The 57,671-nt window shown below is 35.4% G+C and carries 61 protein-coding genes (2 of these 61 cut by a window edge); 12 read left to right on the plus strand and 49 right to left on the minus strand.

Translation table 11 applies throughout. From position 1 onward, the window contains the following. The 37 genes from I130_RS13710 to rpsL form a co-directional block, all read right to left on the minus strand. Positions 1 to 165, minus strand: partial view of a dimethylarginine dimethylaminohydrolase family protein gene (locus I130_RS13710; protein WP_034924392.1) — the beginning only. It extends 750 nt beyond the left edge of the window; 165 of the gene's 915 nt are visible here — the first part of the coding sequence; the start codon lies at positions 163 to 165; the stop codon falls past the left edge of the window. Positions 166 to 242: 77 nt separating this feature from the next. Next, positions 243 to 1,526: a citrate synthase gene (locus I130_RS13715; RefSeq protein WP_034924395.1), complete on the minus strand. Its 1,284-nt coding sequence runs from the start codon at positions 1,524 to 1,526 to the stop codon at positions 243 to 245. A gap of 188 nt (positions 1,527 to 1,714) precedes the next feature. Next, positions 1,715 to 3,001 carry a phosphopyruvate hydratase gene (gene eno / locus I130_RS13720; protein ID WP_034924397.1) on the minus strand — a complete coding sequence of 429 codons (1,287 nt, stop codon included), beginning with the start codon at positions 2,999 to 3,001 and terminating at the stop codon, positions 1,715 to 1,717. Positions 3,002 to 3,150: 149 nt separating this feature from the next. After that, positions 3,151 to 4,374, minus strand: a complete 1,224-nt coding sequence (locus tag I130_RS13725) for a hypothetical protein (protein ID WP_034924399.1) — start codon at positions 4,372 to 4,374, stop codon at positions 3,151 to 3,153. A gap of 119 nt (positions 4,375 to 4,493) precedes the next feature. Next, a complete protein-coding gene (gene carA, locus I130_RS13730; RefSeq protein ID WP_034924402.1) occupies positions 4,494 to 5,606 on the minus strand; it encodes a glutamine-hydrolyzing carbamoyl-phosphate synthase small subunit in 1,113 nt (370 codons plus the stop codon). A gap of 158 nt (positions 5,607 to 5,764) precedes the next feature. Next, positions 5,765 to 6,268 (minus strand): 50S ribosomal protein L17, encoded by a 504-nt coding sequence (rplQ, locus tag I130_RS13735; RefSeq protein ID WP_034924404.1) that lies wholly within the window; start codon positions 6,266 to 6,268, stop codon positions 5,765 to 5,767. A 42-nt stretch (positions 6,269 to 6,310) separates the two neighbouring features. Further along, positions 6,311 to 7,303: a DNA-directed RNA polymerase subunit alpha gene (locus tag I130_RS13740; RefSeq protein ID WP_010230049.1), complete on the minus strand. Its 993-nt coding sequence runs from the start codon at positions 7,301 to 7,303 to the stop codon at positions 6,311 to 6,313. Positions 7,304 to 7,323: 20 nt separating this feature from the next. Continuing rightward, the gene (gene rpsD / locus I130_RS13745; RefSeq protein WP_034924407.1) at positions 7,324 to 7,929 is read right to left on the minus strand and encodes a 30S ribosomal protein S4; all 606 of its coding nucleotides are present in this window, start codon (positions 7,927 to 7,929) and stop codon (positions 7,324 to 7,326) included. Between the two features lie 91 nt (positions 7,930 to 8,020). Next, positions 8,021 to 8,413 (minus strand): 30S ribosomal protein S11, encoded by a 393-nt coding sequence (rpsK, locus tag I130_RS13750; RefSeq protein ID WP_034924409.1) that lies wholly within the window; start codon positions 8,411 to 8,413, stop codon positions 8,021 to 8,023. Positions 8,414 to 8,421: 8 nt separating this feature from the next. Next, complete coding sequence (rpsM, locus tag I130_RS13755; protein WP_026839621.1) at positions 8,422 to 8,796, minus strand: 30S ribosomal protein S13; 375 nt, start codon at positions 8,794 to 8,796, stop codon at positions 8,422 to 8,424. Between the two features lie 3 nt (positions 8,797 to 8,799). Beyond that, positions 8,800 to 8,916 (minus strand): type B 50S ribosomal protein L36, encoded by a 117-nt coding sequence (ykgO, locus tag I130_RS16510; protein WP_009779203.1) that lies wholly within the window; start codon positions 8,914 to 8,916, stop codon positions 8,800 to 8,802. 5 nt (positions 8,917 to 8,921) lie between these two features. Continuing rightward, positions 8,922 to 9,137, minus strand: coding sequence for a translation initiation factor IF-1 (infA, locus tag I130_RS13760; RefSeq protein WP_006988529.1), 216 nt, complete (start codon positions 9,135 to 9,137; stop codon positions 8,922 to 8,924). 2 nt (positions 9,138 to 9,139) lie between these two features. After that, a complete protein-coding gene (secY, locus tag I130_RS13765) occupies positions 9,140 to 10,477 on the minus strand; it encodes a preprotein translocase subunit SecY (protein WP_034924411.1) in 1,338 nt (445 codons plus the stop codon). A gap of 10 nt (positions 10,478 to 10,487) precedes the next feature. Beyond that, the gene (gene rplO, locus I130_RS13770; RefSeq protein ID WP_034924413.1) at positions 10,488 to 10,940 is read right to left on the minus strand and encodes a 50S ribosomal protein L15; all 453 of its coding nucleotides are present in this window, start codon (positions 10,938 to 10,940) and stop codon (positions 10,488 to 10,490) included. Positions 10,941 to 10,949: 9 nt separating this feature from the next. Next, complete coding sequence (rpmD, locus tag I130_RS13775; protein WP_034924415.1) at positions 10,950 to 11,132, minus strand: 50S ribosomal protein L30; 183 nt, start codon at positions 11,130 to 11,132, stop codon at positions 10,950 to 10,952. 12 nt (positions 11,133 to 11,144) lie between these two features. Beyond that, complete coding sequence (rpsE, locus tag I130_RS13780) at positions 11,145 to 11,669, minus strand: 30S ribosomal protein S5 (RefSeq protein ID WP_026839625.1); 525 nt, start codon at positions 11,667 to 11,669, stop codon at positions 11,145 to 11,147. Positions 11,670 to 11,675: 6 nt separating this feature from the next. After that, on the minus strand, positions 11,676 to 12,032 hold the full coding sequence (rplR, locus tag I130_RS13785) for a 50S ribosomal protein L18 (protein WP_034924417.1): 357 nt from the start codon (positions 12,030 to 12,032) through the stop codon (positions 11,676 to 11,678). Positions 12,033 to 12,044: 12 nt separating this feature from the next. Further along, positions 12,045 to 12,587 (minus strand): 50S ribosomal protein L6, encoded by a 543-nt coding sequence (gene rplF / locus I130_RS13790; protein ID WP_034924419.1) that lies wholly within the window; start codon positions 12,585 to 12,587, stop codon positions 12,045 to 12,047. An 18-nt stretch (positions 12,588 to 12,605) separates the two neighbouring features. Continuing rightward, positions 12,606 to 13,004, minus strand: a complete 399-nt coding sequence (gene rpsH, locus I130_RS13795; protein WP_034924421.1) for a 30S ribosomal protein S8 — start codon at positions 13,002 to 13,004, stop codon at positions 12,606 to 12,608. 71 nt (positions 13,005 to 13,075) lie between these two features. After that, entirely contained in the window at positions 13,076 to 13,345 is a 270-nt protein-coding gene (gene rpsN / locus I130_RS13800) for a 30S ribosomal protein S14 (protein ID WP_034924423.1), read from the minus strand. Between the two features lie 3 nt (positions 13,346 to 13,348). Further along, entirely contained in the window at positions 13,349 to 13,900 is a 552-nt protein-coding gene (rplE, locus tag I130_RS13805) for a 50S ribosomal protein L5 (protein WP_034924425.1), read from the minus strand. Positions 13,901 to 13,902: 2 nt separating this feature from the next. Then, positions 13,903 to 14,214, minus strand: coding sequence for a 50S ribosomal protein L24 (gene rplX / locus I130_RS13810; RefSeq protein WP_034924428.1), 312 nt, complete (start codon positions 14,212 to 14,214; stop codon positions 13,903 to 13,905). A gap of 12 nt (positions 14,215 to 14,226) precedes the next feature. After that, positions 14,227 to 14,595 (minus strand): 50S ribosomal protein L14, encoded by a 369-nt coding sequence (gene rplN / locus I130_RS13815; protein ID WP_010230087.1) that lies wholly within the window; start codon positions 14,593 to 14,595, stop codon positions 14,227 to 14,229. Position 14,596: 1 nt separating this feature from the next. Continuing rightward, on the minus strand, positions 14,597 to 14,854 hold the full coding sequence (gene rpsQ / locus I130_RS13820) for a 30S ribosomal protein S17 (protein WP_010230090.1): 258 nt from the start codon (positions 14,852 to 14,854) through the stop codon (positions 14,597 to 14,599). Between the two features lie 18 nt (positions 14,855 to 14,872). After that, the gene (gene rpmC / locus I130_RS13825; protein WP_034924431.1) at positions 14,873 to 15,067 is read right to left on the minus strand and encodes a 50S ribosomal protein L29; all 195 of its coding nucleotides are present in this window, start codon (positions 15,065 to 15,067) and stop codon (positions 14,873 to 14,875) included. A gap of 12 nt (positions 15,068 to 15,079) precedes the next feature. Next, positions 15,080 to 15,499 carry a 50S ribosomal protein L16 gene (gene rplP / locus I130_RS13830; RefSeq protein ID WP_026839633.1) on the minus strand — a complete coding sequence of 140 codons (420 nt, stop codon included), beginning with the start codon at positions 15,497 to 15,499 and terminating at the stop codon, positions 15,080 to 15,082. 18 nt (positions 15,500 to 15,517) lie between these two features. Beyond that, positions 15,518 to 16,243, minus strand: coding sequence for a 30S ribosomal protein S3 (gene rpsC, locus I130_RS13835; RefSeq protein ID WP_034924434.1), 726 nt, complete (start codon positions 16,241 to 16,243; stop codon positions 15,518 to 15,520). Positions 16,244 to 16,247: 4 nt separating this feature from the next. Beyond that, entirely contained in the window at positions 16,248 to 16,655 is a 408-nt protein-coding gene (rplV, locus tag I130_RS13840; RefSeq protein WP_026839635.1) for a 50S ribosomal protein L22, read from the minus strand. A gap of 8 nt (positions 16,656 to 16,663) precedes the next feature. Then, positions 16,664 to 16,942: a 30S ribosomal protein S19 gene (gene rpsS / locus I130_RS13845; protein ID WP_026839636.1), complete on the minus strand. Its 279-nt coding sequence runs from the start codon at positions 16,940 to 16,942 to the stop codon at positions 16,664 to 16,666. Between the two features lie 6 nt (positions 16,943 to 16,948). Continuing rightward, positions 16,949 to 17,776, minus strand: coding sequence for a 50S ribosomal protein L2 (gene rplB, locus I130_RS13850; RefSeq protein ID WP_034924435.1), 828 nt, complete (start codon positions 17,774 to 17,776; stop codon positions 16,949 to 16,951). Between the two features lie 9 nt (positions 17,777 to 17,785). Beyond that, a complete protein-coding gene (rplW, locus tag I130_RS13855; RefSeq protein WP_034924438.1) occupies positions 17,786 to 18,076 on the minus strand; it encodes a 50S ribosomal protein L23 in 291 nt (96 codons plus the stop codon). Between the two features lie 5 nt (positions 18,077 to 18,081). After that, positions 18,082 to 18,711 (minus strand): 50S ribosomal protein L4, encoded by a 630-nt coding sequence (gene rplD, locus I130_RS13860; protein WP_034924440.1) that lies wholly within the window; start codon positions 18,709 to 18,711, stop codon positions 18,082 to 18,084. Continuing rightward, on the minus strand, positions 18,711 to 19,322 hold the full coding sequence (rplC, locus tag I130_RS13865; RefSeq protein WP_034924443.1) for a 50S ribosomal protein L3: 612 nt from the start codon (positions 19,320 to 19,322) through the stop codon (positions 18,711 to 18,713). Before rplC ends, rplD begins: the two co-directional genes overlap by 1 nt. Positions 19,323 to 19,475: 153 nt before the next feature. Further along, positions 19,476 to 19,781: a 30S ribosomal protein S10 gene (gene rpsJ, locus I130_RS13870; RefSeq protein ID WP_010230113.1), complete on the minus strand. Its 306-nt coding sequence runs from the start codon at positions 19,779 to 19,781 to the stop codon at positions 19,476 to 19,478. Positions 19,782 to 19,791: 10 nt separating this feature from the next. Then, on the minus strand, positions 19,792 to 21,900 hold the full coding sequence (fusA, locus tag I130_RS13875) for an elongation factor G (RefSeq protein WP_034924446.1): 2,109 nt from the start codon (positions 21,898 to 21,900) through the stop codon (positions 19,792 to 19,794). Positions 21,901 to 21,904: 4 nt separating this feature from the next. Then, the gene (gene rpsG, locus I130_RS13880) at positions 21,905 to 22,381 is read right to left on the minus strand and encodes a 30S ribosomal protein S7 (RefSeq protein ID WP_010230118.1); all 477 of its coding nucleotides are present in this window, start codon (positions 22,379 to 22,381) and stop codon (positions 21,905 to 21,907) included. A gap of 23 nt (positions 22,382 to 22,404) precedes the next feature. Beyond that, positions 22,405 to 22,779 carry a 30S ribosomal protein S12 gene (gene rpsL / locus I130_RS13885; protein ID WP_010230128.1) on the minus strand — a complete coding sequence of 125 codons (375 nt, stop codon included), beginning with the start codon at positions 22,777 to 22,779 and terminating at the stop codon, positions 22,405 to 22,407. A 509-nt stretch (positions 22,780 to 23,288) separates the two neighbouring features. Between rpsL and I130_RS13890 the strand changes: the two genes are divergently transcribed. From I130_RS13890 to rlmB, 5 genes are all read left to right on the plus strand, one after another. After that, complete coding sequence (locus tag I130_RS13890; RefSeq protein ID WP_034924449.1) at positions 23,289 to 26,507, plus strand: SusC/RagA family TonB-linked outer membrane protein; 3,219 nt, start codon at positions 23,289 to 23,291, stop codon at positions 26,505 to 26,507. An 11-nt stretch (positions 26,508 to 26,518) separates the two neighbouring features. Next, a complete protein-coding gene (locus I130_RS13895) occupies positions 26,519 to 27,985 on the plus strand; it encodes a SusD/RagB family nutrient-binding outer membrane lipoprotein (protein WP_051119721.1) in 1,467 nt (488 codons plus the stop codon). Between the two features lie 656 nt (positions 27,986 to 28,641). Then, on the plus strand, positions 28,642 to 31,821 hold the full coding sequence (locus I130_RS13900) for a SusC/RagA family TonB-linked outer membrane protein (RefSeq protein WP_034924452.1): 3,180 nt from the start codon (positions 28,642 to 28,644) through the stop codon (positions 31,819 to 31,821). Positions 31,822 to 31,832: 11 nt separating this feature from the next. Further along, the gene (locus I130_RS13905) at positions 31,833 to 33,209 is read left to right on the plus strand and encodes a SusD/RagB family nutrient-binding outer membrane lipoprotein (RefSeq protein ID WP_034924455.1); all 1,377 of its coding nucleotides are present in this window, start codon (positions 31,833 to 31,835) and stop codon (positions 33,207 to 33,209) included. A 369-nt stretch (positions 33,210 to 33,578) separates the two neighbouring features. Continuing rightward, positions 33,579 to 34,316 (plus strand): 23S rRNA (guanosine(2251)-2'-O)-methyltransferase RlmB, encoded by a 738-nt coding sequence (rlmB, locus tag I130_RS13910; protein ID WP_034924459.1) that lies wholly within the window; start codon positions 33,579 to 33,581, stop codon positions 34,314 to 34,316. 9 nt (positions 34,317 to 34,325) lie between these two features. Here the strand turns inward: rlmB and I130_RS13915 are convergent, their stop codons facing one another. Next, on the minus strand, positions 34,326 to 35,057 hold the full coding sequence (locus I130_RS13915) for a rhomboid family intramembrane serine protease (protein ID WP_316928465.1): 732 nt from the start codon (positions 35,055 to 35,057) through the stop codon (positions 34,326 to 34,328). A gap of 147 nt (positions 35,058 to 35,204) precedes the next feature. Here I130_RS13915 and I130_RS13920 point away from each other — a divergent pair, with 147 nt between their 5' ends. After that, positions 35,205 to 36,479 (plus strand): replication-associated recombination protein A, encoded by a 1,275-nt coding sequence (locus I130_RS13920; RefSeq protein WP_034924461.1) that lies wholly within the window; start codon positions 35,205 to 35,207, stop codon positions 36,477 to 36,479. Here the strand turns inward: I130_RS13920 and I130_RS16310 are convergent. From I130_RS16310 to I130_RS13960, 8 genes are all read right to left on the minus strand, one after another. Beyond that, positions 36,476 to 37,324, minus strand: a complete 849-nt coding sequence (locus I130_RS16310; protein WP_051119722.1) for a hypothetical protein — start codon at positions 37,322 to 37,324, stop codon at positions 36,476 to 36,478. The two genes, I130_RS13920 and I130_RS16310, sit on opposite strands and share 4 nt — an antisense overlap. Continuing rightward, a complete protein-coding gene (locus I130_RS13930) occupies positions 37,321 to 38,730 on the minus strand; it encodes a DUF5723 family protein (RefSeq protein WP_232224132.1) in 1,410 nt (469 codons plus the stop codon). The genes I130_RS16310 and I130_RS13930 overlap by 4 nt, the downstream gene beginning before the upstream one ends. A 3-nt stretch (positions 38,731 to 38,733) precedes the next feature. Beyond that, on the minus strand, positions 38,734 to 39,285 hold the full coding sequence (locus I130_RS13935) for a hypothetical protein (protein ID WP_034924464.1): 552 nt from the start codon (positions 39,283 to 39,285) through the stop codon (positions 38,734 to 38,736). A 46-nt stretch (positions 39,286 to 39,331) separates the two neighbouring features. Further along, complete coding sequence (locus I130_RS13940; RefSeq protein WP_034924467.1) at positions 39,332 to 40,021, minus strand: YjjG family noncanonical pyrimidine nucleotidase; 690 nt, start codon at positions 40,019 to 40,021, stop codon at positions 39,332 to 39,334. After that, positions 40,008 to 41,297 (minus strand): DUF7033 domain-containing protein, encoded by a 1,290-nt coding sequence (locus tag I130_RS13945; protein WP_034924469.1) that lies wholly within the window; start codon positions 41,295 to 41,297, stop codon positions 40,008 to 40,010. Before I130_RS13945 ends, I130_RS13940 begins: the two co-directional genes overlap by 14 nt. A gap of 12 nt (positions 41,298 to 41,309) precedes the next feature. After that, positions 41,310 to 42,008, minus strand: coding sequence for a RadC family protein (radC, locus tag I130_RS13950; protein ID WP_034924472.1), 699 nt, complete (start codon positions 42,006 to 42,008; stop codon positions 41,310 to 41,312). A gap of 76 nt (positions 42,009 to 42,084) precedes the next feature. Continuing rightward, positions 42,085 to 43,440, minus strand: coding sequence for a UDP-N-acetylmuramate--L-alanine ligase (locus I130_RS13955; protein WP_034924475.1), 1,356 nt, complete (start codon positions 43,438 to 43,440; stop codon positions 42,085 to 42,087). Between the two features lie 61 nt (positions 43,441 to 43,501). Next, positions 43,502 to 44,383 (minus strand): tetratricopeptide repeat protein, encoded by an 882-nt coding sequence (locus I130_RS13960; protein ID WP_034924477.1) that lies wholly within the window; start codon positions 44,381 to 44,383, stop codon positions 43,502 to 43,504. 210 nt (positions 44,384 to 44,593) lie between these two features. On the opposite strand from I130_RS13960, the gene I130_RS13965 reads away from it, so the two are divergent. The 3 genes from I130_RS13965 to I130_RS13975 are packed head-to-tail and all read left to right on the plus strand — an operon-like array spanning position 44,594 to position 52,406. Beyond that, the gene (locus I130_RS13965; RefSeq protein WP_034924480.1) at positions 44,594 to 49,807 is read left to right on the plus strand and encodes a gliding motility-associated C-terminal domain-containing protein; all 5,214 of its coding nucleotides are present in this window, start codon (positions 44,594 to 44,596) and stop codon (positions 49,805 to 49,807) included. A 24-nt stretch (positions 49,808 to 49,831) separates the two neighbouring features. Continuing rightward, positions 49,832 to 50,773, plus strand: a complete 942-nt coding sequence (locus I130_RS13970; protein ID WP_034924484.1) for a type IX secretion system membrane protein PorP/SprF — start codon at positions 49,832 to 49,834, stop codon at positions 50,771 to 50,773. A gap of 13 nt (positions 50,774 to 50,786) precedes the next feature. Then, on the plus strand, positions 50,787 to 52,406 hold the full coding sequence (locus I130_RS13975; RefSeq protein WP_034924582.1) for an OmpA family protein: 1,620 nt from the start codon (positions 50,787 to 50,789) through the stop codon (positions 52,404 to 52,406). A 296-nt stretch (positions 52,407 to 52,702) separates the two neighbouring features. Here the strand turns inward: I130_RS13975 and I130_RS13980 are convergent, their stop codons facing one another. From I130_RS13980 to I130_RS16515, 3 genes are read right to left on the minus strand one after another with little or no spacing between them, the layout of a single operon-like run. Further along, positions 52,703 to 53,224 carry a DUF4136 domain-containing protein gene (locus tag I130_RS13980; protein WP_034924487.1) on the minus strand — a complete coding sequence of 174 codons (522 nt, stop codon included), beginning with the start codon at positions 53,222 to 53,224 and terminating at the stop codon, positions 52,703 to 52,705. Positions 53,225 to 53,284: 60 nt separating this feature from the next. Beyond that, on the minus strand, positions 53,285 to 54,292 hold the full coding sequence (gene obgE / locus I130_RS13985; protein ID WP_034924489.1) for a GTPase ObgE: 1,008 nt from the start codon (positions 54,290 to 54,292) through the stop codon (positions 53,285 to 53,287). Between the two features lie 56 nt (positions 54,293 to 54,348). Further along, a complete protein-coding gene (locus tag I130_RS16515) occupies positions 54,349 to 55,455 on the minus strand; it encodes an adenylate kinase (protein WP_083932930.1) in 1,107 nt (368 codons plus the stop codon). A gap of 133 nt (positions 55,456 to 55,588) precedes the next feature. On the opposite strand from I130_RS16515, the gene I130_RS13995 reads away from it, so the two are divergent. The 3 genes from I130_RS13995 to I130_RS14005 form a co-directional block, all read left to right on the plus strand. Continuing rightward, positions 55,589 to 56,749, plus strand: coding sequence for a 5-(carboxyamino)imidazole ribonucleotide synthase (locus I130_RS13995; protein WP_034924492.1), 1,161 nt, complete (start codon positions 55,589 to 55,591; stop codon positions 56,747 to 56,749). A gap of 130 nt (positions 56,750 to 56,879) precedes the next feature. Further along, positions 56,880 to 57,362, plus strand: coding sequence for a 5-(carboxyamino)imidazole ribonucleotide mutase (gene purE, locus I130_RS14000; protein ID WP_034924494.1), 483 nt, complete (start codon positions 56,880 to 56,882; stop codon positions 57,360 to 57,362). Positions 57,363 to 57,591: 229 nt separating this feature from the next. Then, positions 57,592 to 57,671, plus strand: partial view of a M3 family metallopeptidase gene (locus I130_RS14005; RefSeq protein ID WP_034924497.1) — the 5' portion only. The gene runs 1,954 nt beyond the window's last position; 80 of the gene's 2,034 nt are visible here — the first part of the coding sequence; it begins with the start codon at positions 57,592 to 57,594; its stop codon lies off the right edge, out of view.

The raw sequence follows: 57,671 nt of genomic DNA on the forward strand, positions 1-57,671 counted from the left end.
CTTAACCATATCTTCTTCTATTGGATATGTGCCAGCCTTGATATGTTCTGCCGACTTAGGATCGTAAGCATCTTTGTATTCTGGTGTTCCTCCATTGCTTTTTGCCGTACCTAGGACTACAGCTTTTAAAGGGGAAGTTTCACTCTTAATATTCAGTTTTAACATTTTAGGGTTGTTTTTTGCAAATATAAAAAAAGCTTCATTGGAAAATGAAGCTTTTTAAAATTTTGAATTTCAAAATATTATCTATTATCTATCTCTTTAAAACCCCTTAATCCTTCACCAATATAAACTTGACGAGGTCTTCCAATTGGTTCTTTTCCTAATCTCATTTCTCTCCATTGAGCGATCCAGCCTGGCAATCTCCCTACAGCAAACATTACTGTAAACATTTCAGTTGGAATTCCCATTGCACGGTATATAATTCCTGAATAGAAATCTACGTTAGGATATAATTTACGCTCTACAAAATATTCATCTTCTAATGCTGCTTTTTCAAGACTTTTAGCGATGTCAAGAATTGGGTCTTCAACTCCTAATTCTGCTAGCACTTCATCTGCTGCTTTTTTAATAATCTTTGCTCTTGGATCGAAATTCTTATAAACTCTATGTCCAAAGCCCATTAATCTAAATGGGTCATCTTTATCTTTTGCTTTATCTAGAAACTTAGAAGTATCTCCACCATCGGCTTTGATTTCTTCTAACATCTCGATTACAGCCTGGTTTGCGCCCCCGTGAAGTGGCCCCCATAAAGCAGAAACTCCTGCTGAAATTGATGCAAATAAACCTGCCTGAGAAGAGCCTACTATTCTTACTGTAGAAGTAGAACAGTTTTGCTCGTGATCTGCATGCAAGATCAACAACCTATCTAATGCTTCAACTAATTTATTATTTAGCTTATATTCTTCACCTGGCTTTTGAAACATCATTTTCAAAAAGCTCTCTACGTAACCTAAGTTATTATCTCTGTTCTCTAAAGGTTGATCATTTCTTCTTCTTAAAGTCCAAGCAGCAAGTGTTGGAAATTTAGCCAAGATCTTAACGATGGCCTTATACATATCTTCTTCAGAATCTACATTTACAGACTTTGGATTAAATGCAATAAGAGCACTGGTTAAAGATGAAAGCATTCCCATTGGGTGTGCAGTGGAAGGAAAACCTTTGATCACCTTTTTCATATCAAGGTTCACTTCACTCTGAGCCTTAATGTCATCTTTGAATTTACTTAATTCATCTTTGTTTGGTAATTCCCCGAAAATCAATAAAAATACTACTTCTAAAAAGTCGGCCTTCTCTGCCAATTCTTCTATAGAATACCCTCTATATCTTAGGATTCCTTTTTCTCCATCTAGAAAGGTAATTGCACTTTCACAACTTCCCGTGTTTTTAAATCCTGGATCCAAAGTTATCACTCCAGCATCTCCCCTAAGGGTCTTGATATCTATAGCAACCTCATTTTCTGTTCCTATAGTTATTGGGAATTCGTATTTCTTTCCATCTATCTCTAACGTAGCGACTTTCGACATATATTATAAAACTTTTTTGATTATTTTTTTCGGACTGCTAAAGTACGAAATATGCGTATAAAAGAGAGCCTAATCTAAAGAGAATTTCTCATTAAGAATAGAACTTTGGCAGCTTTTTAAGAAAAAAGAGTCATAAAAAAACCCTTTCAATAAAAGAAAGGGTTTTAAATCATTAATATCAAAATCGATTAAATCTTAAAAGCATTCATTTGAGGGTAATAAGCCACACTTTCTAGCTCTTCTTCAATTCTCAATAATTGATTATATTTTGCCATTCTATCACTTCTTGAAGCCGATCCTGTTTTTATTTGACCTGTATTTAATGCAACTGCAAGATCTGCAATGGTATTATCTTCAGTTTCTCCAGACCTATGTGACATTACGCACGTATACCCTGCATTCTTCGCCATATTTACGGTTGCAATTGTTTCAGTTAAAGTTCCAATTTGGTTCACTTTAATTAGAATAGAATTTGCAATTCCCTCTTTTATTCCTCTTGACAAACGTTCTACGTTGGTCACAAAAAGATCATCTCCTACTAATTGAACTTTATCTCCACATTTCTCTGTTAAAGACTTCCATCCTTCCCAGTCATTTTCATCCATTCCATCCTCGATAGAGATAATTGGGTATTTTTCTGAAAGTTCAGTTAGATAAGTAGCTTGCTCTTCACTAGTTCTTATTTTACCTTGTTCCCCTTCAAATTTCGTATAATCGTATTTACCATTCACGTAAAATTCGGCTGCTGCACAATCTAAAGCGATCATAACATCATCTCCTCCTTTATAACCTGCATTTTTAATGGCAAGCAAAATAGTTTCTAAAGCATCCTCTGTCCCATCAAGGGTTGGAGCAAAACCACCCTCATCACCCACTGCGGTACTTAAACCACGATCATGCAATACCTTTTTTAAATGATGGAAGATCTCTGATCCCATTTGCATGGCATGAGTAAAACTTTTTGCTTTCACAGGCATTACCATGAATTCCTGAAATGCAATTGGCGCATCACTATGTGAACCACCATTAATAATATTCATCATAGGAACAGGAAGTGTATTTGCACTTACCCCTCCAATATATCTATATAAAGGCAAACCAAGTTCTTGAGCTGCTGCTTTTGCAACTGCTAAAGAAACACCTAAAATTGCATTTGCTCCTAAATTAGATTTATTTGGAGTACCATCAATCTCTATCATCACCTTATCTATAAGATTCTGATCGAAAATTGAAAATCCTAGAAGTTCTTCAGCAATAATTTTATTTACATTTTCTACTGCTTTAGAAACACCTTTTCCCATATATGCTTTCCCTCCATCACGAAGCTCAACAGCCTCATGCTCACCAGTTGAGGCACCAGATGGAACCGCAGCTCTTCCAAGCATACCATTTTCAGTTAATACATCTACTTCTACAGTTGGGTTTCCACGGGAATCAAAAATTTGACGGGCGTGAACGTTTATTATTATACTCATAATTAAAATTTTATTTTTATAGAAATCAGATCACAAGATACAAATACAAGACTCATTTTCAGAGGAAATGAATCAGATTTCAGCAGATTTTTTACTATATCGTTTTCGAAAAACTTGACATATAGCATACAACTAGTTGTGAAAAATCATTAAAGTAAACTGTATGTAAGAATGACAGAGGTTGTACTATAACTAGATTCAAAATTTAAACTATAAATTCTGTCAACATATTTAGAGCCTTTTAAATTTCTAGATGAATTATACCGCAACTCTAAGGCTAGCCGATTAAATACTTCTAATCCAGCTCCAATTCCAAAACTGGTACCAGATTTAAATTCATCTAGGTAAGGGTCTTTAATCATGTTAGTATTCATAAAAGAAACTTCAGTTTTAAGAGGAAGATCCGAGCTCACCAGAACATTAATAAATAGTTTTGTAGACGTATTTAGAAAAATATAGTGTCTTAACCCTAATGCTAATTCTAGGGACTGGCTGCTTATAGAAAAATCTGCATTATAGCTTTTAGTGAGATTCCTTTCAGCCATAAAATTTCTATATATCGGTTGGATAAAAATAGACCACTTATTTCTATTAAAGGGCATAATATACTCCAGTTCTGCACCAGCACGAATAAAAAATTCCGTGCCAAATGATTCCCCTCCCGCATTCAGCCCATTATCGATCTCCATTCCGGTAAAATCTGCTCCTAATAATACCTTTAAATTAAACTTCCCACTAGAGTTATTATTATAGTAAGAAGTGGACCAATTTTTACAGTTATTATATTTAGTGAAATATCTTTCAAGATCTATGCGATTATAAGATACATTGCTCACATTTGAACTTGTATTATTTTCACAATTGAGATCATTAAATAACTGCTGCTGATAGTGATTATTAACAGCTATTTTTCCTCCCTGTAAAAATTTTTTGTAAACCAACTGTTTTGGGGAGTCTTCATCCAGTCTATAGAAATAACGAAGCACACTGTTATCTTGATACATAAACAAATCGGCCTTACCATCTTGGATATATTTAAGAAACACAAATTTTTCGCTGAATAGCGGTGCACGTTCAGATGTAAGCTCTCTTACACGATCCCGGGAAAGATCTATTTGCACCTTAAATTTTGAAAATCGTAAATTTTCCAGTCCAAACTCCAAAACACCATCAAAATTTTTTATTTGTATTTCAGAATCCTTAGCAGTTTTAAAATTGAAACTTACAGGGTTGTCGTTCCAATCATTATTCTCGATAAAACCGGCAACTTTATTACCAGATTTATCAATATAATATCCTTCTTCATACAGAATCTGAGAAAATAATGTAGTGGTTAATAAAAAAATAAAAACTGATAAAAGTGATTTGTTCATTTAATAATATTATAAACTCCAAAAAACGAATATATTAATTAATCAACCAGTATCTCAATCAAAAAAGCCATAAAATTTAATTAATCTTATGGCTTATAACAAAAAAAACTGATAAATCTTTATTTTTTAGAAGATTTTATCCTTTCAATGAATTCATCGAATAAATAACTTGCATCGTGAGGCCCAGGACTAGCTTCTGGATGATATTGAACTGAAAAACAATTCTTATTGGTGATCTCCATACCCCCTATTGTATTATCATTTATACAAACGTGTGTTATATTTACGTTAGGATGCGCTTCGGTCTCTGCTCTATCTACAGAGAAACCATGATTTTGAGAAGTGATCTCCCCTTTCCCAGTCTTTAAATTAAGAACCGGATGGTTAATACCTCGGTGCCCATGATGCATCTTATAGGTGGAAATACCGTTAGCTATGGCTATTACTTGATGCCCTAAACAGATTCCAAATAAAGGATGATTCTTTTCCAATATTGTTTTGGTCAAATTAATAGCTGCGCTAAGTGGTTGTGGATCGCCTGGCCCATTAGAAAGAAAATATCCATCAGGTTTCCATGCACTCAATTCTTCATAAGTAGCGTCAAAAGGAAATACTTTTATATATGCATCTCTTTCCGCAAGACAACGAAGGATATTCTTTTTGATACCAATATCTAATGCTGCTATTCTATAAGTAGCATTTTCATTTCCATATAAGTATGGTTTCTTGGTGGATACTTTAGAAGCCAGTTCCAAACCATTCATATCTGGCACGGCTTTCAATTGCTCTTTAAGTGCTTCTACATTATCTACATCTGTAGAAATAATTGCATTCATAGCTCCGTTCTCTCGGATGTAAGCAACCAAGGCTCTAGTATCTACATCTGATATAGCAAAGAGTTCACTATTATCTAAAAAGCTAGACAAAGACCCATCTGCCGCTGGACGGGAATAATTATAACTAAAATTTTTACAAATAAGTCCTGAGATCTTGGCTTTATCAGATTCGTTCTCTTCCTCTTTTACCCCATAATTCCCAATATGGGCATTCGTTGTAACCATTAATTGACCAAAATAAGAAGGATCTGTAAAGATTTCCTGATATCCTGTCATTCCAGTATTAAAACATACTTCTCCAACAGCGCTTCCATCTTTATCTCCTACAGATTTCCCATGAAAAATGGTCCCGTCTGCCAGGAGAATGATTGCTTTTTTTCTAGTTTGATATTTCATAATAATATGCAGGTACTATTTAGTTTTTAACTTCGTGTGGCAAAATTAAATAATTGGTAGCAACCAAAAATATAATTCCCCTTTTTATGTTTAACAAAAAAGGGATAAACCTTAATGGCTTATCCCTTTTTATAAATTTGATTAGAAAAGAATCATTATTAGTCTTCTTTTTTATCGTCTTTTTTATCAGCTTTCTTTTCAGAAGTTTTAGTTTCAGCTTTTGCTGTAGTTGCTTCTGTATCTTTCTTTTTACCAGCTCTACGAGTAGATTTTTTCTTCTCTGGCTTCGTAAGGTTGTAGATCTCGTTGTAATCAACTAATTCTATCATTGCCATATCCGCGTTATCACCAAGTCTATTACCTAATTTGATAATTCTTGTATAACCACCTGGACGGTCACCTATTTTAGGAGCAACATCTCGGAACAATTCTGCTACGAAATCTTTCTGGCGAAGTTTAGCGAAAACCAATCTTCTATTGTGAGTTGTATCTTCCTTAGATTTTGTGATCAAAGGCTCTACGAACTGCTTTAAAGCTTTTGCTTTAGCTACAGTAGTATTTATACGTTTATGCTCAATTAGGGAACACGCCATGTTAGCCAACATAGACTTACGGTGTGCCGTTTTTCTTCCTAAATGATTTATTTTTTTTCCGTGTCTCATTACTATTCTCTTTTAGACTAAGATTTCCTGTAAAGGATCGTACTAGTCTTTATCCAATTTATATTTTGAAAGATCCATTCCAAAGTTTAAACCTTTATTGTTCACAAGCTCTTCAAGCTCGGTTAAAGATTTCTTCCCGAAATTACGGAACTTCATCAAGTCATTTTTGTTGTAGGATACTAAATCACCCAAGGTATCAACTTCAGCAGCCTTCAAACAGTTAAGTGCTCTAACAGAAAGATCCATATCTACCAATTTGGTTTTTAGCAACTGTCTCATGTGAAGAGATTCTTCATCATAAGTTTCAGTTTGAGCTATCTCATCTGCCTCTAGCGTAATACGCTCATCAGAGAACAACATGAAATGGTGGATCAAAGTTTTTGCAGCTTCTGTTAATGCATCCTTAGGATGAATAGAACCGTCCGAGATTATTTCAAAAACCAATTTTTCGTAATCGGTTTTTTGCTCTACACGAAAGTTCTCGATGCTATATTTTACGTTTTTGATTGGTGTGTAAACCGAATCTGTAAAAATAGTACCTAAAGGTGCATTTGCTTTTTTGTTTTCTTCTGCAGGAACATACCCACGACCTTTTTCCACTGAAAGCTCCATATTGAAACTCACTTTTTTATCAAGGTTACAAATCACTAAATCTGGATTTAGGATCTGGAAACCAGAGATAAATTTTTGGAAATGACCGGCTGTAAGCTGCTCTTGTCCAGAAACAGAAATTGTAACGGCTTCATTGTCTATTTCATCAATTTGCCTTTTAAACCTTACTTGTTTTAGGTTTAATATAATTTCTGTAACATCTTCTACTACCCCAGGGATAGTAGAGAATTCGTGATCAACTCCTTCAATGCGAACTGAAGTTATTGCGAATCCTTCTAAAGATGATAACAGTACTCTCCTTAAAGCGTTACCAACAGTTAATCCATATCCTGGTTCCAAAGGGCGAAACTCAAACTTCCCTTCGAATTCGGTGGAATCAATCATTATAACTTTATCGGGCTTCTGAAAATTTAGTATTGCCATATTACGACTTCTGTGAATTATTATTTCGAATATAATTCGACTATGAATTGTTCATTTATATTTTCTGGAATTTGTACTCTTGCAGGAACAGATACAAACGTTCCTTGCTTAGTTTCATTATTCCAGGTCATCCACTCGTAAGTGGCACTTGAATTTGCTAGCGAATTAGTGATCGCTTCTAAAGATTTAGATTTCTCTCTTACCGCAATTACATCTCCTGGCTTCACTTGGTAAGATGGGACGTTTAAAACATCACCGTTTACAGTAATATGTCTGTGAGAAACTAATTGTCTCGCACCACTTCTTGAAGGAGAAACTCCCATTCTGTAAACTACATTATCTAATCTAGATTCACATAATTGTAAAAGAACCTCACCCGTAATTCCGGTTGATCTGGTTGCTTTTTCAAACATGTTTCTGAACTGACGCTCTAATACACCATAAGTATATTTTGCTTTTTGCTTCTCCATTAATTGGATTGCATATTCAGATTTTTTACCTCTTCTACGGTTGTTACCATGTTGTCCCGGAGGGTAATTTCTTTTTTCGAAAGACTTATCATCTCCGAATATAGCCTCGCCAAATTTACGCGCTATTTTAGTCTTTGGACCAGTATATCTTGCCATTGAAAATTGTTTTTTGTGAGAATGCGATTATGAATTAAGGTCACTGTCCTTCGATAATCTTATTGCGTTCCCGTTTATACTTAATAATTAATTAAACTCTACGTCTTTTTGGAGGTCTACATCCATTGTGTGGCAATGGAGTAACATCTATAATTTCTGTTACTTCAATTCCTGCATTATGTATAGAACGCATAGCAGATTCTCTACCATTTCCTGGTCCTTTAACATATACTTTAACTTTTCTTAAACCAGCTTCATGTGCAACTTTCGATGCATCTTCCGCAGCTAATTGAGCAGCATAAGGAGTGTTTTTCTTAGATCCTCTAAAACCCATTTTACCGGCAGATGACCAAGAAATAAGATCTCCTTTTTTATTTGTTAAAGAAATAATGATATTATTAAAAGAAGCAGTAATATGCGCTTCTCCATTAGACTCAACGATTACTTTACGTTTCTTTTGAGCAGTTTTTTGAGTTTTTGCCATCTTACTTATTATTTAGTTGCTTTCTTCTTATTAGCAACTGTTTTTCTTCTACCTTTTCTGGTTCTTGAATTGTTCTTAGTTCTTTGTCCTCTTAATGGAAGACCAGATCTATGACGCACACCACGGTAACATCCTATATCCATAAGACGTTTGATACTCATTTGTACTTCTGAACGTAATTCACCTTCAATTTTAAAAGTTCCAACAGCTTCACGAATTCTACCAATCTGGTCATCGTCCCAATCTGAAACTTTTATACTCTCATCTACATCAGCTTCCTTCAGGATTCTTTCAGCCCTACTTTTGCCAATTCCGAAGATATAGGTCAATGCTATAACTCCGCGTTTTTGTTTTGGTATATCAACACCTGCAATTCTAGCCATAACTTAACCTTGTCTTTGTTTAAATTTTGGATTCTTTTTGTTAATCACGTAAAGTCTACCTTTTCTGCGTACTATTTTGCAGTCGGCACTTCTTTTTTTAACTGATGCTCTTACTTTCATCTTAATTAGTATCTGTAAGTTATTCGAGCCTTAGATAAATCGTAAGGACTCATTTCTAATTTCACTTTATCTCCGGGTAATAATTTAATGTAATGCATACGCATCTTTCCCGAAATATGAGCGGTCACTACGTGTCCGTTCTCAAGTTCCACACGAAACATAGCATTTGATAATGCTTCTATAATTGTTCCGTCTTGTTCTATTGCTGATTGTTTTGCCATAGTTACGCTACTGCTTTTCTATTTTTTCCGGTTTTCATCAAACCATCATAATGTCTATTCAACAAATAAGAATTTACTTGCTGCATAGTATCAATCGCAACCCCCACCATAATTAATAGAGAGGTACCTCCAAAGAACAATGCCCATCCCTGTTGTACACCCAACAGTTGATACACTATAGCAGGGAACACTGCTATAAGAGCGAGGAATATTGAACCCGGAAGGGTTATCTGAGACATGATTCTATCTAAGTATTCCGCTGTGTCTCCACCTGGTCTAATTCCAGGAATAAATCCACCACTTCTCTTAAGATCATCAGCCATTTTATTAGTAGGCACTGTAATTGCCGTATAAAAGTATGTAAATACTATAATTAACAAGGCAAATACTAAGTTGTACCAAAAACCAAATATATCACTAAACGCAGCTGCAACTCCTTGCGAAGTCTCTCCATCAGAAAGTCCCGCTACCGCAGCCGGTATAAACATTATTGCTTGAGCAAAGATAATTGGCATAACTCCAGAAGCATTTAATTTAAGCGGAATGTATTGTCTTGATCCAAACACATTCTTCTCATATCCTCCAGATGCCGTTCTTCGCGCATACTGTACCGCTATCTGCCTAACTCCCATGACTAACATGATACAAGCCATTATAATAGCGAACCAAATTACCAATTCTATAAGGATCATAACTAATCCACCATTAGACTCAAATACTCTGGAAGCAAATTCCTGAATAAAAGCTTGAGGTAAAGTTGCTATGATACCAACCATAATTAATAAGGAAATACCATTTCCTATACCCTTATCGGTAATTTTCTCACCTAACCACATTGCAAAGATAGTTCCTGTAGTAAGAATTATTACCGAGGATGCAACAAAAGTTACAGTATTACCCAATAAAAAGGCACTTTGAGGTAAGGTAGCAAACAAGTTATAGATATAACCAGGTCCTTGAACCAGGGTAATAGCTATTGTTAACCATCTTGTTATTTGATTAATCCTTCTTCTTCCACTTTCACCTTCTTTCTGAAGTTTCTGCAAATAAGGAACTGCGATACCCATTAACTGCACCACAATGGAAGCAGAAATGTAAGGCATGATTCCTAATGCAAAAACTGAAGCGTTAGAAAAGGCACCACCAGTAAATGCGTTAAGTAAACCCAAAAGCCCACTCTCAGTTTGACTAGCTAAATTAGATAACTGTGAAGCATCTATTCCAGGAAGCACAACCTGCGCACCAAAACGGTATACCAATAACAAACCAAGGGTCACTAAAATTCTATTTTTTAGCTCCTCAATTTTCCAAATATTTTTTATAGTATTGATAAATTTCATAGTATATCTATTATAAAGTAACTACTTCTCCTCCGGCAGCTTCGATAGCTTCCTTGGCTGAGGCAGTAAATTTATGAACAGATATTTTCAACGTTGCTTTTAATTCCCCTCTACCTAATATCTTTACTAATTCGTTTTTACGAGCCAGTCCATTTTCAACCAAAACTTGCATATCTACAGTGTCTTTAATACGACCGTTATCTACAAGCCCTTGGAGAGTATCTAGGTTGATACCTTGATAATCTTTACGGTTAATGTTAGTAAAACCGAATTTAGGAACTCTACGCTGAAGTGGCATTTGCCCACCTTCAAAACCTATCTTTCTAGAGTAACCAGAACGAGATTTAGCTCCCTTATGTCCACGGGTAGCTGTTCCCCCTTTACCGGATCCTTCTCCTCTACCTACACGTTTACTGTTATTTTGAACTGAACCTTTTGCAGGTCTTAAGTTACTTAAATCCATGTGAGTTTATTATTTTGTTTCCGCTACAGAAACTAAGTGTTGAACTTTATTTACCATACCAAGGATGTTTGGTGTGTTCTCGTGCTCTACAACTTGGTTAAGTTTTCTTAAACCAAGTGCTTCTAAAGTACGTTTCTGGTTTGCAGTACGTCTAATTGCACTTTTAACCTGCTTTACATATATCTTTGCCATCTTGTCCTTGTATTATCCTTTAAAAACTTTGTCTAATGTAATACCACGTTGTTTTGCTACAGTTTGAGCACTACGCAATTGCAATAGGGCATCAAATGTTGCTTTTACAACGTTATGCGGGTTTGAAGATCCTTGGTTTTTTGAAAGTACATCATGTACACCAACAGCCTCCAATACGGCGCGTATTGCACCACCAGCTATTACTCCGGTACCAGTTGCAGCAGGGATCAATAAAACCCTTGCTCCACCATATTTACCTTTTTGCTCATGAGGAATAGATCCTTTATAAATAGGAATTCTTACCAAATTCTTTTTGGCATCCTCTATAGATTTTGCGATTGCACTAGCAACGTCTTTAGATTTCCCTAAACCTTGACCTACTACTCCATTCTCATCACCTACAACTACGATAGCAGAAAATCCAAATGCTCTACCACCTTTTGTAACTTTTGTAACACGTTGTACACCAACCAAACGATCTTTCAATTCAAGACCTGCTGGTTTTACAAGTTCTACATTTTTATAATCTTGATACATATCTTATTAGAATTTTAGTCCTCCTTCACGAGCACCATCTGCCAATGATTTAACTCTTCCGTGATATAAATAACCACCTCTATCAAAAGAGATCGAATCTATTCCGGCCTTTAACGCTTTTTCTGCTAAAGCTTTACCAACTAAGGCAGCTTTATCTAATTTATTACTATCAGATCCAGTTACGTCTTTATCTCTAGAAGAAGCGGCAACCAAAGTTTTACCTTCTACATCGTCTACTATTTGAGCATAAATTTCTTTATTACTTCTAAATACAGCCAATCTTGGGCGACTTTGGGTTCCCGTAATATCTTTACGGATCCTCTTCTTAATCTTTGTTCTTCTTGCTTGTTTTGAAAATGCCATATCTACACTTTATTAAGCTGATTTACCAGCTTTTCTTCTTAATTGTTCTCCTACAAACTTAATTCCTTTCCCTTTATACGGCTCTGGAGCACGGAAGGAACGAATTTTAGCTGCTATTTGACCAACCAATTGTTTATCATGAGAAAACAATTTCACGATTGGGTTTTTCCCTTTATCTGAAACAGTCTCTACCTTCACCTCTGGTGCTAGTTCAAAAACAATATTATGAGAGAATCCAACAGCAAGTTCCAATTTTTGTCCTTGGTTGGAAGCACGATAACCTACTCCTACCAATTCCAATTCCTTCGTGAAACCTTTAGATACTCCTTCAATCATATTATTTACCAAAGAACGGTACAAACCGTGCTTTGCTTTTTGGTCCTTCTTATCTGAAGAGCGCTCAAAAGTAATCAAATCATCTTCAATTTTCACATCGATGTCTTTAATTTCTTGAGTTAATTCTCCCAATTTTCCTTTTACCGTCACAAACCCGTCTTTAAGGCTTACTGTAATACCTTCTGGAATCGTGATTGGGCTTTTACCTATTCTTGACATTTCTTAAGTCTTTAAGTATTAGTAAACGTAGCATAAAACTTCACCACCAACTTTTTCAGCTTGAGCTTGTCTACCTGTCATTACTCCGTGAGAAGTAGAAACGATAGCAATACCAAGACCGTTTAAGATACGTGGCAATTCATTTGCTCCAGCGTATTTACGTAAACCGGGTTTACTTATTCGTTGAATGTTCTTAATTACCGGGTCTTTAGTAAGCTTGTCGTACTTAAGAGCTATCTTGATAGTACCTTGAGCGGTAGCATCTTCAAACTTGTAACTAAGAATATATCCTTGATCGAATAATATTTTAGTGATCTCCTTTTTAAGATTAGATGCTGGTATCTCAACCACTCTGTGGTGAGCTGCTACCGCATTTCTAATTCTTGTTAAATAATCTGCAACTGGATCTGTAGTCATTTTTTCATTTTACGATAACGGTTTTCATTCCACGACAACTATCGGGATGAACCTTTCATCAATTTATAATATTACCAACTAGCTTTTCTTACTCCTGGAATTAATCCCTGGTTAGCCATTTCTCTAAACATAACTCGAGAAAGACCAAATTGTCTCATGTATCCTTTAGGTCTTCCTGTTAATTTACAACGATTGTGCAAACGAACTGGAGAGGCATTCTTAGGAAGTTTTTGTAAACCTTCAAAATCACCAGCTTCTTTCAAAGCTTTGCGTTTCTCAGCATATTTCTTCACAACTGCTTGTCTCTTTACCTCACGGGCTTTCATTGATTCTTTAGCCATATCTTAATTCTTTTTAAAGGGTAAACCTAGTTCCGTTAGCAATGATTTTGCTTCCTTGTCTGTTGGCGCGGAAGTTACAAAAGTGATATCCATTCCTGAAATTTTATTCACTTTATCAATATCGATCTCTGGAAAAATAATTTGCTCAGTTATACCTAAGTTATAATTACCTCTACCATCAAAACCTGTAGCTTTAATACCATTAAAATCACGAACCCTTGGAAGGGCAGATGTGATAAAACGATCTAAGAATTCGTACATTCTCTCTCCACGTAAAGTAACTTTTGCCCCAATTGGCATTCCTTTACGTAATTTAAAAGAAGCAACATCCTTTTTAGAAATGGTTGATACCGCTTTTTGACCAGTGATCGTAGTTAATTCTTCTACTGCATGGTCAATAAGTTTCTTATCTGCAACAGCTGCTCCAACTCCACGGCTTAAAACTATCTTTTGTAGTTTTGGAACCTGCATGATGTTAGAGTAACTGAATTCTTCTGTAAGAGAAGACACTACTCTGTCTTTATACTCTTGTTTAAGTCTTGGTACGTATGCCATAACTAAATTACTTCATTTGATTTTTTGGAAAATCTAACTTTCTTCCCATCTTCCATTCTATAACCAATACGGGTAGTATCTCCCTTTTTATCGATTAAAGATAAGTTCGATAAATGGATAGCTGCTTCCTTCTTAACTATCCCTCCTTGTGGGTTAGATGCACTTGGCTTCTCATGTTTTGAGACCATATTTACACCTTCCACAATTGCTTTATTTTTATCTCGAAGAATTTTTTGAACTTTTCCTTCTTGACCTTTATGGTCTCCGGCAATAAGTCTAACTGTATCTCCAGATTTTATTTTCAGCTTTGTCATTATTTCAATGTATTAAAGCACCTCTGGTGCTAATGATACAATCTTCATGAATTGTTTATCACGAAGTTCACGTGCTACTGGACCAAATACACGAGTACCGCGCATTTCGCCAGTTGGGTTTAGAAGAACACATGCGTTATCATCAAAACGGATATATGATCCATCTGGTCTACGCACTTCTTTCTTGGTACGAACAACAACTGCCGTTGAAACTGCACCCTTCTTAATGTTTCCATTAGGTGTAGCTTCTTTAACGCTGACAACTATTTTGTCTCCAACAGAAGCGTATCTTCTTTTTGTACCTCCTAATACTCTTATAGTCAAAACTTCTTTTGCCCCGGTATTATCTGCTACTCTTAATCTAGACTCTTGTTGTACCATTTTACTTAGCTCTTTCTATAATTTCTATTAATCTCCAACATTTAGATTTACTCAATGGACGAGTCTCCATTATTTTTACTGTATCTCCAATGTTGCAGTCATTTGTTTCGTCGTGAGCCACGTATTTTTTCGTTTTTAAAACGAACTTACCATACATGGGATGTTTTACCTTTTTAACTTCAGCAACCACTATGGATTTCTGCATTTTGTTACTGGTAACTACACCTATACGCTCTTTTCTTAAATTTCTTTTTTCCATCTTTCAGCAGAATAACACTTATTGTTGTTGTTCTCTTTTAGTTAACTCTGTAGCAATTCTCGCTATAGATTTTCTTACAACTCGTAGTTGTATTGGGTTCTCCAATGGCGAAACTGCGTGAGCCATTTTTAAATCTGAATATGCTTTTCTGGACTTACTAAGTTCTTCTTGTAAATCTGCAACAGATGATTCTCTTACTTCTGATTGTTTCATAACTTCTCTAAATTAAGCTTGATAATCTCTAGCTACAATAAACTTAGTTTTCACAGGCAATTTCTGTGCTGCAAGACGCAATGCTTCTTTTGCAACATCATAAGGAACTCCTCCTATTTCAAATAAGATTCTTCCTGGTTTTACAACTGCTGCCCAATATTCCACAGCACCCTTACCTTTACCCATACGTACTTCAAGAGGTTTCTTTGTAATAGGCTTGTCTGGAAAAATTTTAATCCATAACGAACCTTCTCTTTTCATAAAACGGGTAGCGGCTATACGAGCTGCTTCTATTTGACGTGCAGTAAGGAAACTTGAGTCCAATGATTTGATCCCGAATGTTCCGTTTGAAAGTCTATGCCCTCTTTGAGAGTTTCCTTTCATACGGCCCTTTTGCATCTTACGATATTTTGTTCTTTTAGGCTGTAACATTTTTGTTTCTTTAAAAAATTACTTTCTACGACGTGGTTTGTTGTTACCTCCTCGTGCTGGTCCGGATTTTCCTCCTGGTTTCTTGGTAGTCATACCAACAAGTGGGGAAAGCTCTCTTTTTCCGTAAACCTCACCTTTCATGATCCATACTTTAACACCAAGCCTACCATAAGTAGTATGTGCCTCAACTAAAGCATAATCAATATCGGCTCTAAAAGTCGACAAAGGAATTCTTCCATCTTTGTAATGTTCTGAACGAGCCATCTCTGCTCCGTTCAAACGACCTGAAATTTGTATTTTAATACCTTCAGCATTCATTCTCATAGCGGCTGCAATAGCCATTTTGATAGCACGACGGTAAGAAATACGATTCTCAATTTGTCTAGCAACACTAGAACCTACTAAGTGAGCATCTAATTCTGGTCTTTTAATTTCAAAGATGTTAATTTGAACTTCTTTGTCAGTAATTTTCTTAAGCTCTTCTTTCAACTTGTCTACCTCTTGTCCACCTTTCCCGATAATGATACCAGGTCTTGCAGTAGTGATAGTAACGGTTACAAGTTTAAGAGTACGCTCGATAATTACTCTAGATACACTCGCTTTTGATAAACGAGCATGGATATACTTTCTAATCTTATCGTCTTCGGCTAATTTATCGCCGTAGTCATTTCCTCCGTACCAGTTGGATTCCCATCCTCTAATGATACCAAGGCGATTCCCGATTGGATTTGTTTTCTGTCCCATACTCTTAGCTTTGTGTATTTTTATTGTCACCAATCACAATTGTAACGTGGTTGGAACGTTTTCTAATTCTGTGTGCGCGACCTTGTGGTGCAGGACGAAGTCTCTTCAACATACTCCCACCGTCTACGCGTATCTCTTTTACAAATAAATCTGCCTCCTCAATGTTAGCATCTTCATTTTTTGCTTGCCAGTTAGCAATAGCAGAAAGAAGTAATTTCTCCAATCTACGTGATGCTTCCTTAGAGCTAAATCTCAACACATGAAGCGCTCTTTCTACTTTTTCACCTCGAACTAAATCTGCAACTAATCGCATTTTTCTTGGCGAAGTAGGGCAGTTATTCAGTTTTGCAAAAGCTACTAGCTTTTTAGCCTCTTTTGTCTGATCTGCTTTTTCTCTTTTACGAACTCCCATAGCTTCAGTTATCTTTTACCTTTATTTTTCGCACCTACGTGACCTCTAAAAGATCTAGTTGGTGAAAATTCTCCTAATTTGTGTCCTACCATATTCTCTGTTACATAAACAGGAACAAATTGTTTCCCATTATGTACAGCGATAGTTTGCCCAACGAAATCTGGAGTTATCATAGAGGCTCTAGACCAAGTCTTGATTACCGTCTTTTTTCCAGCTTCTACATTGGTAGCAACTTTCTTTTCTAACTTATAGTGAACGTAAGGTCCTTTTTTTAATGAACGTGCCATATCTTATTATTTCTTTCTACGTTCTACAATATACTTATTACTCGCTTTCGTCTTAGATCGGGTTCTATAACCTTTTGCAGGTATACCTTTTCTAGAACGTGGGTGACCTCCAGAAGATTTTCCTTCACCACCACCCATTGGGTGATCCACAGGATTCATCACTACTGGTCTTGTTCTTGGTCTTCTACCCAACCATCTACTTCTACCTGCTTTACCAGATACAATTAATTGATGATCACTATTCGAGATAGCTCCTATAGTAGCCATACAAGTTACTAACACCCTTCTAATTTCTCCTGAAGGAAGTTTAATAGTTGCGTACTTACCCTCTTTTGCTACTAATTGAGCAAAAGCACCTGCACTACGAGCCATAACAGCTCCTTGCCCAGGACGTAATTCTATACAAGAAATAACAGTTCCTAACGGCACTGCAGAAAGTGGCATTGCATTTCCAATATTTGGAGCAGCAGTTTCAGCGTCAGAAACAATGTTCTGATCTACCTGAAGACCATTTTGAGCAATTACATATCTTTTCTCACCATCTTGATAATTCAAAAGAGCGATAAAAGCCGTTCTGTTAGGATCATATTCTATAGACGCAACTGTAGCAGGAACTCCATGCTTGTCACGTTTAAAATCGATAATTCTGTAACGTCTTTTGTGACCACCACCTTTATAGCGCATGGTCATTTTTCCTTGACTGTTTCTACCACCTGACTTTTTAATCGGAGCTATTAAACTCTTCTCCGGCTTATCAGTAGTAATGGCGTCAAAACCATTAACTACTCTAAAACGCTGACCAGGGGTGATTGGTTTTAATTTTCTAACTGACATTCTTTAATCTTAAAGATTACTGTATAAATCAATAGTTTCACCTTCCGCCACCTGTACTAATGCTTTTTTATAAGCACTTGTTTTACCAGTGATCACTCCCGTTTTTGTAAAACGAGATTTACGATCTGGACGGACATTTATTGTGCGAACTTTAGTAACTGAAACTCCATAAGCAGACTCTATTGCGCCTTTAATTTCAATCTTGTTCGACTTATTATTAACAACGAACGAATAACGGTTATTCAACTCGCTATCTGCTGTCGCTTTTTCTGTAATAATAGGTTTTATTAAGATACTCATATCGTTTATTTACTTAAATTCAACTCAATTCCTTCTAAAGACCCTTCTACAAACACAAGGTTATTTGCGTTTAATATTTTGTAAGTACTTAATTCTGAACTACTTACAACTTCGGTGCCTTTTAAATTGCGTGACGACAAATATACATTTTTATTCGAGTCACCCAACACTATAAGAGATTTTTTCTTATCTACACCTAAGCCTTTTAAAACATCTATAAAGTTTTTGGTTTTAGGAGTATCAAATTGAAAATCTTCTACTATGATAATTGCTTTATCATTTGCCTTAATAGAAAGAGCAGATTTTCTTGCTAATCTTTTTAAGTTCTTGTTCAATTTAAAACCATAGTTTCTTGGACGTGGTCCGAACATACGTCCACCACCTCTAAAAATACCAGATTTTATACTACCAGCACGAGCTGTACCAGTACCTTTTTGTTTCTTAATCTTACGTGTACTTCCTGAAATCTCCGCACGCTCTTTAGATTTGTGCGTTCCTTGACGTTGATTAGCCAAGTATTGTTTTACATCAAGATATACAGCATGATTGTTAGGCTCTATTCCGAAAACAGAATCTGAAAGGTTTACCTTTCTTCCTGTTTCTTTTCCTTTAATATCTACAACTGCTATTTCCATTACTTCTGAATGATTACATATGAGTTATTGTGACCAGGAACACATCCTTTTACAACAAGTAGATTTTTATCTGCAACTACTTTTAAAACTCTTAAGTTTTCTAATTTAACTGTGTCACCACCCATACGGCCAGCCATACGCATTCCCTTAAATACTCTTGCAGGATATGACGCAGCACCAATCGATCCAGGGGCTCTTAAACGGTTATGTTGACCGTGAGTAGCTTGTCCTACTCCGGCAAAGCCGTGTCTCTTTACTACACCTTGAAAACCTTTACCTTTGCTCGTTCCTGAAATATCCACGAATTCACCTTCAGCAAAATGTTCTACTGTGATACTATCACCTAATTTGTGATCCCCATCAAAACCTTTAAATTCAACGACTTTACGCATTGCTGCAACACCTGCTTTTTTAGCGTGCCCAGTGGCAGCCTTGTTAGCGGTCTTTTTGTCATCGAAACCTAATTGAAGAGCTTCATACCCGTCAATCTCTTTGGTTCTGACTTGGGTAATTACGCAAGGACCAGCTTGTATAACAGTACAAGGAATATTCTTCCCGTTCTCGTCAAAAATGCTAGTCATGCCTATTTTTTTTCCTATTAACCCAGACATAATTAATTATTGATTAAATTAAAATTATTTATTTAAAAATATTCAGGATTGAAAATACTTCCAATCCTGAATGTATTTTTCCGTTTTTCCCTCGACAACTGCTCGGGACATGTAATTAATTTTGAATTCAAAAAAGCGAATTCCAAATTAAAATTAAACTTTGATCTCTACTTCTACTCCACTTGGCAATTCCAATTTCATCAAAGCATCAATAGTTTTAGATGAAGAACTGTATATGTCCAACAATCTTTTGTAAGAGCTTAATTGAAATTGTTCACGCGCTTTTTTATTAACGTGCGGAGAACGTAATACTGTAAAGATTTTTTTATGTGTTGGCAATGGGATTGGTCCCGTTACTACAGCACCCGTAGTTTTTACGGTTTTCACGATCTTCTCTGCAGACTTGTCCACCAAGTTATGATCGTAAGATTTAAGTTTTATTCTGATTTTCTGACTCATATCCCTATTATTAATCGTTTGTACCTTTAGATGCTTTTATAACTGCCTCAGAAATATTTGATGGAGTTTCAGCATAATGAGAAAATTCCATAGTAGATGTTGCTCTACCAGATGATAATGTTCTCAATGTTGTTACATAACCAAACATTTCAGAAAGTGGCACTTCAGCTTTAATAACTTTTGCACCAGATCTATCTGACATATCGTTTACTTGACCTCTTCTTCTGTTAAGATCACCTACGATATCTCCCATGTTTTCTTCCGGAGTTACACATTCAACTTTCATGATTGGCTCAAGAATTACCGCACCCGCTTTTTTAGCAGCTACTTTATAACCCATTCTTGCAGCTAATTCAAACGAAAGTTGATCGGAATCCACAGGGTGGAAAGATCCATCCTTTAATTCAACCTTAAGAGTATCCATCTTAAATCCTGCTAGAGGACCAGTTTTCATAGCTTCTCTAAATCCTTTTTCCACAGATGGAATAAATTCTTTAGGAATACGTCCACCTTTTACAGAGTCGATAAATTGTAGACCTGGACCTTTAAAGTCCTCATCTGCTGGAGACATCTCAAATACGATATCACCAAATTTACCACGACCACCAGATTGTTTCTTATAGATTTCTCTATGGTCTGCATTTCTAGTAATGGTCTCTTTATACTCAACCTGAGGCTGACCTTCATTAACTTCTACCTTGAATTCTCTTTTTAAACGATCTACAAGAATTTCCAAGTGCAATTCTCCCATTCCTGAGATAATTGTTTGTCCTGAAACTTCATCTGTTTTCACCTGGAAAGTTGGATCTTCTTCAGCAAGCTTTGCCAAAGCCATACCCATCTTATCCACATCAGCCTTTGTTTTAGGCTCCACTGCAATACCAATTACTGGCGCAGGGAAAGACATAGATTCTAATGTAATAGGATTCTTCTCGTCTGTAAGCGTATCTCCAGTTTTAATGTCTTTAAAACCAACAGCAGCACCAATATCTCCAGCTTCAATTCTGTCAATAGGCTCTTGCTTATTAGCATGCATTTGGTAAATACGTGAGATACGTTCTTTTTTACCAGAACGATTGTTCAACACATAAGAACCAGCATCTAAAGCACCTGAATATACTCTAAAGAAAGCCAAACGTCCTACGAAAGGATCGGTAGCAATTTTAAAAGCTAAGGCAGAGAATGGAGAATCTACGTTAGGTTTACGAGACTCTTCTACATCTGTATCTGGATTTACTCCAATAATAGCTTCAATATCTACAGGAGATGGTAAATAACGCATAACCGCATCCAACATCATTTGAACTCCTTTATTTTTAAAGGCAGACCCACACATCATAGGTATGATAGACATATCTATGGTTGCAGCTCTTAATGCAGCAATAATTTCATCTTCAGTAATAGAATTTTCATCTTCAAAGAATTTCTCCATTAAAGATTCGTCGTAATCAGCAACTGCCTCAACCAACAAAGTTCTATACTTATTAACATCTTCCATTAATTCTTCTGGAATAGCGATAGTCTCATAGGTCATCCCATAATCCTCTTCATTCCAAACGATCGCTGTTTTAGATATTAAATCTACAACACCTTTAAAGTTTTCTTCCTCACCAATTGGAATTTGTAAAGGTACTGGGTTTCCACCTAGCATTGACTTCACTTGATCGCAAACATTGAAAAAGTCAGATCCCTGACGGTCCATTTTATTCACAAACCCTAAACGAGGAACTTTATATTTATCTGCTTGTCTCCATACAGTTTCAGATTGAGGCTCAACACCATCAACCGCACTAAATAGAGCAACCATTCCATCCAACACACGTAAAGAACGTTCCACCTCTACAGTGAAATCTACGTGACCAGGCGTATCAATTATGTTTACTGTGAATTCTTGATCTCTGTAAGTCCACTTACAGTGAGTAGCAGCAGAAGTAATAGTAATACCTCTTTCTTGCTCCTGCTCCATCCAGTCCATAGTAGCTGCACCGTCATGAACTTCTCCAATCTTGTGACTTACACCTGTATAAAACAAGACACGCTCTGTTGTCGTGGTTTTACCAGCATCAATATGCGCAGCAATACCAATATTTCTCGTGAATTTTAAATCTCTTTGTGCCATTTTTTTAGAATCTAAAGTGAGAGAATGCTTTGTTAGCTTCAGCCATTTTATGAGTATCTACTCTTTTCTTAACAGCAGCACCTTCTTCTTTAGCAGCAGCAATTACTTCTGCAGCTAATCTCTGAGCCATTGATTTCTCATTACGTTTTCTAGAATAAGAGATCAACCATTTCATTGCAGTTGAAACTTTACGATCTGGTCTAATTTGCATAGGGATCTGAAAAGTTGCACCTCCAACACGTCTACTTCTTACCTCTACGTGTGGCATTACATTAGAAAGAGCATCTTTCCAAACCTCAAGGCCTGTCTTCTCTTCATCCTGCTTTTTCTCCTCTACGATTGCGATTGCATCATAGAATACTTTGAAAGAAACTGATTTCTTACCATCCCACATCATCATGTTAACAAAACGAGTTACTAACTGATCATTAAATTTTGGATCTGGTAAAAGAGGCCTCTTCTTTGCCTGTCTTTTTCTCATGTCTTTACATTAAAAGTTTTTAATTACTTCTTAGGGCGTTTTGCACCATACTTAGATCTCCTTTGCGTTCTACCTTCAACACCTGCGGTATCTAAGGCACCACGAACAATGTGATATCTAACTCCTGGTAAATCTTTTACCCTTCCACCTCTAACCAATACTATCGAGTGCTCTTGTAGATTGTGTCCTTCTCCAGGGATGTAGGCGTTCACTTCTTTTCCATTAGTTAGCCTTACTCTTGCAACTTTACGCATTGCAGAGTTAGGTTTCTTAGGAGTAGTTGTGTAAACACGCGTACACACACCTCGTCTTTGAGGGCACGAATCTAAAGCAGCCGATTTACTCTTCTTGGTTATTTTGGCTCTTCCTTTTCGTACTAATTGTGAAATTGTTGGCATAATTTCTTTTACACTTATTATTGTTATAAAATTACCTTCCCTATTTTTTAGGGTCTGCAAAGGTATGAATAAAAACTGATTATTCAAATCTTAACTCATTAATTTTCAATTGAATCTTAAAAATACAAGCCATTTTGAGGATAAGTATATATTAAAGACATAATTATCGTTTTTAAAAATTAAATATTCCTTACAATTTTTACAAAATAATATAATATAGAATGAGTCTCTAAACGGAAATGTTATTTAGGCTATGAGTCCTTCGTCTTTTCAGCAAATCACTATAAAAGAAATAATATTTTAACAGAAAATTTAATTATTTATTTGATCCTTACAAATTACATTTATCCTTTAAATCAATAGCAAATTTTTAATACACTGTTCTCCAGACATTAAGCATTAATAAACTGATTTCACTAGAGTTTACACTTGAATTTTGTGAATTTAATTTTGGTGATTTAACATTTTCTTATCACTTTTGGCGTTGGCTAATTCAAATTAATTAAACAATGAAAGCAAAATTTAGTAGTATTTTAACGCTATTACTAGCGTTCGTTGTGCAAATAACGTTTGCACAACAACAGTCCGTAACGGGTAACGTTACCGACGAAGATGGATTACCTCTACCCGGGGTAAACATATTAGTAAAGGGAACCAGCACTGGTACCCAATCAGATTTTGATGGAAACTATGCTATTTCTGCATCTCAAGGAGATGTATTAGTATTTTCTTTCATAGGTCTTGTGAAAACTGAAAAAACAGTTGGAACATCTAACACTGTAAGTGTTGTAATGAAATCTGATGCATCGCAACTTGATGAAGTTGTAGTAACTGCATTAGGTATTAAGAGAGAGAAGAAATCTCTAGGTTATGCTACTCAGGAAGTAGACGGATCTGCAGTTTCTGATGTACCAACCTCTAACTTCATGAATTCACTTTCAGGAAAAGTAGCAGGTTTAAACATTAAATCCTCTGGAACAATTGGAGGATCCTCTAACGTTGTGATAAGAGGAAGTGCTTCTATTACAGGAAATAACCAAGCGTTATTTGTTGTTGATGGAACTCCAATTAGTAATGCCAACACGAATGGTTCGAACCAACAAGCTGGTAGAGGTGGATATGACTACGGGAATGCCGCAGCAGATATCAACCCTAACAACATTGCATCTATTAACGTTTTGAAAGGTGCTGCTGCAACTGCTCTATATGGTGCAAGAGCTGCAAATGGTGTTGTTATTATTGAAACAAAAAGAGGGAATAAAGGTAAAGGTATTGGAGTTTCTGTAAGTTCATCTTTGATGATCTCTAATATTGACAGTGAAACATTGCCAGTTTATCAAAATGAATATGGTGCTGGTTATGGTGCTTACTACGAGTCTGAAGACGGTTATTTCAATTTATTTGATGTAGATGGTGATGGTAACTTAGACGAGACAACTCCTTTTACAGAAGATGCTTCTTTTGGGGCTAAATTCGATCCTAACAGAGATATCTATCAATGGAATTCAATTTACCCTTCATTAACCGATACTTATTTACAAGCAACTCCTTGGGTAGCAGCTAAAAATACTCCAAATGACATTTGGGAAACTGGATATACTGCAATAAACTCTGTTGCCTTAGATGGTGGATCAGATACTGGATCTTTCAGATTATCTGCTAGTAATTTAACACAACAAGGGAATCTACCTAATAGTGAAATTAAAAGAAACACTATTACTTTTAGTGCAACTCAAGATTTAACTGAAAAGTTTACCGCAGGAACAAATGTAACTTTTACTAAAACAGATGGTAAAGGTAGATATGGTACAGGATATTCTTCTGGAAACCCAATGCAACAATTTAGACAATGGTTCCAAACCAACGTTGATATTTACGAGCAAAGAGATGCATATTTCGCTACAGGAGAAAACATCACTTGGAACCCAAATGGTCCGGATAATTTATCACCTATTTATTCTGATAATCCTTACTGGACTAGATATGAAAATTACGAAACTGATACAAGATCTCGTTATTTCGGAAATTTAAATCTCAACTATGAAATCAATGATATTTTTAGTGTAGTTGGTAGATTCTCTTTTGACACTTACGATGAATTACAAGAAGAGCGTATAAACGTTGGAAGTGCAGATGTAGCAAGTTATTCTAGATTCAACAACAGAGTAGCAGAATACAACTACGATTTAATTTTAAACTTCAATAAAGACATCACCGAAGATTTGAATCTTGATGGAAATATTGGAGGGAACTTAAGAAGAAATCAACGTAACTTTATCCAAGCAGCAACAAATGGTGGTTTAAATGCACCAGGTTTTTATGCTTTAAGTAACAGTGCTGGACCACTATTAGCTCCAACAGAGGTAGAGTATACTTCAATGGTTGATGGTGTTTACGCTCGTGCCGGATTAGGTTTTCAAAACACTTATTACTTAGAAGGAACTATTAGAAGAGATAGATCATCTACTTTACCTATAGACAACAATACATTTTACTACCCATCTATATCTACAAGTATCATATTATCTAATTTATTTGATGCTAGTTGGTTAAATTTTGCAAAGTTTAGAGCTAACTACGCAGAGGTAGGTAATGACACAAGTCCTTATAATGTATTTAACACTTATTTTGTAAATCCAGGTTTTGCTGGTTCTGGTAGTGCTAGTAACGGAAGTAGTCTGAAGAACTTAGATTTAAAAGCTGAAACTTCAAAATCTTATGAAGTAGGTTTAGAGGCTAACTTCTTAGACAAAAGAATTGGTTTAGATTTATCTTATTACAGAACTAGAACTTACGATCAAATTACACCAGTACCAGTTTCAAATTCAACTGGATTCAATACTAAACTTTTAAACGCAGGAACTGTTGAGAATAAAGGTTTAGAAGTATTGTTAAACCTTAATCCAATAAGATCTGAAGACTTCAATTGGAATATGACCATTAACTGGGCTAAGAATGAAAGTGAAGTTATTGAGTTGACAGATGGTATTGACAACTTAGAATTAGCTTCTTTACAAGGTGGTATCTCTATAAATGCAGCTCCAGGGCAACCTTACGGTGCAATTAGAGGAACAGACTATATTTATGATGACAATGGTAATAAAGTAGTTGGATCTACTGGTTACTATTTAAGAACTGGAACTAGTAATGAAATTATTGGAAATATTCAACCAGACTGGACAGGTGGTGTGTCAAACACTTTCCAATACAAGAATCTTAGTTTGAATTTCTTAATAGATGTTCAACAAGGGGGAGACATTTTCTCTTTAGATACTTGGTACGGTTTCGCAACTGGTATGTATGACAGAAGTGTTGGTAATAATGAGTTAGGTAATCCAATAAGAAATACTATTGCTAACGGTGGTGGTGTTATACTTCCTGGGGTAACTGCAGATGGACAACCAAACACTGTAAGAGCAAGAACTGATTACTATGCTAACCCATATGGATATGCTAGAGACGCTAACAAAGGTCACGTTTATGACGCATCTTTTGTTAAGTTAAGAGAAGCAGGACTTACTTATAATTTCGGAGAAAAAGTTCTTGACGCTATTCCATTCACAAATGCATCTATCTCTTTAACTGGAAGAAATCTTTGGATTATCCACAAAAATATTCCTTACTCCGATCCTGAAGCAGGACTTAGTTCAGGAAATGTTCAAGGATATCAATCTGGAGCTTATCCAACAGCAAGAGAAATTGGAGCTAGTGTGAAATTTAACTTTTAATTAAAGAAAAAATGAAAAAATACATTTTAACAATTATTGCTCTCGCATCACTATGGTCCTGCCAGACAGACGAGCAATATGAAGATTATAACAGGGACCCTAAAAACCCGACAGAAGTAAAAGCAGATTTTTTATTTACTGCAGCTACTGTTAGTTTAGGTGACCAAATGGCAAGTGCCAATGTTAACAACAACATCTTTAGATTTGTTTCTCAATATTGGACCTCAACTACTTATTTAGATGAGCCTAACTATGATTTAAATAATCGTGGAATTTCAGACAGTCAATGGAATGAACTTTACAGAGATGTTCTTTTTGATATTAAAGATGCAAAAAATTTAGTTCAGGCAGATGTAGAATTATCTGAAGGTGAAAAAACTGCTAGATTAGCTCAATTAGAAGTAGTTGAAGTTTACGCATGGCAAGTTTTAGTGGATACCTTTGGAGATGTTCCTTATTCTGAAGCTTTAAATGCAACAGATTTTCCTCAACCTAAATTTGATGACGCTGCAACTATATATGCTGACTTAATTTCTAGATTAACTGCAGTAAATTCTGATTTCCAAGCTGGAAGTGGATTTACATCTGCTGATGTTGTTTACGGCGGAGATATGGACAGTTGGGCAAAATTCTCTAACTCTCTTCTTTTAAGATTAGGGATGAGATTATCTGATGTTAATCCAAGTCTTGCACAATCTACAGCTGAAACTGCTGTGACTAACGGAGTATTCATGTCTAACGGAGATAATGCTACAATTGCTTACCAAAGTACAAACCCGAACACGAACCCATTGTGGAGTGATCTTGTGGAAAGCGGAAGATCTGATTATGTTCCTGCTAATACTTTAGTAGATATCATGAATGAACTTGAAGATCCAAGAAGATCTGTGTACTTTGATGATAATGTAGCTCCTTATATTGGTGGAGTTTATGGTGGAAGTAATTCTTACCCTTCTTACTCTCATGTTGGACAAGCATTTTTAGATCCAACTTTACCTGGTATTCTTTTAGATTATTCAGAAGTTGAATTTCATTTAGCTGAAGCTGCTCAAAGAACTTACGGTGTAACTGGAAGTGCTGAAGATCATTATAATGCTGCAATCACTGCGTCAATTAACTATTGGGGTGGATCTGATGCTGATGCTACAGCTTATTTAGCACAAGCTGATGTGGCTTATGACGAAGCTAACTGGGAAGAGCAATTAGGAACGCAGTTCTGGATAGCTATGTATGACAATTCTATCATGGGATGGAACGTTTGGAGAAAATTTGATACTCCAGTGTTAAATTTACCTGAGGATACTGGTAACTTTGTACCATTAAGATATACATATCCTATTGGTGAGCAAAACTTGAACTTAACTAACTATGAAGCAGCATCTGCAGCTATAGGTGGTGATGATCAACAAACTCCTCTCTTTTGGGATATAACTTTTCCAGATCAATCAACGTACCCTGGAGGACCAGCAGAAGAATAATTAAATCACTTTATATTATTTAAAAGCTGCCCAATTGGGCAGCTTTTTTTATTTACAAGATTTAAGAAAAATATATCGGCACCTATGGAAGACACTACTACAATTTATGAGATAGGAATTGTAAATGAAGCTATACAAAACGAACAAAATATTTAATAAGTTCTTAGCTAAAAAAAACCTTGATAACATAAATATTTTTTATGATATGTGCCGAACTGAATTAAAGATAGATCTACATATTAAATAAAACTGCTTTATTTAAGGACTCTAAATTAATTCTTACTAATTAAGTTTTATGGGCAGTTACATAAATTAATAATAATTGAGATTTGCTATATACTCCACTATTCTTAAAAAATAATTAATTATTGCATGAATTGTAAAAATTTAAATAATTTAATTACCACATTTATATACCTAGCAACACTTCCAATTAAATGACAAGCCTTCCTCTCTAATAATTTTAAGCTAATTATATAAATCCGAATTCTAATGCGGATAGCCTGAGTTATAAACAAGTTTAAGAGGTATTTACAAGGGTAATTGTTAGAATCAATCTTAAATCATTAAAAGATCCTAAAATTATATTTAGAATTATTTGTTTTATAACTAATCTTTTATCAAATTTAATGCGGCTAATTCAAATAAACTAAAATATGAAATCAAATTTTACGCGATTTATGACGCTTTTACTAGCGTTGATTGTGCAAATGACATTTGCACAAGAACAAACGGTGACCGGTATGGTAACCGATGAAAATGGACTACCTCTACCTGGGGTTAATGTCCTTGTAAAGGCAGGAACAAGAGGTACTCAAACCGATTTTGATGGAAATTACTCTATTCAAGCATTTCAGGAAGATGTATTGGTCTTTTCGTTTATTGGTTTGCTAAAGGCAGAATATCCCGTAGGAAATCGACGAACTATCAATGTAACTTTAAGTCCTGATGGCGCTACTTTAGATGAAGTAGTTGTAACGGCACTTGGGGTAAAAAGCACTCCTCGCTCAGTTAGTTATGCAGTTGAAAATGTTAGTGCAGAGGATATTGAAAATACAGGGGAAACAAACCTTGTGAACTCTTTGGCTTCTAAAGCTGCAGGTGTTAGTGTAGTAAGCGCTTCAGGATCTGTAGGTGCGTCCTCCAACATAAGAATTAGAGGTAATACTTCTATAGGAAGATCCAATAGTCCTTTATTTATAGTTGACGGAGTTCCAATTGATAACTCATCAACAGGTAACGATACTGGTGGAGCAGATAACTCCAACAGGGCAATCGATATAAATCAAAATGACATTGCTTCTATCGATGTATTAAAAGGTACTGCTGCACAAACTTTATATGGTTTAAGAGCTGCAAATGGAGTTATAATTATTACAACAAAAAAAGGTCAAACCGGCGCTCCAAGCGTTTCAGTTTCTTCTTCATTACAATTTAGTGAAGTAAACCAATTACCAGATTTACAAAGGGAGTTCGCTCAAGGTAGACCAGTTGGGGGAGTACCTACTTACCGTGGTCCAGAAACCCGCGAAGGTTTTAGTTGGGGCCCACGTATCTCTTCGTTAGAATATGACGGAGATGATAGTTACCCATATAGTAATTTTGGTAGGTTGGTACCACAAGGTGAGGGAAATGGTATGGCTGCCAATTCATACGATCACTATGACTTCTTTGTGACTGGTGTTCTAGATGACCAAAACGTTTCAGTACGTGGAGGTTCAGAAAAAATAAAGTATTTTCTTTCCGGCGGGAAACTTCATCAAACAGGAATTGCCCCAACAGAAGAATTTGATAGACGCTCATTTAGAGCAGATTTAAGCGCTCAACTTAGAGAAGATTTTGAGATTTCTGCAAGTGGAACTTATGTTACTTCAGGTGGGCGTAGAGTCCAAAGAGGATCTAATGTTTCGGGTATTATGTTAGGGCTTTTAAGATCTACACCTACTTTTGATAATGGGAATGGTCTAGCAGGTCGTCTTGCAGCTGCCACTCCAAGCACTTATCAATTGGAAGATGGAAGCCAGAGAAGTTACCGTGCCGGAGTTTATGACAACCCATATTGGACAGTAGCAAAAAACCCTTCTACAGATGATGTTAAGCGTTTCATTGGAAGATTATCGTTCGATTATAAACCATTAGATTGGGCAACAATAAGAGGAACTCTGGCTTATGATCAATTTTCTGATGTTAGAAAAGCAGGAGTTGATATTAATTCAGCTGGAAATCCTCAAGGTCAAGTAACAGATCTTACTCTTTTTAGTGAAGACATCAATTCACAACTTTTATTCTTAGTGGATAAAAATATTTCAGACAATATAACCTTTAATAGTGTAATTGGATACGACGGTTTCACAACACAAAGTTTAACAAGAGAGTCTATTGGTAATGGTCTAACAATTCCAGGTTTTTACCATGTATCTAACACTGCAAGTCAAGCGGTTGCTGAGGGTGTATCAAGGAAAAAATTAGATGCAGTTTTAGCTGATGCCAAATTTGGTTTTAATGACACTTTCTTTATAAATGGTGCAATTAGAAATGACTGGTCTTCCACTTTACCTGATGACAATAATGATTTTTTATCTTATAGTGCTGGGGGTGCAATTGTGTTTTCAGAATTTGTGGATAATTTAGGGTTCTTTAGTTATGGTAAACTGCGTGGTTCATATGGTAAAACTGGTAATGACGCTCCTATATTTGCTACGACAACCTATTATAATGCTGCACTTTCCGGAGGGGACGGTTTTATTGATGGTAACCAATTTCCTATATTTTCAACCGTTGCATTCGAGAGAGATTCACAATTAGGGAACCCAGATATTCGTCCTGAAGTTACCAAAGAATTTGAAGTTGGAGCCGAACTTAGGTTTTGGGATTCGAGATTTAGAGTAGATGTTACATATTACGAAAAAGAGACTACAGATCAGATTATATCTGTAGACCAACCGGCAGTAACTGGATTCACATCGCGTGTAATAAATGCTGGGGTCATTTCTAACAAAGGTTGGGAAGTTTTAGGATTTCTAAATCCTATTAAGACAGAAAATTTCAATTGGAACATAGATGTTAACTGGACTACTTACGAAAATGTTGTTGAAGAATTAACAGAAAATGTTGAATCTATAACCTTAGCAGGATTTACCTCAACTTCTTCCAGAGTTATTGCAGGAGAACCTTATGGTGTAATTTTTGGCTCTAAATTCGCCAGAAATGATGAAGGACAGGTTCTTATTGGAGATAATGGATTCCCTGTTTTGGATACTGAAGATGGAGTTGTAGGAGATCCTACCCCAGACTGGACGATGGGTATAAGAAACACATTCTCTTATAAAGCTTTTTCCGTATCTGCACTTTTAGATATTAGACAAGGTGGTGATGTATGGTGTGGTACATGTGGTATTATAGATTACTTTGGTACCTCTCAAAAAACTGCGGATCAAAGAGAAATTACAGATTTTGTTTTTGAAGGCGTTAACGAAAACTCAGGAGCACAGAATACTACCGAAGTTGCTTTAGCAAATCCTGAAACTGGTATAAATTCTTTTTACTGGACACGTTATGCTTTTGGTGGAGTTTCTGAAGATAACATTTTTGATTCATCTTGGGTAAGACTAAGAGAAGCTTCTATTTCTTATAGTTTACCGGGTTCTTTATTGGATGCCACCTTTTTAACATCAGGTTCAATTACCGCTTCAGGTAGGAACTTATTTTTAATTACCGACTATCCAGGTATAGATCCTGAAACAAATCTTACAGGTTCAAGTAATGGTATTGGTTTGGACTATTTTAACCAGCCTAATACTAAGAGTTATGCTTTAACAGTAAAACTTAATTTTTAAAATAAACTAAAATGAAAAGCAAAAACATATTTAAGATTTTACTAACAGTATTTTTCAGTTTTGCTGTTATGATCTCCTGTGACTACGATGATGTCAACCAGGATCCCACAAGGCCAGGTGGAGATAGTGTACCACTTGTAGCAATAGTGCCTGCAATGCAAACTCAAACTCACCGGAATATAGATGCCGTACTTGGCAGGTATGCAGGAATTATCATGCAGCAATGGCAAGGTTTTGACGCTCAGCAATTAAATTATACCTCTTATGTTATCGGGGAAAATGATACAGACAATCCATGGGATTTCGGATTGTATACTGGATCTATGAGAGATGCAAACGATATAATTGAAAGAGCAACCAATACAGAAGCGTTTAACACCCGGGGCGTAGCTAAAATATATATGGCAATCAACTTGGGGCTTGCTACTAATGTTTGGGGGGACGTTCCTTATTCGGAAGCTTTTTTAGGTAAAGAGAACTTATCTCCTAAATATGATGATCAGGAAGAACTTTATGGTGTACTTCAAACACTTTTATCTGAAGCCATAGACGATCTTAATGCCGAAGATCCTGCAGGCATCCAAGGTGATTTAATAGGTGGTTCTAACGACCAATGGATCGCTGCTGCACATTCTCTAAAAGCGAGATTTTATATTCAACAAACCAGTGTAAATTCAAATGCTGCACAGTTAGCCTTAGACGAACTAGCCATGGCGGTATCCAGCAATGACGGACAATTGAACTTTCAATTTGAAAATACCCAAAATGGTGGGCATCCCTTAGCTTTGTTTGGTTTCCAAAGACCAAGCACTATGATTATTGATGACTATTTTGCAAATTTAATGATGGATGATCCACGTATGGACAAATACATGTATGAGGATGAAGGTAACTTTTTCTACTTTGATGGAGATAACTCTAATCTTTTCTGGGCACAATTAGATAGTCCCAATCCGGTGATCAGTTATTCAGAAACTAAGTTTATTGAAGCAGAAGCTTTAGCAAGAACCGGTGGGGATGGAACAGAGGCTTTAGAAGAAGCGATAAGAGCTAACATGTCCTATTTAGGCATTGCTTCAACTGAAATTGAGGACTATCTCAGCAGCTTACCTGCTACTAATATTCAAACTATCATTATTGAAAAATATAAAGCCATGTATGGACAAAATCCAATGCAAGTATGGAATGATTATAGAAGAACAGGATTTCCAGATATAGTTCCAAACGCGAACGGAGCAAATGCATTCGATCCTTCAGGTATTGTACCTAGAAGATTGCTTTATCCAATCTCTGAACGTCTTTCAAATCCGATTGAATACGAAGCAGCTATTAACGCTCAAGGAGGTCACTTATTAGATGATGATATTTGGGTTTTTCCTTTGAATTAATCTCAATAATACAGCAAATTTGTTTTAAAGAAACCCGTGATATTTCACGGGTTTTTTTTTTTAGAAACATTTATATCTAAAAATTTACTTCGTGTTTAAGAAAAGGATTTATATTTTTTTTATTAAGAATAGATAACATTACTGATATAATCCTTTAAGAGAAGGGACCAAAAGTTACAGAAGTTAATCAAACATCCTCAGCGCAGCAAACTAGAAATATTGTCTAATAATAGATAAGTTAAATCGTATTCACTGAAACCCTTTTATTTCTTTATTGCAATTGCTCTACTTCCTGATGATTTTTTTTTGATTCTTTATTTGTTTTACTCAAGTGCTTTTTTTGTCTTAGCAAAGTTTATCTTTGCACCTATGGAAGACACTACTACAATTTTTGGAATAAGAACTGTTATTGAAGCTATACAAAGCGAAAAGAATATAGATAAGATTTATATTCAGAAAGGACTTAATAATCCATTATTTCAGGAGTTATTATCAGTTATTGGTAGAAAGGGATTTAATATCTCTTACGTTCCTGTAGAAAAACTTCAAAAACTTACTCAAGGAAATCACCAAGGCGTTGTAGCCAAAATATCTCCTATAGAATTTCCAGATATGGAGGAAGTTGTACAACGAGTATTAGAAAACACTACTGCCACTCCCCTATTTTTACTTTTAGATCAGATCACAGATGCCAGAAACTTTGGTGCGATCATTAGAACTGCGGAATGTTGTGGAGTTCACGCAATCATTATTCAAGACAAAGGTGGAGCACCAGTAAATGCAGATACTGTAAAAACTTCAGCTGGAGCGGTATTTAATATACCTATATGTAAAGTGAATCATATTAAAGATGCTATTTACTACCTGCAAGGCTCTGGCGTGAATGTAGTAGCCGCAACAGAGAAAAGCGATCAATCCATTTACGAAACAGAACTAAATAAACCCACTGCCTTAGTAATGGGTAGTGAAGGGAGAGGAATTAACCCCTCTGTTCTCAAGATCGTAAACGATAAAGCAAAATTACCTATGTTTGGAAGCATTGGTTCTTTAAATGTATCTGTAGCTTGTGGTGCTTTTTTATATGAAATCGTTAGACAACGTTCATAAGGCTAATTTCTAATCTTCCTTGTTTTCTTTAAATACATAATTATAGGTGGGATTCAGATCATCTAGGTTCTCTTCGATCTTTTCAATGAAATTCCCCTTTGAATCAAAATGGCTCATAAAAAGATCACTTTGTGGATCATAATCTTCTTTCTCCCATTCATATTTAGGCTTGATCACTATATTTTGTTTAAATACAAATGCCAATAAAAGTCCTACAACTAACCCAGATAAATGCCCTTCCCAAGAAATTTTTGGATCTACAGGAACGATAAACCATAGCATACCTCCATATAGAAAAACCACGATTAAAGAAAGTGCGATCAATCTATAGTATTTGGAAAGGATTCCTTTAAAGAATAAAAAGGAGGCTAATAAGTAGATAACTCCACTAGCTCCTATATGGTTAGCTGGCCTACCAATCATCCAAGTGAAAAATCCAGTTAGAAGTAATCCTACTACAAGTACTTTCCAACTAATTGTTCTGTAGAAAAAGAACAGTGCTGTTGTCAAGATGAAAAGCGGAATGGTATTATGAAAAAGGTGTTTAATGTCTGAGTGAATAAATGGTGAAAAAAGAATTCCTCTCAAGCCTTTTACGGTTCTCGGCTGAATACCAAAATGATTAAAATCAAACCCAAAGCGGATCTCAAACCAAAATACAATCCATAAAACTAAAACGAATAAGATTGGGTAGGCTATGACTCCTGTCGAAAAAATAAATGGTTCTCTTTGTTTCAACATAGGTCTAATTTATAATTTAATCTTGAATAGCTAAGCTTTGAAGTTGAATTCAATAGCAAAAGCTATGCACAACTATGCAAATTGTCATTTTGTCAACAGTATCTTAAATTTTAGAAACAGTCATTCCTGATTTCCTACCTTTGTAAGATGAATGAACCTCTTGCAGAACGATTAAGACCCAAAAAACTTAGCGATTATTTAAGTCAGCAACATTTAGTAGGAAAAAATGGAGCACTTACGCAGCAGTTAAAACAAGGGATGATCCCATCTCTTATTTTATGGGGTCCTCCTGGAGTTGGCAAAACCACTCTTGCCAATATAATAGCTACTGAAAGCGAAAGGCCTTTTTACACCCTGAGTGCGATAAATAGCGGAGTTAAGGATATAAGAGACGTAATAGACCGTGCAAAAAAAGGGGAAGGACTTTTCACTACTAAAAACCCTATTTTATTTATAGATGAAATTCACAGATTTAGTAAATCTCAGCAAGATTCATTACTTGGAGCGGTAGAAAAAGGTTGGGTTACTTTAATTGGTGCTACCACAGAAAATCCAAGTTTCGAGGTTATATCTGCATTGCTTTCTAGATGTCAGGTTTATGTTCTAAAAGCTTTTGAAAATGAAGATCTTATTGCCTTATTGCATCGGGCAATGAAGGAAGATCCAGAAATAAAAAAAAAGAATATAATTCTTACCGAAACTGAAGCCCTATTGCGTTTAAGCGGAGGAGATGCACGAAAACTATTAAACATTTTTGAGCTATTAGTAAATTCAGTAGATGAACCTATAGAGATCACTAATGCACTTGTTCTTGAGAAGGTCCAGCAAAATACCGTGCTATATGACAAGACGGGAGAACAGCATTACGATATTGTTTCAGCTTTTATAAAATCTATACGTGGTAGCGATCCAAACGGAGCAGTATATTGGCTAGCAAGAATGATAGAAGGTGGTGAAGATGTAAAATTCATTGCGAGAAGGTTACTGATAGCTGCAAGTGAAGACATTGGAAATGCAAACCCAACTGCATTGATCATGGCAAATAACACATTTCAGGCAGTTAGCACTATTGGTTTTCCAGAATCTCGTATTATTTTAAGTCAGTGCGCGATCTATTTAGCAACTTCCCCAAAAAGTAATGCATCTTACGCAGCAATTAATGCAGCACAAAGCCTCGTAAAAGAAACTGGCAACTTATCTGTTCCCTTATCTATTAGAAATGCTCCCACCAAATTGATGAAAGATCTGGGTTATGGAGACAATTACAAATATGCTCACAATTATGAAAATAATTTTGCTGAAGCAGAATTTCTCCCTGATGAAATTAAAAATACCATGTTCTATCAACCTGGAAACAATCAGCGAGAAAATGCACAACGAGAGTTCCTAAAAAAGCGCTGGACAAACAAATACAATTATTAATTTTTAAGTTTGTATGTTTTGATTGAAGTGGAATTATCTTGAGCGTTTAAAATCTCTACGACTAAATTCTCATTATTATCAAAATATGCGATTCCGTGACTTTGAATAGTGGAATAAATTAAATAATTTGAGTTTTCAGTTTTTATAAGTTTTGCGAATGGCTCTTCTATTTGTTTCAGAAATAATTGATACCCAAACTCAGTATTCAGAATATAGAATTCCGCATCACCTGAAACATAAATATTTACCTCTTTGTTAGCAGGAACCCTTTTCTCTGCTGTTAAAATCTCTTCTTTCACAGCTTGAGGAATAGCCGTTAAAATCACTTCCTCTTTCTTCTGTAACCTTTCTTCTTCAGGAATCTGAATGCCGTTTTTAACTTGCATATTACTTTCTACAGATTCACTTTTTACTGAATTCTGATCGTAACTATAGTTAACCTCCTCAAATGATAAAAAAGCATCTCGAAGTGCTTCCTGAAATGCCTTCTTATATTCCTTCTCTCTGCTAATTCCCTCCTTAGAAACAAAAACTTCCTGATTTGCACAGTTGGACAATACAACCTTGAGTTTAGTTTGAAACAATCCGCCATCCTCAAGAATAGATGCCTTTAAAACATTACAAGGACTCATGGATAAGTCTGAAGGTTTTATTTCATTTTCCATAAACACATTAAACCCATATTTTTCAAATAAAAACTTTGTAAGTTGATTCATTTGATATTGATTTGATTCCTTTAAAAAATCAAATTTTTCGGGTACAGATATATATTTATAGGTATTTAAATTCTGTCCTAAACTGGTAAATCCAACTAATAGCGTGAAAATTAAAAAGATATTTCTCATTGTTTTTTGAATATAAATTGCATTCCCAATTGTAGGGAAGCACTTTGTGATTTTGCAAGATTAAAATATCCAGCTAAGTTATCTGCTGCAATATAAAAATTAAACTTCTTAATTTTCGTTGAAACTAATAAACCTATATTATAATATGAAAAGTCATCTACAGTATAAGAAATTTTTGCTCGAAAATTGTTAGAAAACTTCCTGTCATAATATGTGGTTAAAGCATAATTCATAGTTCTTGGTCTTTTTACTCCAAAAAGGTGAACACCTATTAGATTATAGTTTCTCCTCTTATAAGTTCTCCTATAATCACAAATCTCAACCATTTCCTCAAACCCAAATTCTAAAGCTGCATTAAATTTAACGGGTCTCCAGGTGGTATAATTCTCATTAACAGTTTCATCCTTTAAATTTTTGTCTACCTCATCTTCAAAAAGATCCCAATAAGGAATCGTATTGTCATTAGGAGCAACATCTGGAAACAAAGGTTCTATACCGTCTGTCTCATAATCTCCATAATACAAATAGTTCTCTACATCGTGCTGCTGAAACATGATTCCAATATCTAGCACAGATCCTGTAATTCTAAGATTATCGGCTAAGTTATAGGTGGCTCCAAGATCTATCCCAGCACCAATATTACCACCAAAAAAGGAACGTTTTAAAAGATCTGCTGTAGATTCCTGAACTGTCATTCCAGAATTATTTAAGGAAGCATAGCCAGAGGTATTAACCCTAATATCTATGTTTTCTGCATAATGTCTATAGAAATTAGGAGAATTTGGATCGTCTCTCGTTATAAATCTACCAGAATTGTTTGTACTAGCTACATTAAAAATCCCCGAATATAATTTCCCTCTAGCGCCCACAGTTAATTTATTACTTATTCTTTTATTAATTCCTAAATGATAAACAGTCATGATCTCCCCCGTAAACGATACATCCGAAAAGTCAAAAGGAACATTCAAATAAGCATTGTTACCTTCATTTACTAGGAGTGCAGGATCTTTAGGAAAATAGGCGAACATATCCATTTCTTGATAAACTCCTGCAGAAAGATATTGACCATTATTAAGTCTCCAACCAAAAGAAAGAATTTCCAATTGCTGATGGAGTGTGAAATAATCATTTCTAGTTAATCTTCTAATAGCAGCACTTACTTTCTTATTGACATCCACATTGGTTTCATCAAAAATATCGAATAAATTTACACCAGAGGAACCGGTTGAAATATGGAATTTAGAGAACAAAGGAACTCCAATATGCCCATCGAAATTCACATTAGCGCCAGGATTATTAAGCAATGATTGGGGCAAGCCATTTACATTATATAACAACTGCTTATTTTGGGCCTGACTTATTAAAATTCCAAAAAGTATAATTGCGAAAGAAAAGTAGGGTCTCATGCGCTAGAATTCAAATGAAAAAAGGCCTTTGGATTCAAATTTCAATTCACCTTCAAAGGGATTTTCATTTGGTATTACCTCTATTTCCACCACCATTTGAATGGATCTTTTTATTACATCAATCCTTTCATTTTCTATGAATTCTACCCAATCTGTAACTACCGGATTCACCTTTTCTCCTTGTGCAATGTCAAATTGTAAAAAATGTTGCACCCTATCATTTTCAGAAAGAAAAGAGATCTTATTTCTAAACGATTGTGGAAATGAATTTGTGTATCTAAAGCTAAATTCTACGGTACTTAGGTCATCCTGAATATAACTATCATCTAAAAATTCTAATCGAACAGTATCACGAATTATTGCCGTAAATTCTCCGGTGTCTTTATCTATAAAATCCACGCTGGTTACATCAAAAACTAACAAACTAACTTGAAGGTCTGGTGTAAGCGCAATTTCTTCTGTTTGATCTAGATCTACTCCTTTTACACAAGAAAGCATAACCGCGCAAAAAAGCAGTAGCAAAATGGGGGTTTTAAGAAGTTTTACAAAAGACATTAGGGGAGTATTCTTTTAGTGAAACGAATATATAATTTCTTTATTGCTATAAATACAAACGCAACTCATTTAACTTTTGAATTTGAATCACTTGCATACTTTCATTTTTACCATAATAATCAAAAAACACAGCTTGTAAGCCCGCATTCTTAGCTCCTTCTATATCAGCTTCATAACTATCCCCAATCATAATTGAATTATCTGGGGTGGCATTGGCTTTTTGTAGTGCCATTTCAAATATTTGAAAATGAGGTTTTTTAACGCCAGCTTCTTCAGAAGTTGTAATGGTATCAAAAAAGTCTAATATTTGAGAATTTTGCATTTTATTATGCTGAATTTCTTCAAACCCATTAGTTATAATATGCAATTTGTATTGCGGCTTCAAATAATCTAAAATTTCTATTGTATCTTCAAGTAAATGATTAAAACTAGGCAACACACTAATATATCGATTTGATAGGTTATCAATAACTACGTCTGAAACTTCTATTTTCAATGATTTAAAACTATCACGAAGCCTGCCAACCCGAAGCACCTCTTTGGAAACCAAATTATTTCTATATCGCGCCCAATAGTCTACATTTATAGGCACATAGGCATCTAAAAAATCCTGAACTTCAATACCTATACATTCTTCCTTGAAAATCACATCGAAGGTTAATGCTGAATTTTTATCGAAATCCCAAAGGGTATGATCAAGATCAAAATAAACATGTTTTATATTATTGAATTTCATGTATTTGCTTTAATAATGAATAATGAAAATTATAATTGGCATATTCAGAGAAATCCCTGTTTTTAAAGATAGTAAGCATATTCCCTTTTACTTGCTTTAATTCCTTTACGATTTTAAGAACAATTTCCTGAAGTTCATTTGCATCATAAATACGAGTTACTTGAGAATGAAAAACATAAGGATGAACTTTTAGTGGCGTTGTTATTTCCAAATTGATATCGTAAAACAAAAAAGGCAAACTCGTTCCTGCTCTAAATCCAATTGTTTCAGGATACCCCATAGAATAGTCATTAGGAATTTCTAGTTCATTCAAAAAACCGTAGTGCTCTGGCAGCAATAAATTATATTTTGTATTTATTACATTTTGCAATGGACCATGAATAATGTTTTCGAATCGTTTCTTTTCAACTTTTAAAGCTTCAATATCAGATATTGCGAAAAACCCTAGTCTAAGACCAACAATAGAATAATCTGCTACGTATTTAATGATTTCACGATAGTTTAACCGATTATGATTTATATTTCTATCATACGCATTAAAGTTGCTAAGCTGAAACATGAACTTTAAATTAATCTTATGTTTTTTTACTAAGAATATTAGGTCATCAAAAACATTGTATGGATCTTTTTTAATTCTGAGCAATACCTTGAAGCGATCTCTAATTCTGCTGAATTTCAATTTTGTTAGGTCTGCAACAATTCCCGAAAAGCTTCTAAGCAGACCTTTATTTTTGAAATTAAAAACGTGACTAACTGAAATTAAAGAAGAGGATTGGTATTTTCCTTTTGAAAAAGAAATTTCCGGAAACTTATTAAAAAGCAAATTGGAAAAATTCTGAATCCAAATATCAATTACCGGAGAATCTAGAAATCCCTCTTTAGAGGCTAAACTTTCTAATGCTGGAAATCTTCCATAACTATCTTTAACATGAGGTAAATATTCCTCATATCTAGAAAGTAAATAAAAGGAAGCTGCAAAAACATCAAATGGAAGGTCGCTATTTTCGGAAACAGAGAAAAAACACTTAGAATTATCCCAATCTTGCACTTTTATCTCTACATCACTAAAACCTTGTTCTAATAATAGATCTACATTTTGAAAAAACATCTCATTCCCTAATCTCTTTTTTCCATAGGAAAATTTCATTCCATCATACGCGATGAATTCTTCAATTTTTGAAGTGAATTTAATATCTATCCCTAAAACGCGAGTGCAAATATGCTTAAATGCGTAGGTAATTCTGGGAGTTACTTTTTGAGTATAAATTAAAAGCATTGTAAATGGGAGTTACATCAATCCTTCGTCGGCAAAGCTAAAATAGGACTTTTCAGTAACAATAAGGTGATCTAGAATTTTAATATCCATACTTTCCGCGGCCGTTTTAAGCTTAAGAGTTAATTGTTTATCTGCATCACTTGGATTTAAATTTCCTGAAGGATGATTATGAGCAAGAATTAAAGAAACCGCTCCAAGTTCTAAAGCTTTGCGTAAAGTTATACGAACATCAACCAAGGTTCCAGTGATCCCGCCTTTACTTATCTGGAATTGCTCGATAATCTTATTTGCATTATTTAAATATAAGATCCAAAATTCTTCATGAGCTAGATCTCCAAGTATTGGTTGCAAAACTTCGAAAACCGAATTACTAGAGGTAACCTTCACATTTTCTAATGCTTCTTCAGAACGTCTTCTCCTACCCAACTCCATGGCAGCAATAATGGAAATTGCTTTGGCCTCTCCAATTCCTTTAAATTGCATTAGTTGAGAAACAGATTGCTTACCCAATATGTTCAGGTTATTTAGATTTTTTGAAAGGATCTTTTTTGAAAGCTCCACAGCACTCTCGTCCCTATTCCCAGAACCTATAAGTATTGCAATTAGCTCTGCATCTGTTAAAGAAAGTCTGCCCTTTTGAAGCAATTTTTCCCGAGGCCTATCATCTGTTGCCCAATTTTTTATTGTGAAAGGAATTTTATCGCTATTCATGGATTTTATTTATATAAATATAAACAAATCAAGCAATTATGAACCAAATTCTAATTATTTCGACAAAATGAACCTCCTAAGAAATCCAACTTTTGATCTCATTAAAATCTAATCCGCCATAGTTCCCGCTACTCATAAGTAATAAAACTTTGTTTGAGTATTCTATATTCTTTAGATGAAGTTTAAAATCATCAGAATTGATAAAAATCTTTAAATGTGAGTTTCCAAAAGCTTCAAATATCTGTTCTTCTGTGATTGGAGGTAACTTTTTTATTAGAAGAGCTTCCGGAGAGAAAAAAACTATAGCTTCATCAGCACTATTCAAACTGGACTTATATTGTTTTAAAAATTCAGGAGTCAGACTACTATAAGTATGCAACTCCAAACATGCTACAACTGTTTTATTTGGATATTGATCTTTTACCGCATTAGTTGTGGCCATAACCTTAGAAGGACTATGGGCAAAATCTTTAAACACTAAGGTATTATTAGTATCTACTATTTTCTCTAATCTTTTAGAGGCCCCTTTAAAAGTTGAAATAGCTTGATAAAAATCATCTTCATCTACACCCATATGCTGACAAATCCATTTTGCTCCAGCTAGATTATTAAGATTATGAGCTCCAAACAATTCAATTGGCAAATCTCCTTCGGGAGTGTTTAAAACTGTGATTCCATCTTCTATAGAATATTCTGGAGTTTTATATCCATGTTTTCGAATTTCATTCGTTGTATTCTCTGCAATTCTAACAAGTTCAGGATCTTCCTCGTTATAAACTAAGATACCTCCACTTACAATAGAATCAACAAAGATTTCGAATTGCTCTACATAATTTTCATAAGTAGGAAAAACATTAATATGATCCCAGGCAACTCCACTTAATAAAGCAATATTTGGTTTATAAAGGTGGAATTTTGGCCTTCTATCTATTGGAGAAGATAAATACTCATCTCCTTCTAATAAAATAAAATCATTTTCTTCTGTTAAGTGAACCATGTTGGTAAACCCCTCCAATTGCGCACCAACCATAAAGTCTATTTCCTTACCGTTATAATGTAAAACATGCAGAATCATTGAGGTAATTGTGGTTTTCCCATGGGAACCTCCTATTACTACTCTAGTTTTGTTCTTGGATTGTTCAAACAAAAATTCTGGATAAGAATATATTTTGATTCCTAACTCTGTAGCTTTTAGCAATTCTGGATTATCACTCTTAGCGTGCATACCCAAAATAATAGCATCAAGTTCTTTCGAAATTTTCTCTGGGAACCAACCATTTTTCACGGGCAATAAACCATCTTTTTCTAATTTAGATTTAGATGGCTCAAAGATGGCATCATCGCTTCCTGTAACTTTATATCCTTTGTGATGTAATGCCAAAGCCAGATTGTGCATAGCACTTCCCCCAATAGCAATAAAATGAAGATTCATGTAATACAATTTGAGGCAAATATAGGTATTCTAGCATATTAAAATGCTGTAAAACGCTCAATTATAGTTCTTGAATTCTCTTCTTTTCATCCATGGCTTCATTAAAATCAGCCTTAAGCGTTAGAGCCTTATCGATATATGCTAATGCATCTTTTTTATTGCTCATATTAGCCAAGATTTGAGCTTTACGCAGGTACACCCACTCCATGGAATAAATATCCTTATAACTGTAGTTTTTTGCATAAGTATCAAGCAATTGTATGCCATATTGAGATTCCAAATTGAGCTCAGCAGCGACTTTTCCTAATTCATAATTAAGAGAATTGGATTTTAAATTATCGCTGGCACTTCTATACTTATTAAAAGCATTTTTATAATAGACCAAAGCCTCCTGAATATTCACACTCTCTTTTACAATAAATCCCTTTGCTAAGTAAGCATTAACAGGACTTACCTCCTTTAGTTGGTTAGCATACATCAAAGCTTTTTCCTCGCTCCCACCTAATAATCCAGGTAACTTAATATATAGTTCTACAAGAGCCCGTCTAGACTGAATTTGAGAGCGATCTTGCTCTGCAGCCAAGGCTAAATGCTTCTTAATATCTGGAATATAAACGACCGCTTGAAATTTGGAAACACTTAAAGCTTTCATACCTAAAGCTCCACCATATTTAAGATTAAAACCAGCATTTTCCGGATTAGTAACAACCAATTTTTTGTAATAAGAAATAGCTAAATCCCAGTTTTTCTCGAAACTTGCAATATCTCCAAGTAATTCGAATACCTTAAGATCTGCATTATTCTTATTAACCTGTTCATTAAGAAGGGACTTAGCTTGGGTAAGTTTTCCTTCATCCAAATAAGAAATTGCCCTTTCCGAAATAGATTGAGAATAGGACCAAGCAGTTGATAATATAAGACACAAAAACAAAGTATTTTTCATAAAACCTAATGTAAGAAATTATTTGCTTACATAATTCTTACCATACAGCTGCCTGAGTATCAGATTAACAAAACATTAACAGCAACGTTTCTTCATGTTAAATAAAAGCCTAAAAATAACTATATTGTTGAAAAAAATTCTAATATTTGTGTTGCCTTATGCGGCCATTTATTAACTAAATATTTTAATGTTAAACTTAACACCTAGCCTATGCAAAATTTTACTTTAGGAAAGAAAGGGTATTCTATGCTTCTTTTTGCCCTAGTTTTATTAATTGGAAGCACCACTTCCTATGGACAATGTCCGACGCCCGCTGGCACAGATTCCAATCAGGAATTCTGTTTTCTAGCAACCGTTGAAGATATTCAGACAGACGGTTCTGCTGTATTTCAAACTGCAGATAATCAAAATGACACGCAGCCAATACCTTCAGATGAATTATTGTCTGGTATAATTAAGACTGTTGATGGGAAGACTTATTCTGAGAACACTTATTATATTGGCGGACAATCAGGAAGCTGCACTAGAGTACCTGTAGTAGTTAAAGTTTATTTTGAAGACTATCCAAATAATAGATTGGTACCAGGGGAAAACAGTTTCACTATAAGCCCTTGTGAATCAAATTTTACAGCAGAGCAATTGGCTACCTATTTTGATCCAATTACTGGTTATGAAATTAGAGTTTATGAAGAAGAATTTGGGACTGTTCAAGCAACTGGACCATTGACTCCAAACGATAGTTATTTTGTTGGACAAGTATCTAGCTCTGGAAATTCGAGGCCAGACAACTGCCCTTCTTTAAGAGTAGCTGTAGGATATGATCCACAACCAACTCCTCCTCCCACTGCTCAAACTCCTCAAGCTTTTTGCGACGGTGCTACAGTAGGAGATTTGGAAGCTCAAGGAACTTCACCAAATACCCAGGCTATAAGATGGTATAGAACTGCTAACTCATTTCAACCTTTACCAAATGGCACAATTTTGTTGGATGGTGCAACTTATTACGCTACCCAAGTAATCAATGATAGAAATAGCCCGTTACCTCCATGTGAGAGCGACACGAGAACTGCTGTTACGGTAGAAATTCAATCCACTAGTTTCAATGAATCAACTCAAGCTTTCTGTGAGTCTGTAGGATCGGGTAATGATTTTAGAATGCCACAAGTTCAAGATCTCTCACCTCAAGGTGGAACGTTTTATGCTGAATCTAATTCTGCTACCCCATTGGATCCTACAACGGATTTAGTTGAAGGTGAAGATTATTTCAATAGAAATACTGGTGATGATTGTACCCAAGATAGGATTACTGTAAACTTCTTTGACACACCAAATGCAGGAAGTACTACTTTTACTTCAGCTTGTACAAACGAAGCACCTTTTGATTTAGTAAGTAGGATAAATGATTCTCAATTAGGTGCTCCACAAACAACAGGTTTCTTTACACCTGCACTATCTTCTGGAGATAACACTTTTATTCCACAAGATTACGCAGCTGGAAATTACACTTTTACATATACTGTACCCGGCAATACTAATTGTCCAACAGACACTTCGGTAATAAGCGTAGAGGTTCAACAAGCTCCTAATGCTGGTCCAGATCAAACTATAGAATTTTGTCAGAATGAAATTGAATCTTTAATCGGTTTAGCAATAAATGACCCAGCTGCAGCAGAAGCGATTATTACTCAAAGAATAACTAATGCAGATCTAAACGGGAATTTTGAGACTGATGATTTACAGAATATTGCTATTGCATATGCACAAGCAGTAAATTCAAATACATTTCCTTTTACAACTCAAGCAACATATACTGTAGATAATAGTAATTGCTCAGATTCTGCTATAATTGGTGTACTCGTAAAGGAATCTCCAAATGCGGGAGATGACAGCAGTGTTACCTTAAGCACAGAGCAAGATCCTGTTAATTTATTTTCTTTTATTCAAGGAAATCCAGATACAGGTGGAACATTTTCGCCAGAAAATGCAAATGGAGACTTAAATCCGGCAGATTATACTCCGGGCGATTACACCTTCAGGTATACCGTATCTTCTAACGGATGTTCAGATTTTTCTGATTTAACCGTTACAATTACAAATGAAATTATTTGCCCTGTAATTGAAGATACCACCCAAGAATTTTGCGAATCGATTTCTGATGTAGATGGAAATAATCCAAGGAGACCTCAGGTTAGAGATTTATTGCCAATGAATATCACATGGTATGCAACAGCTGATTCAGACGATGCTTTATCTCCAAATGAAACTCTTAGGGATAATGAAGACTATTTTGCAGGTAATGCAAATGGAGATTGTCCTAATAGAGAAAGAGTAAATGTTCAAATAGGCATCGCGCCAAATGCTGGAGCTACAACAAACATTACTGCATGTAGAAACGAAGATCCTTTCGACATTGTTAGTAGGTTAAACCCTTCAATATTAGGGCCTGCAATGTCTGGAGGAACAGTAACACCAGCATTTGCTAGTGGTACAACTGTATTCAACCCATCTATAGATGCTGCGAGACAGTACACATACACAGTAAACAGTGAATTTGGGAAATGTGAAGATGATTTTACTTTTGTAAACATCACTATTACAGAACCTGTTCCTGTAAATCCAGGTAACATCACTGGTCAACCAGTATGTTCCAGTGATGACCCAATAATGCTTGCAGGATTCTTAACTGGTTCTGGAGCAACTCCTGGAGGAACATTCTCTGGTATTGGAGTTAACGCAGAGGGAACAATGTTTGACCCTTCTGTTGGACCAAATGACAATGGTTATACTATTACATATACGGTAAATGAAGATGATACAGATGCATGTGTGTCCGGTGAAGATAGTTCAACTTTTGTTTTAACTGTTATACAGGGACCATACGCAGGAGATAACACCACTAGAGAGGTAAATCCTAATGACCCAGCTTTTAATTTATTTGATGTTTTAGTTGCTGATAGTTCAAGTATGCCAGATGCCAACGGAACTTTTTCTTCACCAAACGCAAATGGTGATTTCGATCCTTCAACTGGAAATGCAGGAACCTATACTTACACCGTTACCAATCTAAACGGATGTATTGATACAGCTGACATTATAATTACATTTACAAACGAAGTTATATGTCCTCAAATTGCGGATACAACTCAAGAATTCTGTGAATCGATTTCTGATGTAGATGGAAATAATCCAAGGAGACCTCAGGTTAGAGATTTATTGCCAATGAATATTACTTGGTATGCAACAGCTGATTCAGATACCGCTTTATCTCCAAATGAAATTCTTAGGGATAATGTAAACTATTTTGCAGGTAATGCAAACGGGGATTGTCCTAATAGAGAAAGAGTAAATGTTCAAATAGGAAGAGCCCCAAATGCTGGAGCTACAACAAACATTACAGCTTGCACTTCAGACGTGTCTTTTGATATCGTAGATAGATTAAATCCTTCAATATTAGGAGCTGCAATGTCTGGAGGAACAGTAACACCAGCATTTGCTAGTGGTACCACTGTATTTAATCCAGCAGTAGATGCTGCTAGACAATACAGATACACTATAACTAGTGAATTTGGGAAATGTGATGATGATTTTACATTTGTGAACATTAATTTTACTCAAGCTACCCAAGCTGAAGTGGGAGTTATTGCAAATCAAGAAACCTGTGTAGAAGGAGAAGTGATCTCGCTTGCAACATTATTAAATGCTGATACTACATCTCTTGGTGGAACTTTTAGTGGAACAGGAGTATTAAATGGAATCTTTGATCCAGCATTAGCTGGTGCAGGATTGTTCACTATTACATATAATGTAAATGGTGATATCATTTCTTGTACAAATGGAAATGCTTCAGGAACGTTCACAGTTAATGTAACAGAAGAAGCTACTACAGCAATAGTTGGAACTATTCCAAATCAAGAAACTTGTGTAGATGGTGATGCTATATCACTTGGTACTTTGTTAAATGTTGATACAACTTCTCTTAACGGGACATTCACTGGAACAGGAGTAAACAATGGAATATTTAATCCAGCAGTAGCTGGTGCAGGCTTGTTCACAATTACTTATAATGTGAATGGTGATAATAATCCTTGTATCGATGGAAATGCTTCGGGAACGTTTACAATTAATGTAACAGAAGAAGCTACTACAGCAATGGTTGGAACTATTCCAAATCAAGAAACTTGTGTAGATGGTGACGCTATATCACTTGGTACTTTGTTGAATGCTGATACAACTTCTCTTAACGGGACATTCACAGGAACAGGAGTAAACAATGGAATATTTAATCCAGCAGTAGCTGGTGCAGGATTGTTCACAATTACTTATAATGTTAACGGTGATAATAATCCTTGTATCGATGGAAATGCTTCAGGAACGTTCACAATTAATGTAACAGAAGAAGCTACTACAGCAATTGTTGGAACTATTCCAAATCAAGAAACTTGTATAGATGGTGATGCTATATCACTTGGTACTTTGTTAAATGCTGATACAACTTCTCTTAACGGGACATTCACAGGAACAGGAGTAAACAATGGAATATTTAATCCAGCAGTAGCTGGTGCAGGTTTGTTCACAATTACTTATGATGTTAATGGTGACAATAATCCTTGTATCAATGGAACTGCTTCAGGAACGTTCACAATCAATGTGACTGATCCTGCCGATTCTCCAACAGCTGAAACAAGTCAATCTTTCTGCCTTATCGATAATCCAACAGTTGGAGATATCGTTGTTGTAGGAGATAATATTGTTATCTATTCTGATGCTGACTTAACAGAGGTGGTTGATGCTACAACTGAATTAGTAAGCGGAATGATTTACTATACAGTATCAACTAATGATACTGGTAGTTGTTCTTCTGATGCTACAGTGATTTCGGTTACAATTACAGATCCTTCAGCTCCAGCACTGTCTATTGAAGGTAATGAGTTTTGCAGAAGTGATAATCCTACTGTTCAAGACTTAATCAACAACTTCACTGGCTCTGGAGTTTTAGTATACACTTCATCTACTGGCGGTTCAGCTATTTCAGCGACAACCCCTTTACAAAATGGAGCAACATATTATGGAGCTTCCGTAGATGGAACTACAGGCTGTGAAAGTTCAGAGAGACTTGCAGTTGTTGCTAAAGTTGAATTCTGTGGGATCCCAGAAGGATTTTCTCCTAATGGTGATGGAAAAAACGACATGTTTGTAATTCCTGAAATTGCTGAAAGTTTCCCAAATTATTCTATTGAAATTTTCAATAGATGGGGTAATGTGGTCTTCAAAGGAAATGCGAGCACAGGAGACTGGGATGGTATTTCAAATCAGTCAGGAACCTTAGGAAATGATGTTTTACCAGTAGGTGTATACTTCTATATCCTAAATTACAACGACGGACAAACATCTCCGGTACAAGGAAAATTATACTTAAGTATATAACTAAAGGATAAACATTAGAAAGAAATGAAAAATAATATAACAAAATTCTTAATTTTTACAGGCATTATCCTTATTTCCTTTCAAGGAATGTCTCAGCAAGACCCCCTATACACTCAATACATGTATAACATGAGTGTGTTAAACCCTGCTTACGCTACGGATGATGCCGGAATGTTAAAGATGGGTGGTATATATAGATCTCAATGGGTAGGAATTGACGGTGCTCCAAGCACCGCCAGTTTCTTTGCTCACACTCCGGTGAGTGAGCGAGTTGAACTTGGTATATCCATAGTTCACGATGAAATTGGTGACTGGGTAAAGGAAAATAACATTACTGCAGATTTTGCGTATGTTTTACCTTTAAATGAAACCAATAAATTGTCTTTGGGTATAAAAGGTGGATTATCCACTTTTGATGCTAACGTATCAGGTTTAATTTTAAACCAATTAGATGATCCAGCTTTTCGTGAGAACATAAATGAAGTGTTTCCCGTAGTTGGTGTTGGAGCTTACTTTTTTGGAGAGAAATACTATGTTGGTCTTTCTGCACCAAACCTTCTTACTTCTAAACATTTAGAGAACGAACAAGGTTTAAGAACTCTTGGAGAAGAAAACATTCACTATTTTGTAACTGGTGGATATGTTTTTGACATCAATGAGGACTTCAAATTAAAGCCTGCTTTTATGGCTAGGGGTGTACAAGGAGCTCCATTATCTGTGGACATTACAGCAAATGTTTTAATGTTTAATAAATTAGAAGCTGGTTTAGGATACAGATTTGGAGATGCTATTACCGGACTGGTTAATTTCGCAGTAACTCCACAAATTAGAGTTGGATATGCATATGACAGAACCACATCTAATCTTGGAGATTACAACGATGGAACCCACGAATTCCTTTTGTTATTCGATCTAGACCTATTCGGATTGTCTAAAGGATATGACAAATCACCTAGATTCTTCTAAAACCAAAAACAACATGAAAAAATTATATAGTTTTATATTAATAGCGGTAATTAGTTTCTCAGGTTTTGCCCAAAATTCTGAGATTAAGAAAGCCGATAGATTTTTTGCCCAGCGAGCATTTATGGATGCTAGTGATGCTTATGAGAACGTAAATGATAAAAGCCAAGAAGTTCTTCAAAATCTTGCAGACTCATACTTTTATACCAATCAGATGCAAAATGCATCTGAGGTATATAAGAACTTGTTTCTGAAGTACGGAGAAGAAGTTGTAGCAGAATACAAATTTAGGTATGCACATGCTTCAATGGCAGCTGGTAATCATAAGGAAGCTGATAAGTATTTTTCGGAATTCTCTGGTAATGAATATGACTTTGAGAAATTTAGAAAAGAATTAGATACTACTGTTTCCCACGTATTTACTTCTAACCAAGTAATGAATAATGCTGCTTCTGCAGATTTTGGAATCTCTTTTTATGGAGATGATAAAGTGATTTTTGCTTCTACAAGAAATGCAGAACGTCCTTTGTATCCTTGGAACAAAAAGCCAACTTTAGATTTGTACACTGCAACTACAGACGACGAAGGTCAATTAAGCGAAATTGTACTTTTCCCAGGTGACATCAATACTGACTCTCATGAAAGCTCTGCTACCTTTAGCAAAGACGGAATGACAATGTATTTTGATAGAACTAACGATAAGAGAGTAAAAATAGAAGATGACAAGATTGCTCATATCAGCCTTTACCGTGCACAAATGGTAGATGGAAAATGGTCAAATATCGAAGTTCTTCCTTTCTCTAGTGATTCCTACTCTGTAGAACACCCAAGTTTAAGTGCAGATGGTAAAAAGTTATACTTTGCCAGTGATATGCCAGGAACAAATGGTTCTTTCGATATCTATATGGTAGATGTTAATGAAGATGGAACTTTTGGATCTCCTCAAAATCTAGGAGCTGGAGTTAACACTGCTCATAGAGAACAGTTTCCTTTTATTAGTGAAGAAGGAGTTCTTTACTTCTCTTCAGATGGACATAAAGGTTTTGGTAACTTAGATATCTACAAGTCTGAAGGTGATTTTTCTGAAACTAAGAACTTAGGAGCGACTATCAACAGCGGATTCGATGATTTTGCATACGTTGTAAAAGAAGGAGAAGACACAGGATGGTTTGCATCTAACAGAAGAGGTACAGATAATCTTTACAATTTCTTAAGAGAAGACTACACGCCTCCTGTTGTGGAAATTGACGAAAGAGAAACAAATTCTGAAACTGGAAGACAACAATTAAAAGATGTTGGAAACATTTATTTTGACTTTGATAAAGCAACCATCAAAAAAGAATCTGAGGTTACCTTAGATAAGGTTGTTACTATCATGAAGAAATACCCATCATTAAATATTGAAGTAGGATCTCATGCAGATGCAAGAGGAACAGATAGCTATAACATGGCTCTTTCTGAAAGACGTGCCGCTTCTACTTTAGAATACTTAGTAAATCATGGTATTGAAAGGGATCGTTTAACCTCTAAAGGTTATGGAGAAACCATGCCATTGAATGATTGTACTAAACCAACCGGATGTACTAATGAGCAATATGCTAAGAACAGACGTAGTGAGTTTACTATCATGAACTGAAAAGTTGTAACTAACTAATCAAGAAAAGCCCCAAGAAATTGGGGCTTTTTTTATTTTAAATTCTAAATGTGCTTTGAAATTTTAATATGTTAATCGAACAATAGCTCGTCTCTTACTTTTTGTTTTTCAACCTGAGATAGAAACGTTATTATTCACATAAGCTGCCGATAAAAATATTGCTGAAATATTATAGTGTTCAATAGGGAGTTAATATTAAATCTGAGATCTTGTAATTTACAGCGAAGCGGTTATTTGTCTTTAATTGGACATTACTATTTGGAACTGTTGAGCAGATTTTATTTATTAGGTGGATACCCTTCCAATGCCTTTTGAACGATAGCTCTCAATTGATTTTCACGCTCTTCTGGAGATCCATTTCTAGCAAAAGGACTATCTACAATCGCTTGCCAAATCAAAGCATCTGTTTTCACGTTTATAAAATCAAAAGTTACTCTTAAATAGGTATTAGACCCACCTAATGGGATTCCACCAGAAACTCCAACCCCAACATTTCTGCCAGACCCTCCTACTCCAATCCCAATATTATTCCTACTCGGTTCTTCATAAGAAGTTGAATAAAAATTTAGATAAACATCTGGTATTTCTGAAGAAGAAAAATTGATCTCATTCATTTCTGAATTCAGCACATTGATCATTCGCTGTTCATCTAATTGACTTAGATTAGATTTTAGATCTGGATAGATTTGATAGGTATTAATGGAAGTAAATTCCATTTTCTGATCATAGTCATATGTTGCTCTAGGAGCATTACAAGAAGTGACTATAAGTAATAAAAGAAGAAATTTAAAATTTTTCATGGGATGATTTTTACTTAAAGTTAAGCAAAAATCATCCCATGAAAAGATTGATTAAAAAATTTAAGAGTCTTCGGTATTCAGCATTTCCCAAAGTTTATCCTTTAGCTCCATCAAACCTTGCTGCGCTACTGAAGAAATAAATAGGTAAGGTGCCTTAAGGCCTTTATCTAAAATCACTTTCAACTCGGCTTTCAATTCTTCATCTAACATATCACTTTTAGAAATAGCAATTAGTCGATCCTTATCCAGCATTTCAGGATTATATCTTCTAAGTTCATCCAAAAGGATCTCATATTGTTTTATAATATCTGGTGCATCAGCAGGAACTAAAAATAACAAGGTAGAGTTACGTTCTATATGGCGTAAAAATCTATGTCCAATCCCTTTACCTTCCGCAGCACCTTCAATGATCCCAGGAATATCTGCAACCACAAAAGTTTTAAATTCTCTATATTCTACTATACCTAAATTAGGTTTTAGAGTAGTAAATTCATAATCGGCGATTTTTGGTTTCGCCGCAGTAATTACAGACAGTAGAGTAGATTTTCCTGCATTAGGAAAACCAACCAATCCAACATCTGCCAAAATTTTCAACTCTAAAGTAACATCTACCTCTTGCCCATCTATTCCAGGCTGTGCATATCTCGGAGTTTGGTTTGTAGATGATTTAAAGTTCCAGTTACCCAGACCACCTTTACCACCTTGTGCTACAATACGTTCCTCCCCATCATCGGTGATCTCAAACAAGATCTCTTCTGTCTCTGTATCTCTCACCACGGTTCCCAACGGAACCTCAATGTATTGATCTGCTCCATCTGCACCAGAACTTCGCTGCTTAGATCCGTGAGACCCATGCTCTGCTCTTGCGTGCCTTTTAAATTTAAGATGAAAAAGTGTCCAAAGACTCTTATTACCTTTCAGGATAATATGACCTCCACGACCACCATCACCGCCATCTGGCCCACCTTTGGTTATATATTTTTCCCGACGTAAATGCGCAGACCCCTGCCCTCCTTTTCCGGAAGCAACGTGGATCTTAACATAATCTACAAAATTCCCCTCTGTCATTGTCTTCTATTTTTTTTGCGATCTCACAATCGGTTGTAATAATTGTTAACTGTAATCTATAAAGAATCTATCACTTTGCTAATTCTCTCTGTGATTTCTGGAACTGATCCTACTCCATCCACTCCAAAATATTTATCTTCCTTAAGATAAAATTGCTTTAGAATAGCAGTTTCCTCATAATAGATATGAATTCTATTTCTTATAATAGCTTCATCTGCATCATCTTTTCGTCCAGATGTTTTTCCTCTTTCTAATAGACGTTCTACTAGGACCTCATCATCTACTTCTAAAGCAATCATTGCAGAAACTTCGGTAATCTTTTCTTTCATTAACTCTGCAAGAGCTTCTGCTTGAGCAACAGTTCTTGGAAAACCATCAAAAATAAATCCGTTGGCATCTGGATTTGTATCTACTTCTGCGCCCAACATTTTAATAGTAACATCATCTGGAACTAATTGCCCTTTATCCATAAAGGACTTAGCGTGCAATCCAAGCTCAGTTGCATTCTTAATATTATATCTAAACACATCTCCAGTAGAGATATGTACCAGTTTATATTTTTCCTTTAAAAAGTTCGCTTGGGTTCCTTTTCCTGCACCCGGAGGGCCAAATAACACCAAATTTGTCATGTTCTCTTCTTTAAGTTTATAGACTTCAGTTAGATTCCGGCCTAGACCATTATAATCTAATCCATATCCCACAATAAAATCGTTGGGGATTTCTAATCCTATATAATTTATTTTGAAATTTTTCTGATATGCTTTCGGCTTAAAGAACAAAGATGCAATGCGAACATCAGCAACATTTTCCTTTTCCATTATTTTATAAATGGCAGCTAATGTGATTCCTGTATCTACGATATCCTCAATTATTATTACCTGTCTATTTTTTAAAGATATATTCAAACCTACTAGGGTTTCTACATTCCCCGTAGTTTCTGTACCCTTATAAGACTCTAACTTTACAAATGCAACCTCACAATCTCCTTCAAAACGCTTTATGATTTCTGAAGCAACCATGAAAGCACCATTTAAAACAGCCAAAAATACAGGCGTTTTCCCTTTATAATCTTGGTTGATGTTTAGTGCCATTGCATCTATAGCAGCGGTGATTTTTCCTTCAGAAATAAAAGGCTCGAACTTAAGATCGTGTAATTGGATCACTATTATAAATTTTAAAGCAGCAAAGATAGGGATTCTTATCATCCTAACCCCTTAATAAATAAATGCATTTGTGTTACAATCTTTGGACTATTCCATCTTAAAAAATTATTTTTGCGTAAACATCGGAATCGCTATGAATAATTATTTTTCTTCAGAATTTAAGTTAGGTATTTTAGGTGGTGGACAACTCGGTAAAATGCTTCTGTATGAAACCAGAAAACTTGATATCCAAACCATTGTGATGGATCCAAGCGATGAGGCTCCCTGTAAAATATCAGCAAATACTTTTATCCAAGGAGACTTAATGGATTATGATGCTGTTCTTGATTTTGGCAGAAAAGCAGACCTTGTAACCTTCGAAATAGAATCTGTTAATATTGAAGCTTTAAAACAACTAGAAAAGGAAGGCATTAAAGTATTTCCTTCTTCCAATACTTTAGAGAAGATAGGTGACAAAGTTATTCAGAAGCAATTTTACCTAGATAATGATATTGCAACTGCTGCTTTTTCCGCCTTTAATTCTAAACTAGAATTACTAAAAGCTTTTAATGAAAACCAAGTTTCATTGCCATTTGTATGGAAAAGCGCTACCGGTGGTTATGATGGAAGAGGTGTAATGATTGTGAAATCTCAAGAAGATTTGGATCAAATCCCAGAAGGAAAATGTTTAGCGGAAAAATTGATCCCGTTTAAAAACGAATTAGCAGTTATTGTAGCTCGAAACCCTTCTGGCGAAGTAATCTCCTACCCTGTGGTAGAAATGGAATTTCACCCAGTTGCCAATCAAGTGGAATATGTGATATGCCCAGCGAGAATAGAAGCATCTATTTCAGCAAAAGCCAGACAGTTAGCAGAAAAGGTGTCTGATGCATTTAGACATGTTGGATTGTTAGCTGTTGAAATGTTTTTAACTCAAGATGATGAATTGGTTGTAAATGAAGTAGCACCCAGACCGCATAATAGCGGCCATTATAGTATTGAAGCTAGTTATACAAACCAGTTCGAGCAACATTTAAGAGCGATTTTGGATCTACCTTTAGGAAATACTGAGAGCAAAGTTGCTGGAATAATGGTAAATTTATCTGGGGAAGAAAATTATACAGGCCCTCCTATTTATAAAAATATGGAGCAAATACTGAAAATACCAGGTGTAACTCCTCATATATATGGTAAAAAAGAAACTCGCCCATTTAGAAAAATGGGTCATGTTACCATAGTAAATAAAGACATTAAGGAAGCAAGAACTATTGCTGAAGAGGTTAAAAAGACTCTAAAGGTAATTAGCAAAAACTAACTATATAATTAGATTGATATAAATCAAAAACCTCCGGGCAAGTCTAAGAGAAATGAACTGGTAAATATTTTAAAAATTCTAGGCAAACCTCTAGAAATCAAACCCTCAATGAGGGATTAAAACATAACTAATGAGTAAAGTAGCGGTAATAATGGGTAGTACGAGTGACATGCCTGTAATGCAAGAAGCAATAGATATTTTGAAAGGTTTCGATATTGAGGTTGAAGTAGATATTGTTTCAGCACATCGCACCCCAGAGAAATTATTTGAATTCAGCAAATCTGCACATACTCGTGGGATAAAAGTAATTATAGCAGGGGCAGGCGGAGCAGCACATTTACCAGGAATGGTAGCATCATTATCCCCGCTTCCAGTTATTGGTGTTCCAGTAAAATCGAGTAACTCTATAGATGGTTGGGATTCTGTTCTATCTATCCTACAAATGCCAGGAGGAGTTCCAGTAGCTACGGTCGCATTAAATGGTGCAAAAAACGCAGGAATTCTTGCAGCTCAAATATTAGGAAGTTCAGATAAATGCATGCTGGACAAGATATTAGTCTACAAAGAAGGTTTGAAACAAAAAGTGATTGAAGGAGCTAAAACTATTAGATAGCAAAAAAGCCACAATAAATGTGGCTTTTTCTGTAGTACTTCTTCGTTAAAATTATCATTTATTAACCATTCTAAATATATTATTCCAAACTATTAAGACTACTTACTATAAAAACTTAAAACATAATTTCAAGCTTGTAAGATACATGTTTTTTTGAAATATCACCAAATACGTTAGAAATTAATCGTAATGGTATAAACGATAACTATTTATAAAAAGATTTTATATAATGAACACTTATAATCCACTCCTTCAAGATTTCCATTTCGCACCATTTTCTAAGATAAAAACCGAGCATTTTAAGCCGGC

The sequence above is a fragment of the Gillisia sp. CAL575 genome, assembly GCF_000403785.1.
Lineage (GTDB): Bacteria > Bacteroidota > Bacteroidia > Flavobacteriales > Flavobacteriaceae > Gillisia.

Coding starts and splice junctions, on each gene's coding strand:
- I130_RS13715 (WP_034924395.1), bottom strand. CDS start 1,526: ATGTCGAAAGTCGCTACGTTAGAGATAGATGGAAAGAAATACGAATTC.
- eno (WP_034924397.1), bottom strand. CDS start 3,001: ATGAGTATAATAATAAACGTTCACGCCCGTCAAATTTTTGATTCCCGT.
- I130_RS13725 (WP_034924399.1), bottom strand. CDS start 4,374: ATGAACAAATCACTTTTATCAGTTTTTATTTTTTTATTAACCACTACA.
- carA (WP_034924402.1), bottom strand. CDS start 5,606: ATGAAATATCAAACTAGAAAAAAAGCAATCATTCTCCTGGCAGACGGG.
- rplQ (WP_034924404.1), bottom strand. CDS start 6,268: ATGAGACACGGAAAAAAAATAAATCATTTAGGAAGAAAAACGGCACAC.
- I130_RS13740 (WP_010230049.1), bottom strand. CDS start 7,303: ATGGCAATACTAAATTTTCAGAAGCCCGATAAAGTTATAATGATTGAT.
- rpsD (WP_034924407.1), bottom strand. CDS start 7,929: ATGGCAAGATATACTGGTCCAAAGACTAAAATAGCGCGTAAATTTGGC.
- rpsK (WP_034924409.1), bottom strand. CDS start 8,413: ATGGCAAAAACTCAAAAAACTGCTCAAAAGAAACGTAAAGTAATCGTT.
- rpsM (WP_026839621.1), bottom strand. CDS start 8,796: ATGGCTAGAATTGCAGGTGTTGATATACCAAAACAAAAACGCGGAGTT.
- ykgO (WP_009779203.1), bottom strand. CDS start 8,916: ATGAAAGTAAGAGCATCAGTTAAAAAAAGAAGTGCCGACTGCAAAATA.
- infA (WP_006988529.1), bottom strand. CDS start 9,137: ATGGCAAAACAATCAGCAATAGAACAAGACGGAACAATTATAGAAGCA.
- secY (WP_034924411.1), bottom strand. CDS start 10,477: ATGAAATTTATCAATACTATAAAAAATATTTGGAAAATTGAGGAGCTA.
- rplO (WP_034924413.1), bottom strand. CDS start 10,940: ATGGATTTAAGTAACTTAAGACCTGCAAAAGGTTCAGTTCAAAATAAC.
- rpmD (WP_034924415.1), bottom strand. CDS start 11,132: ATGGCAAAGATATATGTAAAGCAGGTTAAAAGTGCAATTAGACGTACT.
- rpsE (WP_026839625.1), bottom strand. CDS start 11,669: ATGTATCAAGATTATAAAAATGTAGAACTTGTAAAACCAGCAGGTCTT.
- rplR (WP_034924417.1), bottom strand. CDS start 12,032: ATGGCATTTTCAAAACAAGCAAGAAGAACAAAGATTAAGAAGAGGATC.
- rplF (WP_034924419.1), bottom strand. CDS start 12,587: ATGTCAAGAATAGGTAAAAGCCCAATCACGATTCCAGAAGGTATTACA.
- rpsH (WP_034924421.1), bottom strand. CDS start 13,004: ATGACTACAGATCCAGTTGCAGATTATTTAACAAGAATTAGAAATGCG.
- rpsN (WP_034924423.1), bottom strand. CDS start 13,345: ATGGCTAAAGAATCAATGAAAGCCCGTGAGGTAAAGAGACAAGCAGTT.
- rplE (WP_034924425.1), bottom strand. CDS start 13,900: ATGGCATACGTACCAAGACTTAAACAAGAGTATAAAGACAGAGTAGTG.
- rplX (WP_034924428.1), bottom strand. CDS start 14,214: ATGACAAAGCTGAAAATAAAATCTGGAGATACAGTTAGACTTATTGCC.
- rplN (WP_010230087.1), bottom strand. CDS start 14,595: ATGGTACAACAAGAGTCTAGATTAAGAGTAGCAGATAATACCGGGGCA.
- rpsQ (WP_010230090.1), bottom strand. CDS start 14,854: ATGGAAAAAAGAAATTTAAGAAAAGAGCGTATAGGTGTAGTTACCAGT.
- rpmC (WP_034924431.1), bottom strand. CDS start 15,067: ATGAAACAATCAGAAGTAAGAGAATCATCTGTTGCAGATTTACAAGAA.
- rplP (WP_026839633.1), bottom strand. CDS start 15,499: ATGTTACAGCCTAAAAGAACAAAATATCGTAAGATGCAAAAGGGCCGT.
- rpsC (WP_034924434.1), bottom strand. CDS start 16,243: ATGGGACAGAAAACAAATCCAATCGGGAATCGCCTTGGTATCATTAGA.
- rplV (WP_026839635.1), bottom strand. CDS start 16,655: ATGGGAGTTCGTAAAAGAGAAAAAGCAGATCAGACAAAAGAGGCTAAA.
- rpsS (WP_026839636.1), bottom strand. CDS start 16,942: ATGGCACGTTCATTAAAAAAAGGACCTTACGTTCACTATAAGTTAGAA.
- rplB (WP_034924435.1), bottom strand. CDS start 17,776: ATGTCAGTTAGAAAATTAAAACCAATCACCCCTGGTCAGCGTTTTAGA.
- rplW (WP_034924438.1), bottom strand. CDS start 18,076: ATGAGTATCTTAATAAAACCTATTATTACAGAAAAAGCGACAGCAGAT.
- rplD (WP_034924440.1), bottom strand. CDS start 18,711: ATGGAAATAGCAGTTGTAGATATTAAAGGAAAAGAAACAGGAAGAAAG.
- rplC (WP_034924443.1), bottom strand. CDS start 19,322: ATGTCTGGGTTAATAGGAAAAAAAATAGGCATGACTAGCATTTTTGAC.
- rpsJ (WP_010230113.1), bottom strand. CDS start 19,781: ATGAGTCAGAAAATCAGAATAAAACTTAAATCTTACGATCATAACTTG.
- fusA (WP_034924446.1), bottom strand. CDS start 21,900: ATGGCACAAAGAGATTTAAAATTCACGAGAAATATTGGTATTGCTGCG.
- rpsG (WP_010230118.1), bottom strand. CDS start 22,381: ATGAGAAAAAGACAGGCAAAGAAGAGGCCTCTTTTACCAGATCCAAAA.
- rpsL (WP_010230128.1), bottom strand. CDS start 22,779: ATGCCAACAATTTCACAATTAGTACGAAAAGGAAGAGCCAAAATAACC.
- I130_RS13890 (WP_034924449.1), top strand. CDS start 23,289: ATGAAAGCAAAATTTAGTAGTATTTTAACGCTATTACTAGCGTTCGTT.
- I130_RS13895 (WP_051119721.1), top strand. CDS start 26,519: ATGAAAAAATACATTTTAACAATTATTGCTCTCGCATCACTATGGTCC.
- I130_RS13900 (WP_034924452.1), top strand. CDS start 28,642: ATGAAATCAAATTTTACGCGATTTATGACGCTTTTACTAGCGTTGATT.
- I130_RS13905 (WP_034924455.1), top strand. CDS start 31,833: ATGAAAAGCAAAAACATATTTAAGATTTTACTAACAGTATTTTTCAGT.
- rlmB (WP_034924459.1), top strand. CDS start 33,579: ATGGAAGACACTACTACAATTTTTGGAATAAGAACTGTTATTGAAGCT.
- I130_RS13915 (WP_316928465.1), bottom strand. CDS start 35,057: ATGTTGAAACAAAGAGAACCATTTATTTTTTCGACAGGAGTCATAGCC.
- I130_RS13920 (WP_034924461.1), top strand. CDS start 35,205: ATGAATGAACCTCTTGCAGAACGATTAAGACCCAAAAAACTTAGCGAT.
- I130_RS16310 (WP_051119722.1), bottom strand. CDS start 37,324: ATGAGAAATATCTTTTTAATTTTCACGCTATTAGTTGGATTTACCAGT.
- I130_RS13930 (WP_232224132.1), bottom strand. CDS start 38,730: ATGAGACCCTACTTTTCTTTCGCAATTATACTTTTTGGAATTTTAATA.
- I130_RS13935 (WP_034924464.1), bottom strand. CDS start 39,285: ATGTCTTTTGTAAAACTTCTTAAAACCCCCATTTTGCTACTGCTTTTT.
- I130_RS13940 (WP_034924467.1), bottom strand. CDS start 40,021: ATGAAATTCAATAATATAAAACATGTTTATTTTGATCTTGATCATACC.
- I130_RS13945 (WP_034924469.1), bottom strand. CDS start 41,297: ATGCTTTTAATTTATACTCAAAAAGTAACTCCCAGAATTACCTACGCA.
- radC (WP_034924472.1), bottom strand. CDS start 42,008: ATGAATAGCGATAAAATTCCTTTCACAATAAAAAATTGGGCAACAGAT.
- I130_RS13955 (WP_034924475.1), bottom strand. CDS start 43,440: ATGAATCTTCATTTTATTGCTATTGGGGGAAGTGCTATGCACAATCTG.
- I130_RS13960 (WP_034924477.1), bottom strand. CDS start 44,383: ATGAAAAATACTTTGTTTTTGTGTCTTATATTATCAACTGCTTGGTCC.
- I130_RS13965 (WP_034924480.1), top strand. CDS start 44,594: ATGCAAAATTTTACTTTAGGAAAGAAAGGGTATTCTATGCTTCTTTTT.
- I130_RS13970 (WP_034924484.1), top strand. CDS start 49,832: ATGAAAAATAATATAACAAAATTCTTAATTTTTACAGGCATTATCCTT.
- I130_RS13975 (WP_034924582.1), top strand. CDS start 50,787: ATGAAAAAATTATATAGTTTTATATTAATAGCGGTAATTAGTTTCTCA.
- I130_RS13980 (WP_034924487.1), bottom strand. CDS start 53,224: ATGAAAAATTTTAAATTTCTTCTTTTATTACTTATAGTCACTTCTTGT.
- obgE (WP_034924489.1), bottom strand. CDS start 54,292: ATGACAGAGGGGAATTTTGTAGATTATGTTAAGATCCACGTTGCTTCC.
- I130_RS13995 (WP_034924492.1), top strand. CDS start 55,589: ATGAATAATTATTTTTCTTCAGAATTTAAGTTAGGTATTTTAGGTGGT.
- purE (WP_034924494.1), top strand. CDS start 56,880: ATGAGTAAAGTAGCGGTAATAATGGGTAGTACGAGTGACATGCCTGTA.